Here is a 50000-nt window from a genome sequence, read left to right on the forward strand (position 1 = left end):
CTCTGGAAGCAAAGGTCGTTTTTCCTACTCCCATGGAGCCCGTAAGTAAAATGATAGGATGAAAGTTTTGCCCTAAAGAAGAAAGAATCAAAGATGCAAGAAATTCGGCAGGTTTGTCCAATTCTTCCAGTTTTAGATTCCGAAACTCGAGTTCCAATTCTTCCTCAAAATAATTCGCTCACCTTTTCTCTTTCAAAACGATAAACCGAAGTACAAAATTCGCAAGTAATTTCGATCATTCCAACTTCGTCCAAAATTTGCATCGCTTCCTCTTTTCCTAATGTTTGAATCAATTCCCTGATTTTGTTCTCAGAACAATCACAACGAAATTCCGGTTGACCTTCCTCCAAAATTTGAACGGCGGAACGAGTCACTTCTCCGATTTTATTCAAACAATTATAAACATTTTTTCCTAAAAATTCGCTTATGTTCGCGTTGATTTGTTGGGAAAGACTTGCTATTTTTTGAATGTGTTCTTCTTTTGCTTCCGGTAAGGACTGCAAAAGAATTCCACGTACATCCCAATGAAATCCGTTCTTTCGAATATAGAGAGTTACGAAACAGACGATTTGTTCGGAACTGTTTAGATAATTTTGAAAATTCTCCTCGAAACTTTTATTAAGATACGGAACTACGGACTGATAAATACAAACTCCATCTTTCCAGCGGAATACTTTCAGAATTCCGGAATAATCTTCCGTCATTTTCCCGAGTTCAAGATTTTCTTCGGGTCTTTCTCTAAGGACAGCCTTCATTTTCCCTTGTCGATCGCTGTAAGCGAGCACCGAATGTATGGGAGAATCTTCGTTAAACTGAATTTGCAAACTCACCTTCGTATCTTCTTTGATCTGATCTGCTAAAAAGAAAGCGCCGATCATTGTCCTTGCAAGAAGTTCCGTACTCGAATCATCCAAATTATGCAGGTTTGAAGCTGCGGTAAGGGAGTATGAAATTTCAGCAACGGAATATCGGAAGTGAATATCCGGTAAAACTCCGTATATCAATGAATCTTGGTTCTGCATGGAATCCTTTTGCGGCAAGAAATGAGAGTCTCGAATTGCGTAGATGTTGCAATTTGCGTCATTCGTATCCTTTCAAACTTCCCTGGAAAAGACAGTATTTTTTCGTTTAGACAACCCGGAATGGCGGTTTTCTTTCTTTTCAGATCCACCCTTTGATGAAATTTCTTTCGAAACGAAAGGAAGGATAAAATGATATTCGGAGCCGATTACTATCCCGAACAATGGATCCCAAAAGATTGGAAAGAAGATATTTCCATCATGAAAGAAATGGGTCTGAGTTCCGTTCGTCTCGCGGAGTTCGCTTGGGCAATTATGGAACCCAAGGAAGGGAAATACGATTTTTCTTTTTTCGATCACATTCTGAATTTAATCCAAAAGAACGAAATGACAGCAATCCTCGGAACTCCGACAGCGACCTTTCCTCCCTGGCTTGTTAAAAAATTTCCCGATATAATTCAAGAACGGGACGGAGTTCAAAGAACGATCGGCACGAGAAGACAAGCTTGTTTTTCTTCTCCTAATTATAAAAAGGCAGTGGTAAAGATTGTAACCGCCATGGCTAAACATTTTGGAAATCATCCAGCGGTCATAGGTTGGCAAATCGACAACGAGATAGGGCACGAAGGTTCCGACATAGACCATTCTCAAACGTCTCTAAAAGCGTTTCGTGTTTGGCTAAAGAACAAATACAAAACGATCCAAACCCTAAACGAATCTTGGGGAAATGTCTTTTGGGGAATACTTTACAATTCCTTCGATGAGATCCCGATTCCCGGTCGTCATGTGGCGAGTAATTTCCATCCTTCTATGATTCAAGATTTCTATCGATTCCATTCCGACACGATCATAGACTTCGTAAAACTTCAGGCCCAAATTCTCAGAAAATTTTCCGTCGGAAGACCACTCACTACAAATCTATATCCTTCCCCGTTTTTACCGATTATCGATATGGCGGAATTGTCCACTTACCTCGATTATATTTCTTGGGATAACTATCCAACTTGGGGAGAACAAGAAGCTCCTTTCCCTCATCCGTTCCTATCGGCAATGCAGCAATACAACCGCGGTTTGAAAAATCTTCCCTTTACCGTAATGGAACAAATTTCCGGTTTTCAAGGACATGATTTGCTCGGCTATCTTCCGGCACCCGGGCAAACCAAACTTTGGATGAAACATTCCATTATTCACGGTTCGAATGCGATTTATTTTTTCAGATATAGAACCGCACGTTTCGGGCAGGAACAACTTTGTTACGGAATCCTAGATCATGATAAAGAAAAAACAGAACGTTATTACGAACTACAAAAAGGAATTCAAGAAATTAAAGAACACACGGAAGATTTCGCGGAAGAATTATTTCCAGCCCAAGTTGCAATCGTACATGACATTGAAAACGCACGAAATTGGAAACATCAACCGATTTCAACAGGCTTAAAATTCTCTCCCGTACCATGGTCTCAGTTAGGGTACGACATCGAAATGGCAACTTGGTTTTCGGGAATGAACGTATTGAATGTCAACACACATTTCCGTCCCGCTTCTAAAATTGATTTTAAGGATTACAAAATTATAATACTTCCGATGTACACGATGGTCAACGACGTTATTTTTAAGCGTTTAGAACAATTTGTAAGAGAAGGCGGAATTTTAGTTTTGGGTTTTAGAACCGGTGCTAAGAATTTGGATGGTTGGATGTACGACTCTCCAATTCCGGGTCCGTTTATGGAAATGGCCGGGATCAAAGTTCGTAAATTTGAAGCGGTTGGAAACCAAAAGGTCAAGTTTCGGTTTCGTTATTTCCCGGGGATCTGTTCAAAGATCTGTGAAATTTTAGAACCGACCACAGCGGAAGTTTGGGCCCGTTACACCGATAGAAAAAAATTCTACAAAGGTTCTCCAGTAATCACAGCAAACTACTATCACAAAGGAAGAGTCATTTACGTGGGATCTTCCTTGGAACCTTTGAGTTTCGTGCTTCTCTATCGCCGTATTTTAAAGGAAGCCAAGATTCCGTTCATATTCTACGGACCAAACGTAGAAAAGATTTTTCGAATCGGTAGAAGACAAAATTATGAAATCTTTATTAACCATTCCGGAAGGAAAAGTCTTGCAGGCTTGAAAATTTTAGATCCTTATGAAGTCAGGATTCTTCCTAAAAAGAAATAAAGTAGTCGGTAATTTTTCAAAAAAGAATAGTTGAAAAATTTGTTCTTATTTTAGTCGAAAACCTTACTATGATTTGTTGAGTCGTTTAATAGAATGGAACAGGTAAGAATTTTTTGGAAGTGAATCAAATTGAAGAATTGAATCGAATTCTTATATCCGTTTCCGGACAAAACCGTCCTTACGAGATTTTCGTAGATAATTTGCATACTGCATTCTTCCAATTTGAAGATAGTTTTATCCTCCCGTCTACTTCGGTTTACGAAGTGGATTTTTCAGCCGCTAAGGAATTTCTTTTACAAGCACAACAATTGATCCCAGAGTTGATCGGAGGATGTCATGTACTTCCAATCGCAAAGCCGAAAAAAAAATCGAATCAACTCTTTTTGGTCAAAGAAGTTCCCTCTTCGGAAGAAAATGAAAATAAAAAGTTCGTTTTTGTAGTAAGTTTCATACTTACCTATTTAGGGGGTGCGCCGGCCCCAATGATCGTAAAACAACCTATACAAGGAAAAACGGCAACGGTTCGAACTCAGAGAATTTATTTCTCAGCCAGAATTCTTCCCTTAAAATCCTTCGAATTTAAAAACGGTGTTTTGGTCGATTTCGTAACGCGGAAATATAAAGAGACAGAATTTATGATTGATGTCGATACGGTTTCTTCGTTTAACAAAGCCCAACATACGTATTCAGAACTTTTCGACGATGTGGATTATTCCAAGCAGATTTCAATGATTCATTCGATTTTAAACATCAATAAAGAGATTTGGAAGCCCGGTAAGATTTTCGAACCAATCGACGTGGAACTTCATACGATCAGTTCTAGATTTTTAGATGGTTCCCAAGAGAGAATTTTTAACCAATTTGAAAGCTTTCGGCATTTGATTGATCTTTTATTGTCCCCGGAAAGCATGACTATAGATTCAGTGAAACAGGAACCTTTGCATGACTGGCTTCGTTCTTTCGAAACGGAAAGGGGTGTAACGCCCTCCGGTAATATGCTTTGGAAAATCTTAAAACGAAAGTAATCTTCTTAAAGAGAAACCCATGGACCATCCACTCGCCCCTCCTATTGATTTTCCCTTAGAGGAAGTCAAACGTAGGATCAAATCCGTTCAGTCCGTTTCCGGTATTTTTATCGAGTCAGCGCTGAAGCTTCAGAAAGATTTGAAAACTTTCTCCTTTTCTACGGAAGCCGAAGAGAAAGATCAAATCCATAAGGCAGACGAGATGATGGGAAAGTTCATTGTGGAATATCTCAGACAAAACTTTCCTTCTGATTCGATCCTTTCCGAAGACAATTATAAACATGAAGGAAATAATTCTTTTCGCTGGGTATTGGATCCGATTGACGGATCTATGAATTTCGTAAGAGGGATTCCTCTTTATTGTGTTGCGATCGGGCTTGAGCATAGAGAATCTCCGGTTGCAGGTGTTGTTTTTGTTCCGGGTCTCAATACAAAGTATTCGGCTATTCTTTCTCAAGGCGCCTTCAAAAACGGACTCAGAATCGATGTTTCCAATACGGAATCCCTCGCACGCGCAATGCTTGTTCCGAGTTTTCCAACGAACAGAAAAGAAATATTAAACGAAGTCATCTCTGATATCACCGCATTCATCAGTTGTGGCAGATCCATGAGAAGAACAGGCTCTTTTGTTTTGGATACTTGTTGGGTCGCGGAAGGCCTACTTGACGGCATCTGGGAAAAAGGGGTTAAACTCTGGGACACCACGGCAAGTTCGGTAATTCTCGCCGAGGCCGGAGGCAAATTAACGGACTTCAGTGGAAAACATTTTTTTTCCGGAAACTCAGAAGTAGTCGTATCGAACGGAAAAGTTCATTCCCAGATCATAGACATCATGAGAAACGTTCGGGATTCGATCGGAAAAAACTAAAGATTAAAATCAGTTCAGAGAAAAAGAATAATCGAATGATTCAAAAGTAAGAGTTTCTTATTTTAGAAATCCTTTTATCACTCAGGAAATGTGTTTTTTTGTTTAGAAAAGATTCTTTCAATTTTCTTAAATCGAATTTACTTTAAGAACAATTTTAAAAAAATTCACCGTGTTTCGAGACCGTTTTTCCGTGTTTGTTGGAAAACCTTTTCGAATTTCATTGCCGTTCCCTTAACGACTCTATGCCGAAACCTAGAGTCCGTTTCAAAATGTAAGAACTACTACAATTTCAAACGCACAAAAACAGTATAAACCGCCAATACGACGTAATCTGTGGGAACTCTACTGTTTTATTACGAGTTTACCGAATGATTATAACCGATTTACTGTAAGGTTCTGGGACAGACTTTAAATATTTATATAACAAATTCGATTCATTCAATAGAGCGGTTCCATTGCTGGAACCAACCATAGAAAAAAGAAGTTACTACTGATCTCTATATAAAGGATTACCGTCAATTTTAGCGCAATCCCCATTTAAAGACAGAATCTTGAGCACTCTATATTACGTAGAGATTAGTAATTGATGTTAGATCCAAATTTTAATAGCAGAAATAAGAAATCACTTTAAGACCAAGTTAGATTATTTTTATCAAGGAGTATTTAAAAATGCTTCTATGTTTCGAATCTGATCATCAGTTAAAGGAAGTCTTGTCATGATTCGGCTCGTACGTTTTGGAGTATAACCCGGAGGATAAGTTCCTTCCACAATTCTCGCTTTTAATAACTCGAAATTCGAACCTTGAATTGCAGGTCCGATAGTACCATCCATCGCAGGATTCTGATTGTGACAAGCGGAGCAATTCGTCAAATATAAACCTTTTCCTTGAGAAATCGATTTTTGTTCCGGAGAAAGATTCTCTTCTTCTTTGCAGGTTGCAAAAACAAGAATAAAGAAAATAAAAATGAATGAGAGGCGGGAAAACCCGCCTCGATTTTTACAGATCCTCATCGATTAAAGGAGAACCTCAAGAAGAATATAAATAACCAAAGAAAGAACAAAACCTGAGGTGATAACACCTTTTACGGTTTTAATCGGCTTGAAAGTGGCGCTTTCTGGTGTTGCGGTTAACGCGTTCGTTTCTACAATCGCGAGAATCACTAAAATCGCCCCTAAGAACGTATGTGCTTGTGCGCTTGTTATCTCGAAAGAAATCGGAAGATTTCTTGCAGCACCCATCAAAAACAACATAGGAATGGAAAGAAGAGTGTTAGTCCTAGAAGCCAAAAGACCTCTAGCCGCACGGGGAGCGGGGTTTTCCGTAGTTTCACCTTTTGCGGCCGCAATCACAACTTTCTGGGCAGGCCAAATCACAAACCAAACGTTAAACCACATTAAAGTTCCGAGTAATCCTCCTCCGAGAATTACCGCAAGCAATTGACCGGTAGAAAGAGTAGTGCCGTTAACGATCAAATAGATAATCATCGCCCAGCCGCTAAGAAAAGTAAACATCGCCCCCCAACGAAACCACCAGAGAACTCTTGGGGCTAATTGTTGAGTCGCTTTTTTCTTTGTATCCGCGTCTGTCTCGGCAAAGAAAGATCCTTGTACAAAATTAATGTACCAAAGTAGTCCGATCCAAGCGATACCTGCGAGGAAATGTATCCACTTAAAAATGAAATACAAACCTTGGCTTGTAAAAAGAGCAATTCCTTCCATAATACCTCCAATTCATCGATTGAATTATAATTTTGTGTACTCTAAAAAAATGGAGCACCAGAATTAAAAATAAATCTTGAAATTTAGGCTCTCAGTCAAGCACTTTAGAAAGATTCTAATTTTTGAGAAAAAATAAAATACAAATTTCGGAAAATGAACTTTAAGTACGATTCAAGATAGATCCTGGATTAAATTTTTCTGTAATATATCCCAGAAAGAAGGTTCGTCGTCCTTTTCATTCGAGGAATGGAATGGCGTAAAACGATCTTGAAAAATTTCAGCTTGAGATTTGAAAATCACTTTCATCTTGTCTCCGTTTTGAAAAAATTCCGATTCGAACTTATTTCCCTCATTACCCTTGCTTCCGTACACAAGAAGAAGAAAATATCCATCAAAGTATTCATCCATGTTTCCGGGAATGAACCAATTTACCATGCCGGGCGGAAAAATCTTAAGAAATCGGCCGTTGATTTTCTTTTCCGGAAGTTTCGAAAACTCTCCCGTAATCTTTCCATAATTTTTAGAAGAATAAAAACGAAGCTTATATCCCAAACTTTTAATATCGATTTCAAGTCCATAAACTCGGATGAATAATGAAACATGAATGTGAAGAACTTCCGGTTTATTCCAATAGCCTTTGGGAGTATCAGGAATTTTTAAAAAGGTTTTAGTTCCTTCGTTATATAGCTCGATCCCGTTTAGAAATTCTCCTGATTTAAAGATCGTAATTCGATACGACACTTGATTAAGAAGTTTATTGAATCGTTTATAAAATTGCGGATAGGCTATTTTTGTAGATTCGTTCAGTTCATAAAGAAGCCAAGATGTATTCCTCACTCTCCCCGAATCACAATGACAAACATAACAAAGATAACGATGTGTATCCGAAATCGAAGCGAGTTTGGAAGAGTGACTCGAATCGGAACGAAGGAAATTTTGCAGCCGGTCTACGTGATGAAAAAAATCAAGGTGACTGTATGTCGGAAGAATCGAAACCATCTCTCGTTTCATTCGAAACGTTTTTTGATCTTTGAAAAAAGTCGGAAAATATTCCACGTGGATTTGATAAGGAACGTTCTCGGGAATTTTTTCTGTTGTGATTACATTTCGAAACCCTTGATCCGTTTTTTGAAGATAGAAGTCGATCGAAAGCATGTCGTCTTTTTCTTGCAGGAGGTATACGTCCGCCGAGGTTAGATTTCCAAATAAGGCGTTTCTAATTCCTCCGGTCGGATATTCTCTGAAAATATTTTTTTGATAGGAAAGGTATTCTTTCCAAAAAGCGGCTTGTTGTGGGGTTTTTTGGACACAATCAAAAAGAAAAAAACAAATCAAAACGTAGATGAAAAATCGAATTTTATTTTCCTTGTTTCCGTACGATTTCATAAAGCGAATCCACAGTTTGATCATTTATTTCTTTGTAATACGATTCGAAAATCTGCCTCTTGCTTCGGGAAAAAATTCTTAACCATGAAAAATTAGGCCGGATCCCGGAAGACAAAATACCTTCCGGATCTAATAAAATCGATTCGTAATTTTTCGATTTGTTTTCGTTGATATAACTTTGAACCGGACTCGGTGCGTTCCTAAGATCGACAAACGCTACAAATTCGATGAAATCTTCTGATTCGTCGATCAAATTCTGCATTCTCCAATAAATCTTCCTACCGTGTTTTCTACAGAGAACGATATCGACATACGAACAACCTAAAAGAAATACGGTTTTACCTTTTAAAGTTCTAGAATTCAAAATCTTGCCTTTTTGATCTTTGAGCTGAAAATGGGGAAGATCGGAGGAAAAAACGGAAACCGTTAACAAAAAAAAAGTCGGGAAAAAAACCATCTTAAAAGAAAACACTCTAAGACGAATCAAAAAACCAATCCATAATTTTCCTTTCAGAATACTTAAAGCTCGTTTCAAAATCCTATCCTATTTTTTTTTCTTTATTCCCATTTAGTGATAACTTTCACTTTTCATGCACCCGAGTAGTAATGAGTTCGTAAAAAACCTTTTAAGATAAATTTCTAGATTAATTTTTATTTCGTTTGAAATCGAAAAATTCCATCCCAATTCTTTTCCAAAGGTTTGGAAGAATATAATTTACAACGTTTCAGATAAATTTTGGAAAGATTATCTCTGGGTTCTTCATGGTAAAGTTGTTTGAAAATTTTAGTCGCTTCCCCGAATTTTCCAGATCTATATTCAAAAATTCCCTGAGATAATAGATCCAATGTTCTCAGTTTAAATTCCTTCACCTCTTCCGGATCGGATTCAAACACCTCATAGATATCGACGGGTTGACTTCTTCCCTTTACAAACGCCGAATCGATCATTCGAATTCCAATCTCGCTCATTCTATGGAGCCGAAGATAAGTATGATGAGAAATTAATATTCTACCCTGATACAAATAGGTAAGAGATTGAAGTTTGGACGTAAGGCGGATCGCATCACCGACCACGTTGGTATCGATCCTTCTTTCGCTTCCCACCGTTCCTAAAATCAAAGAGCCCGTATTGATTCCGATTCCGATTTCCAAATTCCATTCCGAAGGAATCGAAAAACTTTTTTGTATTTTTTTCGATCGAACGACATTCATCATTTTGAGCGCAGCTTCGACGGCATTGTCGGCAGAATTGAAATTCTCCTTTTCTACTCTTTCGTTATAATCCGCAAAAAGTGCAAGTAGCGCATCCCCCGAATACTGATCCACAAAACCAGCGGCTTCATAAACGATCTTTTCCATTTCAGATAGATAAGAATTTAAGAATGTGATTGTCTGATTCGACGGAATTGTTTCCAAAATATTTGTAAAATTTCGAATATCGGAAGATAAAATAGTCATCGATTTTTCTTTGTTATTCCCGATCGAAATTGATACGGGAGATTCCTTATCTAGAATTCTGATAAAATCCACGGGAACAAATCGATAAAAAGCGTCCTTTTGATTGGAAAGTTCCTCGTTAATAATCTCCATATCCTTGTATAGCCGAACGTACTTCGAAATCAAAATATTTATGATCGTGACGACAAAGAATAAATAAACGATCGGAAAAAAAGAATAATGAAATTCTAAAATTTTAAAAATCGAATTCAATAAATCACATATTCCAAAAACGATACATACTAAAATTCCCGTTAATATCTTACCCGAGTCTTGTTTCTTTTTTCTTACCGCTTGAATTAAAAAGGACAGAATATAAATCAAAAAGAAAATCATTGAAATTTGAGATATTTTAAGGACAACTTGCACCCAGGAAAACGGAGAAATAAGAATCGCAAAAAACAATCCGATCAAAAGAACTATGAAAAAATTTGGAATTACGCCCGATCTTTCTTTCCGATAAAAATAGTCCTTCAAAAAATAATAAAAAAAAGGAAGAATCAAAGTCAAAGAAGAATATTCGGCTCTGAAAAACGGAGAGCTATCAATTTGAGAATTCAGATTAATAAACTTTTTAAAGATTAAATCCGACGATGAAAAAAAATAAACGGAAGAAATAAATAAAAATAATCCGAAATAGAGATAATACAAATCGCGCTTCCTTATCGCATAAAAAAATACGTAATAAACTCCGAATATAAAATAGATTGCATATAACAAAAAATAGAAATATTCGGAACTAGATTGATAAATCCTCTGAAATAGGGAAATTTTATACCCACTTGCGTGATAAAATCCGAAATGATCGTTTTGAATATAAGGAGTCTGATTCGATCCGCCAACAATGCATAAAAGAATCGTATTCTTGCCTTGTTTTAAAACGCCGAAAGGAATAGGCAAAGTTACGGATCTTAAGGACCTTCGAATCGAAGGAGTCACATCTCCCCCGTCAGTTTGTTTCAGAAATTTTTCTTTTCGAATTAAAAAACCATTGATATAAAGTTCCCAACTTTCTCCCACACTTGGAAAATAAATTGCAGTCGGTAATTTTAAGAACACAGAATCCGGATTTATTAAAAATTCCGCTTTTACAGTCACTTCATGGAACCCGGACCGTTCCGGTATTTCAAAAAGAGAATTAAAACTCACTGGAAAATCGGAAATCGATTTCCAATTTTCCGAACTCTTAGACTCTTTTTCCTTATTTTCTTTTTTATTTTGAGATAAAGAACTAGGAATATTCGTTTTTTCTAATCTAGTTTTGAGATGTTTTTCTAAACTCGCCTTCCATTCAGCGTGTGTGAGGTCCAAAACCTCCAAATCCGAATCATATTCGCACGAAAATAGAGCGGGTAAAATCGATAAAACTGCAAAAAATTTCAGGGTCCGGATCATTCAACCAGATTCCATTCAAGAAGAATTAGAAGCGAAGGAAATTTTTCCAAAAACGAAAGTTTAGATCACATAACGAGCTCGTCTTCACCAGCACGGGCGACGACAATTTCACCAGCGTCTTCAAGTTTACGTATGATGTTTACAATTTTTTGCTGTGCGTCTTCCACGTCTTTAATTCGAATCGGACCCATAAAATCCATATCTTCTCGGAGGAGGTTTGCGGCACGTTTGGACATATTCTTGAAGATTTTTTCTTGAACTTCTGTATCCACTGATTTTAAGGCTTTTGCAAGATCCGAATTGTCCACTTCTCTCATAACTTTTTGGATCGCGCGATCGTCCAAAAGAACGATGTCTTCGAAGACGAACATTCTCTTTTTGATCTCTTCCGCGAGTTCCGGGTCTTCCTCTTCCAAAGCCTCAATGATCGTCTTTCCCGTTCCCCGGTCCACTAAGTTCAAAATCTCAACCACGGAATCGATACCACCTGCGGACGTATAATCTTCGGAAGCCAAAGTGGAGAGTTTTCTTTCAAGGACTCGTTCTACTTCGCGAAGAACGTCCGGACTGACCCGGTCCATAGTTGCAATTCGTTTTGCGACTTCCGCCTGAATTGTATGAGGCAGATTGGAAAGAATATTCGAAGCTTTCTGAGGATCCAAATAAGAAAGAATCAATGCGATCGTCTGAGGGTGTTCGTTCTGGATAAAGTTTAATAAATGCTGAGGATCGGTTCTTCGAATGAAGTCGAACGGTCTGACTTGTAAGGAAGAAGTGAGTCGATTGATGATATCGATCGCTTTCTGATTTCCGAGCGCCTTTTCTAAAAGACCTCGGGCAAAATCGATTCCTCCATTGGAGATGAATTCTTGAGCCATCATTAGCTCGTTGAATTCTACTAAAACTTTTTCTTTGTCTTCGGGAGTAATCTTATCGAGTCGAGCAATTTCGAACGTGATTTGTTCGATTTCGTCCTCTCGAAGATGTTTGAAAATCTCGGAAGATACTTCGCTTCCAACTGCGATGAGAAAAACCGCAGCCTTTTGCCTTCCGGTTAGGTTTGTTTTTTTATTCAACACGCCTGGAACTTCCCGTAAGAATCCTATCGGTTAAAATAACGCATTTCAACGAAAAGATTTTTCGACCTATGGAAGAAAATTCTCTCCTTGAGTCCGGATATTTTTTGCACTTCTTTATAAATTGTTTCGTATAGAGCAAGTAACTCCACTACCGATCTCTACAAAGGAGTACAGTCAATTTTAGCACAAATCTCCGCTTAAAGGCAGAATTTTGGTAACTCTATTGTATAGAGATCAGTAATAACCTTGCCTATGAGTAATATGACAATCCGAGAGTATTTTTTTGAGAGTGTGAATACTAGTGTTTTAAAGCCAAGATGTCAGAATAAGGACGTAATCTGTGGGAACTACTGCGTTTTATTATTAAGACTTAACAATCATAATCGTGGTTTCTTTTGTTGGTTTTCTTGTTGTGATAAATTCTTGCAAACTCAGACCAGAAGGGACATATCAATAGAATTGTTGAAAATTAATTCCCTTCTGTTCCCGTTTCATTGAAACGGGCGATTAAAGTAGTTTTTAAACTTCGCTATGGAATTTTTCAATAATTCTAATTTTGTCTAAAACTCGGACGAGTGGGATCTCAAATCTCCGCAATTAGGTGAGTAAATTCTCGTAAAACTTACTACTCGGACACATGAATAAAATACTATGATAAACTATTTCGAAAATTAGAATGTTGGAATCTTCCCCTAAAAAGTCGAGATTTCCCGATTTGACTTAATTTTTGAGAACCGTTGTACTTTTGCAAAACCGACCGCTTATTTTCGAGTATCATTTTCATACGTCCGAGTAGTAACTCTTCTTTAAAATGTGGGAACTCCCACAAAAATTTAAAAAATACTATTCTTTTTTGGAAATCATAAGCTTGAGGAAAACTTGACCTAAAAAAAGAATCACAAATCATCAAAACAGGAGAATAATCTTGAAACTGAAAGTTTATGAATATAAAAACTGTTCCACTTGTAGGAATGCGCTCAAATTCCTTTCCAACAAAAAAGTGGAATTGGAAATATTACCAATTCGTGAAACTCCTCCCAAAAAAACGGAACTTAAAACAATGTTGAAGTATGTGGGCAACGAATCGAAAAAACTTTTCAATACTTCCGGCGGAGATTATAAAGAATTAGGCCTCAAGGACAAACTCAACTCTATGTCCCTTGAGGATCAATTGGATCTTCTTTCTAAAAACGGAAACTTGGTTAAACGTCCTTTCGTTCTCGGAGACAATTTCGGTTTCGTAGGATTTAAAGAAGAGGAATGGAAAAAACAAATTCGTTAGATTATAAATCTACGGAAGTTCCGAATGTTCCATTTATATCGGGTTCGGAAAATATTTGCGAAGACGATGCATATCCGCCAGCTCCATCGGATAAATAAAGATAAACGTTCCCTATATTGGTCCCACCGACCGAGCTTGGAGCTCCAACCAGAACATCGCTGAAGCCGTCCCCGTTGATATCCCCCGATGCGATCGAATTTCCCATATTCCCTACGTTAACCGCTACTGTTAAAAAATTCAGTGAGCTGGTTATTAAACCGAGTGTATTACCCGTAGTTAAGTACGTAACCGCGTGCCCCTGACTCGGATACGTAGAGGTATAAGAATAACCTCCTGTAAGAAGATCCAAAAATCCATCCCCATTGACATCTCCGGTTGTAACCGAAGTTCCCGTTTGAGATCCGGGTACTCCCGAAATAGGACCGTTGATTGTATTAGCAAGAACACCAGAAGTAGATAAGTATAAATGCACTCTACCAGCCCCAGCCGACTCTTGATAAGCACCAACAAATAAATCCGCAAAGCCGTCTCGGTTTACATCCGTTACAACGACTGAATTTGCATACCACTCGTTTACAGCCGAACCTGTAATTGTTTGAGAATAAGTGGTAAAAATTCCAGCTCCTTGAGCAAGATAAACAAAAGACGCACCGATCTGCGCAGAACCCACAGCTCCAACAATTGCATCCGATCTGCCGTCGCCATTCACATCACCTAATGTGATCGCATATCCATAAAACGATGCACTCCCTACATTTCCCGGATTGCTCAATTGTTGACTAAACGTAATTCCTTGCCCCACAACCGCATTTGACAAATAAGAATAAACTCGCCCAACGTTTCCTACATCGTACGGTGCGGCAACTAAAATATCCGAAAAACCGTTCCCATCAATGTCTCCTACATCCACGTTAAGTAAACCACCGGTGCCTATAGGAATGGAACTGACCGGTATAGTCGAGAGCCCACCTGTTGATCCCAGCGAAAGATAAACCTCGAACGTGTTTGATGCACTTCCAACAACGGCATCCGCATACCCGTCTCCATCGATATCTCCCAATTTAACGGAATAGCCGAAACCACCCGCACCATTTAACAAAGTTATCGGAGCAGAATTTAAACCTTTTGTTTTTCCAAGAGAAAGATAAGCCCTTACACGATTTGCAACTTGAGAACCGATCAAAGCATCCGGATAACCATCCCCGTTGATGTCCTTGTTCGACCCCTTTTGAACGTCAATCGTGATCGGAATAGAAGTCAATCCGTTAGAAGTGGATCGAACCGAAATCGTATGCAAACTCCAGTCCTTCCAGACACCTACCGAAGGAATTGTAGTCGGAATTCCCGCAGCAGGAAGTTGAAACCGCCATTGAGTTCCTGATATTTGTGCATCCACGAACGGACCCGAATCCAAAGCGACTTGAACTCCCAAGTCGGAGGAATCTATTTCCCCGATTAAAAAACCGGTATTTAAAAGACTTTTCGACTTTATATTAAGGATCGTCGGTTGAGATAATCTAACATTGATTCCGCAGACGGAAGTCTGAGCCGAAGTTACAAGAAAGTTAAGTAACAAAGATTTGTAAAAAAGAGAACCGCTCATGTCGCAGGCGTTTTCTACGGATTTAACAGCACAATTGTAAAAAAGAAAAAAGGCACAAAGAAAATATGGAAACCGTTTCATAATAAATGTACCCCGAGCTATCCTTTTACGAAAATATAAACGTCTTAGGTAAAAGAGACGGAACCTTACTTAGTTTTATACCTTTTTGAATTAGAGTTTCCAGGAATCTACTAAAGAAATTTTTAATTCGACATCAATCATAAAAATTCAAATCCCTTTCCTTCTCTTACAATCGCCATTTTGTCACCCGTCATATTTAAAATCGTCGAAAGTTCCACTTTCACGATTCCTCCATCGACAATTCCTTCAACACGGGCCCCATAGACGCGTTCCAATAAATCAACTTCGATAATGAACTCATCGTTTGCAAAGACGGAGGTGGAGGTTAATGGATTTGGATGAACCTGCAGTAACTTTTGCAAATAAATCGCATCCGGAATTCGAATACCGATCTGTTTCTCTTTTTGGTTGGAAAAAGAAACTCTAGGCAGGTGTTTGTTGGCACGGGTAATAAACGTAAACGGTCCCGGCGTAATCCTTTTCATCAAACGAAATGCTTCGTTTGAAAGATACTCGATATAATTGGAAGCAACTGAAATACTAGGACAGATCAAAGAAAGCGGTTGGTTTTTTGGAATATTTTTCAACTCATATAATTTTTCAACACCGAGTTTAGATTGAGAATCCGCAACCAAAGCATAAACCGTATCCGTCGGAAAAATATAAACGTTTCCTTCCAACAAATTGTTTGAAATCTGTTGGAGTTTTCTATTTTCAGGATTGATCGGATGAAGAGAAAGAATCATTAAAAATTAGACTCACTTTTAAAGCCCCGCCGTAATTCCTCCATCAACCACAATTGTTTGCCCAGTAACATAAGCGGATGCGTCGCTCGCAAAAAAAATCGCGGCTCCTACGAGATCATCCGGTTTTCCGAGTCTTCCCATTGGAATCGAATTTATCATTTGCTCCAAAACGTCCGGTTTTTCTTTGATCATTTCCGTCATATCTGTATCGATAAAACCGGGACAAATCGAGTTCACACGATAACCGGAGCCGATCCATTCGACAGCAAGAGCCCGGGTCATATTAATAATCGCCCCTTTAGTCCCGGAATAGACAGAGGCAAATTTCGTTCCCCTCATTCCAAGAATAGAAGCAACATTGATGATATTCCCACCTTTCTTTTTGTGAATCCTATAATAAGCCGCACAAGCTCTGAATACACCCGTAAAATTAGTTTGAATGATAGATTGGATTTCGTCCTCCTTTAAAAAAGCGGCGGGTTTATTCGAAGCAATTCCGGCGTTATTTACAAGTACATCGAGTTTTCCATGCTCTTTAACGATGGACTCGATGATCGGCGTCATTACATCCGGTTGACGAATGTCCGCAGCATAACCTTTGATGCCGGAACCGTCGAATTTTTTGACCGATTCTTCCGAAGAACCTGTTCCATAAACGACCGCTCCAGCGTTTTTAAAACCTTCTGCAAAGTGCCTTCCGATCCCACGAGTGGATCCGGTCACTAAAACCGTTTTGCCTTTTACGTTAAATAAATTGTTCAACAAATTACTCCTGATTGTACTGCGGTTTTACTGGATAACAAGGCCGAATCTCTTCGATGGATTCTCCACCGTTTGCCATTGACGGTGTTTTTCCGCGCTCCGTATCGAAAGTACGAATCAGCTTTCGAGAATCGATTCGAATGTTTTTCCCAAAATCAGAACTCGTGTCTTTTGCTTTTTCTTTTTTAGATTTTTTCTCAGAATACGGATCGAAAACCTCCGTTTCTTTTTCCTCTTTTTCCACAGTGAGGTCATCCACTAGAATTTCTCGATTAATATAATGAGTCCCGTCGCTTTTATACATATTGTGCAACGGATCACAATCAAACATATCGATTTTAGCGACGATGTGATCGCAAAAAAGAAGATAACTTTTGCAAAGATATTGAAGACTGGATTCTTTGACTCGATCAAAACTTCCTCTTCTGCAGGAAGGAAACACAAGAAAAATCAAAAAACAAATCCAAAGTTTTTTACAAAACGTTCTGAAATTTATCGAACGATTTAAAAAAAGCGAAAGTTCTACGCCTTCTTTGAGCTTACCGAAAATGTCAAGTTGTATGGTCTTCTCCCTATAGAACGACCGTAAAAATGAGATAACCACGCCAAGAAAACAATTCCTTGCGAAGCAAACACCGGACAAACATTTGTTATAAAAAAGAATCATATATTCATTATTTCAAATATTCTAGTTTTATTCGTATTAATAAGACTTTGAGGAAGGAGAATCCTGACTTTTAGTTTCATTCTTTTTCTGCGGTTTTTCGGAAAAAACCCCCATTTTTAATTCGTACCACCTTAAAGTTCTCGCTCTATCTTTTTTTCTTTCTTCCTCCGCCGCCGTATTCAAACGACCTTGCGCATCATCCCAATAAATCACTTCTTCCGGTTTTAGATAATCAGAATCGAGAATTTTATTTTTAGAAATTTTATCCAAAAAAGAAAGCTCAGAGTCCTCACTCCTTCCCAAAAGAATTTTAGCTTGGTAGAGCGAAAGAAGAGACTGTTTTTGATAATAAAGAGCGGAAGTCCTTTCTCCCCTTTCTAATTCTTTGGAAGAAGTCCTCGATGTTTCTCCGAAGCGAGTATAATACTTTTCTAATACTGGAAGAATGGATCGATTTTTGTTTTTTTCATCCAATCGAATCGACACAACCATAGGAACTAGTTCTTGTCCCAATTGAATTGTTCTACTTTCGTAGTCTTTACGAATTGCGTCTTCCAAAAGAATAATTGCTTTAAAAATATTCTCAAACATGGTCGTAGCATTTCCGTATTCGGCTTTCAGATAAAGAGTTTCAGCTTGCCCGTAATCAGCGGCGAGTTTGTCTAAATCTTGTTTTTTTCCAAAGTTCAAAAGAGAAACTCTAATTCCTTTCAATCCGATATAAACTTTTCTTCTAGTAGATTCCAATCTTCCCGTTTCGATTAACTCCCGATCGGATGGAAGTTTTTGTTTTGAGTCTTTAGATTCACCCGGGATCGTTTGCGAAAAGATAGAAACGTTATAAGTAAGAAAAAGTACACAAATTGCGGACCTGACTTTATTCGATAGAGTTCGTTGATTCTCTTTCATCCGTACCAATATCGGCCGGAAAACGAATGCAAGGCAAGGCTTTTCCCGAATTGTGGATTTATGATCGTTCTCAGATCCAGATCTCCTCGTAGAAAGCACGTCTTGGAATCCTTAGATCTTGATTTTAGAATCGAACCGGAAGACATAGATGAAAGTTCTTTAAAAAACGAACATCCTTTGGAATATTTGAAAAGGATATGTTTATCTAAGTTAGGCACAAGATCCAAAGACGAATTTTTGATCTCCTGCGATACAATTGTCGTTCAAGAGAATTCCATTCTTCAAAAACCCGAAAACTTTTTTGAGGCGACGGAAATGCTCGAAAGGTTGTCCGGAAAAACTCATAAGGTCGCTTCGGGACTAGGAATCTATTATAAAGGACTCGAACGGTTTGCGTTCGAGTTCTCTCAAGTTCATTTTCGCTCTTGGAATCACAAACAAATTCGAGAATACATTGAAAAATATTCTCCCTTTGATAAGGCTGGAAGTTATGGGGTTCAAGATAAGGAAGGCCCGGTTCAATCTTTCGACGGATCCTACACGAATATACTTGGATTTCCGATAAGAACGTTTTTTCAATATCACAAATTTTGGAAAAAATATTTAAAAGGAAATCAGGCGTAAAAATCGATCAGACTGCCGCGAGTTGTCGGTATAAATTCCTTGGAAATGGAGGATGGATTCATTCTACCTGAGTTATAATCGGCGTTAAAATCTTCACGGCGAATCGGTTCCACAGCTTGTATTTTTCCGCCCATGCGGGCCGGGCTTACGTAAGTCAAAGCCTCGTTTGGAAAAGAAATCCTCTGGACTCCGGAACTGATATTCATATTCTAATCTTCGGAGAATTGATCCTTTACTTTAAATAATTCTTCCGTTTTTTTTAAGGACCGGAACGATTTCCAATTCAAATAGAATGACGACAAAAACCAAAGAATATAAAAATTCGATAGAATTCCTGACCGATTGGAGCGAAAGACTACCGCAAATCGTTTTTGTTGCGGCCAAAGAATCCTACGAGTTTGAAATTATCGCGGAAAAATATAAAGAAGAAATTCGAAAAACGGGAGAACCATTCGAAATCGTAATATTCGTTTCCGAACCGGGGGACTTTGAAAGATTCCAATCCGACGCTTTCAACCTGGATATGTTTTCCAGTCGAAAATTATTTATCGTCAAATCCGGTTTTGAATTTTTTAAGCCGATCTCCAGTGGAAAAGGAAAAAATAATGAATTCTTACAAAAACAATTTTCGAACTTTCCGAACTCGATCCAACTTTTAGTTCATTACAATCATTGGGAAGTTTCAAACAAGGTTCTTCAAATCTTCGGGGGAAAAGCGAATCTCATTAAAACCAAAAATTTTTATCCCAACGAAACACGCGCCGGTCTTTTGCAGGCTTGTAAGGAAGTTGGAGTCCAATTGGACGAGGACGCCATGAATGAATTCCTACACAAAATTCCTCCCTCGATGGGAGCGTATCTACAATCACTTTCTAAACTAAAACTTTATCTCGTAAAAAAATCCTTCACGAAACAAGACGTTGAAGATGTCTTACTGTTCAGCGGAGAATTGAATTCTTCCGGCTTGGTCGATTTTTTTATGGAATCAGATCGGATCCGTTTTTTCAAAGAATTGAAAAAATTTCAGAGCGGAAAAGATTCTTTGCTTTTATTTCTTTCGATCCTGAAGGAAAGAATCGATCAACTTCGGAAATATAAAATCATTTCTAGAAAGTACGAGACATCCCTTTCAGACGAGGAAATCCACGAATTTTTGGATATTCAATCCTATAGCCCCGCAAGGAAAAATTTCGTTCGAAACCGTCTCAGAAAAGAGGCTACTTTTTTTTCCGATAAAATCATCGGAGAACTTTACGATTTTATGATAGATATGAATATTCGAATCAAAACCAGTTCGGAAAAAGAAGGATCGGAGTTTTACTTCAGTCGTCAAATGGAGGATTTTTTCCTTCAGCTTCGCCGGAAAGACCGAATTCTATAATCTTTCTATAAATTGTCCTTTCCGATATTCCGAGTATCTTGGCGGCTTTTTCCCTATTGCCGTTCACAAGAATCAAATTCCTTTTGATGATTTCCCTTTCGTAGTCTTTTAAAGGAATTCCGGTCTTCACTTCTATAAACTCCGAATAAACGTAAGAAGTTTCAAACATTTGAGGCGGAAGATGTTTTACATCAAGAATACGCACGGCAAATAGGGAAATCATACTTTCCAAAAGATTTTTGAGTTGTCTAACGTTGCCCGGAAAGTCGTAATTAAGTAAAAATTGAACTAGTTTTTCACTCAATCGGATTTCTTTTCGTTTATATTTTTCAGAAAGCGTTTCCAAAAAATGTCGAATTAACAGAGGAATATCCTCCTTTCTTTCCCTGAGATCCGGAAGATCCAATCGAAAATTCGAAATTTCAAAATAAAGAGATTCTAAAATTTGTCCGGTTTCCAATTTTTGTTTCCATTCTTTATCGGAAATAAAAATGAAACGAGAATCACTTTGGTTTTCACGAATTTTCTTCAGAAGATAAACCTGGATCTCTTTTGAAAAATTGGGGAAATTCTTAAAAACGAAATATGTGTTTTTTCCGTCGGAAAGTATCGATTCCAAGCCTTTTTCACTCTCGACGTTATCGGAATCTAAAATGAGAACGCGAGGGTTTAAACCAGATAAATCGGCAATTAGATTGGAAACAAAAGTCTTCCCACTACCAGGGCCTCCCGTAACAAATAAGGGTAATGTATTCTGAGACAAAGACTTGAGTCGATTTAATACTCTAATCGAATTCGAAGCGTTGCTGATAAAAATATGTTCTTCGGAATTCAAACGTGGATCCCTTTTCGAAAGATTATAACCCTTTGACCTGTAGAACTCTACCTCGGATTATACAATCAAAAGAACTTTTATTCGTATTCTGAAAATAATTTCTTACTTGAATCGGTGTACATTCCAAAATCCGAGAAGGAGAAAGTTTGTACTCTTCCGTAAGACTAGCTACATTTGCAACTCCGTCCACGGAATTGCCCGATGAAACATAAGTCGTTTGATATAGGATCTGTTCATCAACTTGAGGAATTTTAACCCCGAATGGAAGCGAAATCCAAAAGGCTTTTTCTCCGGATTTTACCAAAACTTCAGTTTCATTCTCTCCTTTAAATTCTTCCTTAAATAAACTTTGAGAAAGTAGAAATGAAAGATTATCCCGTAAAGAATCCGAAGCTAGAATTTTATCCCCGGTCAACTCGGCATATATCTCCGTAAAATTCAGAGGATTAATCGATTCCGATTCCATATATTTTCCCGAATAAGAAACCTTATTGAGGGAGGATTCCTGCGGAATCTGTTTTGGAGAAACTTCCGAATACGTAAAATAAATTTGTCTCCCTCTAAATATTAGAGTTTTTGAATCTTTTAGAGTGCTGACTTTTTTAAAATATGTTATTTCAAAGAAATCTTCTTTAGGAAAAATTCCTTTGAAAAACTGAGTTTGAGAAATGGAAAAATACGGCGCGGTGAATAATTGAACTCGATAACCAGAAGATTGTAAATTTTGAATGGCAGAAAACAAACTAGGGTTCGGAATTTTCCCTTTCGCATTCGTGAGAATGATTATGTCTTGAGCACTTTGAGATCGGATCAATGAACGTCTCGTACGCAATAACGCTTCCGATAAATCCTCCAAACTCGATTTGCCAAACGATTTCAAACTCCCAATCTGTCTTCTTAATTCCGCCAACGAACTTGCTTTGGGGAGAATGGAAACTTTTCCTTCTGAAAAAGTAACAATCCGGATCCCGGTCATAGAATCCCAAGACGTATTTTTAACGAATTGAGCCCATTCTTCTCTTTCTCTTTGGAAAGAAGGAGACAGATCGACGATAAAAATTAATTCTTTCGTATTCTTTTTCAATATTGAAGTAGTAGTTTGTTTTCTTTTAGAAGGCACCCAAGGAAATGAACGCTCCGTCATCGATCGCGTCAAAAAGAAAAGATCCGATTTTTCGGAAAGATGAAATTCATCCAATTGTTTCTGCGCGCAATTGTACACGATTCGATCAAGAGAAATATTGTTTTGAAAACCGACTTCGTCTCGAACTAAAAAATCAGCGGGAAATTCGGAACAAATTTTTGAAAAGTCTTCTTTTTTGAAATGAGAGCTTCGAAATTTGTTAAAAATTTCCTTATCCGTGATTTTCTCGATCGTATTTACTTTCGCTCTTAGCAATAAGTTTGCATAAAAAGCCCCAAATTTGGAAATTTCTTGCGATCTATCATCGATTCTTTCCAAAGTCGCCGGTAAATTTCCTTCTACTTTTCCAGGAAGAAAGATTATGCTTGTAGAGAATACTGGCTGAACTGTGAAACAGAGAAAAAAAAATAAATTTCTTAACATGAACAACTTTGTGCGACGCAAATAGGTTTTTAAGTTAATATGAGGAAATCCAGGATTCAAAGCAACCGATTAAAAAATGAGTTGCACAAACTTGGCAAAGTATTAGCTTTTTTCATTTAGTAGATCAAGGAGAAAATAATGATCAATAGACTTATCGCTCTATCTGTAGCAACAATGATTTTTGCAGCTTGCTCCAGCGCTGACACCGGACAAAAAGACGCAACAACCGTAGGTGACGGTGGATGGACTTTTGAAGGATGGGGTGGACCTCCGGAACAAAGAAACGACGGAAAAACACCAAGAGATACGAATCCAAAAGACTGGTACTATATTAAATTTTCTTCCAGAGCATCTGCTAAAGCAGTAGCTAAGAAAAGCCAAGCAATGATGCAATCCACTTGTCGTGAAGCTTCCAGACTTCAAGGTGCGTCTGACGTTGTGAAAAAGATGGTTGGAGAAACCGTAGAATCGGCTTCCGGAGTATCCGACGGTGAAGCAACCGCATCTGTAATTGTTTCCCAATCTCAAGGTGTTGTAAAAGGAGTCGGGGTTTACGAATGTAAAGCAATCGGTTCCGGTTCTGATCCAAAAGATGTTTCCAAAGACAACTGGGAAGAATGTCAGTGTGTAATTTACGCAAAATTTCCTGGTGGAAAAGATGCTCTCGTGGCGAAAGCACAGGAAGTTTCCAACAAACAATAAATATTCATTTATCGAAAACTTTATTGTTTACAAACCCCGTTTTATAACGGGGTTTTTTATTTTTCGGAACTTTATAAAAGGCTGCTTTAGAAAAGATTAAGTAATTTTGGAATCTACTCCGCTTTTCATGAGTAACCAAAGATTAACACTCAAAAAACAATTTCTTTAAATTAAAGCTAAACGTTTAGAAACTTGCGGTAAAAGTAAACATTCTTCAAAAAGATTAAATTCTCTAATTTCCAATAACTGAGTTTTCCAAAGAGGATCAAACTCTAAGCCGCTTAGATATTTCACGAGATGTTTTCTAAATAGAACCAGACCGAATTCCTCTCCGAAATCCTGAATCATCCAACGGGCGTGCTCTAAGATAACTTTTAAAATCTCCGACCAGTACAATTCTTCTTTTTTAATTTTTGAAAAGATCCAAGGATTTCCAATCGCCTTTCTGCCAATGAGAACTCCATCCAAACTATATTCTCTCATTTTGGAGTTCGCTTCTTCGTAACTTTTGATATCTCCGTTTCCAAAAACCGGAATCTTTCTCCGCGCTTTTACCTCGCCGATCGCGTCCCAATCCGCAAGTCCAGTATAAGCCATTTCTTTTGTACGGCCATGAACCGTTAACGCATTCACTCCCGATTCTTCTAAAATTTTTGAAACTTCAAGATAATTTTTACTTTCCGAATCCCATCCAATCCGAATTTTTGCGGTAATCGGAACGTTGACTCGTTTTTTCATGGCTTCAATGATTTTTCCGGCTAACGCAGGTTTACGCAAAAGCCCGGCACCTGCGCCTCGCAAAGAAACTTTACGAGTAGAACAACCCATGTTTAAATCGATGATATCCGGTTTTAGTTCTTGGATGATTTCAGCCGCTTCTGTAATGATCTCTAAACGATTCCCAAAAATTTGAAACGTGATGGGGCGTTCCTCAGGATGAAAGCGAAACATTTTAAACGCTTTCGGCGCTCTATGAACAAGTTCGTCTGTGTTTACAAACTCCGTATAAGAAAAGGCAGCTCCAAATTTTCTACAAATTCTTCGAGTGGGAGAATCCGAAATCCCCGCCATCGGAGAAAGTGAAATTCTCCCCGGAATCGTCACATCTCCGATCCGGATCATCGGATCAATTCTCTCCCAAAACCGTAAAATCCTGCACTTTATCGTTATCCTTTAAATCCACGATACGAACGCCAACTGCGGTTCTACCTAGTTTAGAAATATCGAATGCGTTAATTCGAATTGTCATTCCTTGTTGAGTGATGAGAATGACTTCATCTTCGCTCCCAACAGAACCCGTCCCTACGGAAAATCCATTCTTCTCGGTCACTTTCAAGTAGGCCATTCCCTTTCCACCCCTGCCTTTCGCGGCAAACTCCTCAAAACCGAGACGTTTTCCGTAACCTTCTTCCGAAACTACGAATATATCCTCTCCTTCTTTGTATTTGCTCAAACCTACAATTGTGTCATCTTCCGCAAGCCGCATTCCAGTAACACCGCTCGCCGTTCTTCCTTGAGCTCTGATGATATTTCCTTCGATCCGAAGAGCCAATCCCTTTCTAGAAAAGATTATAACTTCATCTTTATCCTCGATGGCTTCCACTTTAATCAGCTCATCCCCTTCTCTGAGTCCGATCGCGATGATTCCGGATCTTTTTACGTTTCCAAATTCTTTAAGCTGAATTCGTTTGATAAATCCACGTCTAGTAACTAAGAGGAGATCCTTATCCATATCTTGTTCTCTGAAAGTAAAGATAGAAGAAATATATTCATCTTCTCTCAGATTGATAATTGCCTTGAGTGATTTTCCACGGGCTTCTTTAGATGCGATTGGCAATTCATACGCCTTCATCACGTAAACTTTTCCTATATTAGAAAAAAACATGATACTATCGTGAGTCATTGCGGCTTTCATAATTTTAATCACATCGTCACGCTTCTGAGAAAGCCCTTGGATTCCTTTTCCGCCTCGTTTTTGTCTTTTGAAAGTATCGATCGGAAGGCGCTTGATAAATTGATCGTACGTGATTTGAATTACTATTTCTTCGTCCGCGATCAAATCTTCCGCGTTAAAAGAAGAACTTTCTATACTTTCTATGGAAATTTCGGTTTTTCTTTTTGTTCCGTACTTATCTCCCACTTCTTGAAGCTCTGTGCAAACGATGTCGTTTATGCGAGAAGGTTTTGCAAGAATATCCTTTAAATCCACGATGAGTTTTCTGACTTCCTCCAGCTCATCAATGATCTTTTGAACTTCGAGAGAAGTAAGTCTTTGCAATCTCATTTCTAAAATCGCATCCGATTGAACCTCGGAAAGACTGAAACGAACCATCAATTGTTGTTTTGCTTCCGCTGGATTTTTAGAAGCTCGAATGACTTTGATCACGTCCTCGATGTTTTCTAAAGCGATCTTTAATCCTTCCAAGATATGAGCGCGTTTTTCGGCTTTATCCAAGTCGAACTGAGTTCTTTTTATGATCACATCTCTTCTGTGTGCAGAATAGGCAGTTAATATTTCCTTAATATTAAAAATTTTTGGTTTATTATCCAGAATCGCGAGCATCGTGATTCCATAACTCACTTGAAGTTGAGTCATTTTATAAAGTTGGTTTAGAATAACCTGAGCATTAGCATCTTTTTTAATATGAATCTCTATTCGAATCCCTTTTCGATCAGAAAGATCGAGGATTTCGGAAATTCCTTCGATTTGTTTTTCGTTAACTATATCTCCGATTTTTTCCAGAAGAACTTTCTTGTTCACCTGATAGGGAATTTCGGTGACTACAATCACTTCTTTTCCGTTTTTCTTTTCTTCAATCTCCACTTTGGAGCGAATTCGTATCGACCCTTTTCCGGTCGTATATGCAGAGATAAGACCTTCTCCACCGATGATGATTCCGGAAGTTGGAAAATCGGGACCGGGAATAATTTTGAGAATTTCCGGAATTGTAATCTCCGGAGTTCGAATCACGGCGATCACTGCATCGATCGTTTCTTTCAAATTATGAGGAGGAATATTCGTCGCCATTCCCACCGCAATTCCGGAAGATCCGTTTACGAGTAAATTTGGAAAATTTGCAGGTAATACGTCAGGTTGTTGTTTTGTATCATCGTAGTTAGGCGAAAAACTAACAGTTTCTTTTTCAATGTCGCGTAACAATTCCTCGGCGACTTTTTCAAGTCTCGCTTCGGTGTATCGATAGGCCGCAGGGTTATCACCGTCTATAGAGCCGAAGTTTCCTTGTCCATCGATCAACGGAACTCGCAAAGAAAAATCCTGAACCATTCTTACAAGAGCTTCGTAAACCGACGCGTCTCCGTGCGGGTGATAATTACCGATCACTTCCCCCACAATCTTAGCGCATTTCACATAAGGACGATCGCTTCTCCACGCCCGTTCGTTCATCGCATGAAGGATTCTTCTATGAACCGGTTTTAATCCATCCCTCACGTCCGGAAGCGCACGACCGACGATAACGGACATCGCGTAGCCGAGATACGCTTCTTTCATTTGATCTTCAATTTCCACAGGGATCACTCTAATACCGTTCTTAAGAGCATCCGCAATATCGGGCTTTCCGGCGATATTATAGTTTAGTACTTTTGTTTCATTCTCTTGACTCATTTCAGAATTCCCTTAGGATCAAAGATCCAAGTTTGCAACCTTGGCTGCATTAATTTCGATGAATTGTTTTCTAGGTTGAACTTCGTCACCCATCAGAATGTTGAACGTTTCTTCCGCTTCCACGAAATCGTCTAATTTCACTTTCAAAACGACTCGATTCGAAGGATCCATCGTGGTCTCCCAAAGTTGTTCGGGATTCATCTCACCTAGACCCTTGTATCTTTGAATCACAACTTTTTCAGTTCCTACGTTCTTCAATAATTCTTCTTTTTCCTTATCCGAATAAGCATACGTTGAATTTTTACCGTGTTTAATAAGATACAAAGGTGGTTGTGCCACATAGAGATAACCTTTCTCGATTACAGGACGCATGTAACGAAAAAAGAACGTAAGAAGTAATGTGCGAATGTGTGAACCGTCGATATCCGCATCTGTCATTATCATAATTTTATGATATCGAATCTTATCGATATTAAACTCGTCTTCACCGATCCCGGTTCCAAGCGCGGAAACCAAAACTCGAATCTCTTCGCTGGAAAGAATCTTATCCAATCTTGCTTTTTCAACGTTTAAAATTTTTCCTTTCAGAGGAAGAATCGCCTGCGTGTTTCTATCTCTTCCTTGTTTCGCAGAACCGCCCGCGGAATCTCCCTCAACGAGATAAAGCTCGGAAAACGCAGGATCTTTTTCAGAACAATCAGCGAGCTTCCCCGGAAGCCCTCCTCCTTCAAGAACCGTTTTTCTTCGTGTTAAATCTCTCGCCTTACGGGCCGCCTCTCTTGCCTTTGCGGAAAGAATACATTTTTCTAATATCTTTTTAGTGATATTCGGATTTTCCTCAAAGAATAAAGTAAGACCTTCCGAACTTAAGGTCTGCATAATTCCTTTGATTTCTGCGTTTACTAATTTTTCTTTTGTTTGAGAATTAAACTGAGGTTGAGGAATTTTGATTGAGATGACCGCGGTTAATCCTTCTTTTACATCTTCTCCGGAAAGACCTGTCGGATGTTTTTTAGAAAGGGTCGTATCCTTTTTCAGAAAGTCGTTTAAGGTTCTCGTAAGAGCCGCACGAAATCCCTCCAAATGAGTTCCGCCTAAGTTGTTATTGATGTTATTCGTAAAACAAAAGATGTTCTCCGTATAAGTTTCCGAATATTGAATCGAAATTTCCGCCAAAACGTCGTCTTTATTCCGTTCAAAGTGAATCACCTTATGCATGGGATGTTTATTTTCGTTGATATGTTCGACGAAAGAAACAATTCCCCCGGAAAATTGAAATTCATTTCGAAGAAGACTTTCCCCTTCCGACCCTCGTCTGCGGTCTTCAACGATCAACACAAGACCTTTATTCAAAAAAGCTAATTCTCTAAATCGAGCAGAAAGAATGTCGAACTGAAAGTCTACTGTGGTAAAAATAGTAGCATCCGGTTTAAATCGAACGATGGTTCCTCTTTCCGAAGAATCTCCCTTAATTTCTACCGGAGAAACCGGAATACCTTTCTCGTATTTTTGAGTATAAATCTTTCCTTTCTGATGAACTTCGACTTCGAGATATTCAGAAAGTGCGTTTACTACGGAAACCCCTACACCATGGAGACCTCCTGAAACTTTATAAGCGTCGTTTTCGAATTTACCACCCGCATGAAGAATCGTCATTACGACTTCGATTGTAGAAATTTTTTTATCGGGATGAATATCGACCGGAATCCCTCGACCGTTGTCTTTAACTTCAATGATATTATTCGGCAAAATACTAATTTTAATTTCGGTACAATGGCCGGCCATTGCTTCGTCTACGGAGTTATCAACCACCTCATAGACCATTTTGTGAAGTCCAGTCTCATCCTGGGTTCCGATGTACATCCCAGGACGTTTTCTAACAGCTTCCAGACCCTCTAAAATTTTGATCTGACCAGCACTGTAGCTTGTTTCTTTTTGACTCATTTTTTTTCGGACCTCAGGAATAGTTTTCCTGAAAACCGTAGGGAGGCAAGGAAATTCATCAGCTTATCAAAGATATTGAAGAATCTCTAAATAACGTTTTTTAATCTCGATGTCCGTTTCCTTTTCAAGAATGGCAATTAAGTCTTCTTTCCCTTCTATGCCTCTTTTTTCCTTAGTCTCAGGTAATATAGGAGAATGAAATGTTGTTAGTTTACCGATTGAAATTTCAATTGAACGAACGACTCCTTTTCCTACAAATCGCATAGACTCACGAATGATTCGGTTTTGTAAAAAGAGTAATTCTTGTTTATAAGCGTTATGAGAAACGAGAATTCGAAGTTTATTGAATCGAATTGAGTCTACTTCCGAATGAGAAGCAAATACGGGACCTACGATTTCTTTCCAACGATTTCTAAGCGTGTGGACAAAAATCCTTTCTTGTAGATTCTCTTCCGTGATTCCCATTTGATTCAATACGACATTGAATTCAGAGGTTTCGATTTTTTTAGATGGAATCAAATCTTCTTTCATTTTACAAACTGGACATTTCCTTGTTGAATCAGAAAAATTTGCTTTTGATCCTCAAGTTTACCGACATAATCCTGAATTCCTTCCAAGTCCGTTGTCGTAAAAAAAGCCTGTCCCGCGTTTATGACTAAGTCCACAAAATATTCTCTTCGTTTAACATCTAATTCCCGAATCACATCATCAATCAATAAAACGGGCATAGTATCTAAAACATTTCTATAGTAATTAAAAGTCGCAGTTTTCAAAGCGATCACCGTACTTCTTTTCTGGCCTTGTGACCCAAATTCGGTAATGTCACGTTTATCAGTCCCGATAAAAAGATCATCCCTATGAATTCCCACAGAAGTGTAACCGAGTCTTAAATCTTTTCCTAAATTCCGACCGAGTTTTTCTACAAATTCATCTTCGTCTTTCACATTCGGTCTGTAAATCATTTCAAGTTCGTCCTTCCCGCCGCTCAATTTATTTAAATTCGGTTGATAGAAGGAATTTAATCCGAAAACAATTTCTCTTCTTTTATTAAGAATCAAAACTCCCTTTTCGATAAGCTTTCTATCCCAAATTGATAGATGAGAGGCGTCGGAAATACCGGTTTTTAAAAGGGCATTCCTATGCTTTAAGATTTTATTATATTCCAGCAAACATTCGAGATAAAACGGGTCGAAGGAAGAGATAAACGCATCGATAAATTTTCTCCTTTCCGCCGGACCATCCTCTATGATTTTTAAATCCATTGGAGTTAATAAAACGGTGATGAATTTGCCGATTAGATCTGTCCTTTTTTTTACTTCCTCTTGATTGAATTTTAATTTTCTTTTAACTGTGGGTTTTGCGGTAAATCCGATTTCCAATACAGATTCTTTTTGATTCTCTTTAATTTTCCCTCTTAAGAAATAATTTTCAGAACCCCATCGAATCAAATTCGAGTCCTCGGACTCTCGAAAACTTTTCAGCCAAGATAACATACAAATGGCTTCGAGAAGATTCGTTTTTCCTTCTCCGTTATCACCTACAAAAAAATAAGCCTGGAATCAAAATCCAGGCTCAATTCTTCGTGACTTCTAAAATTCTGAAGAGTAAGATGTTTTAAGAACATTACAGTTTCATAGGCATGATCACGGAGATAAATTCAGGATCGGACGGATCCTTGAAAATAACCGGAGAGCTTGCATCAGAAAACTCGATCTTAACTTCGTTATCGTCGATTGATCTAAAAATATCCATGAGGTATTCCCCTTTGAACGCGATTGCAATTTCGTCTCCGGAATATTCAATCGGCCTATTGATATTTGCTTCAGAAGCGCCAAGAGTTTGAGCAAATAAGTTCAAATTGTTTTTGCTGAATGTGAGTCTTACTTGTCTGGAAGGTTCTTCCGCCGCGGTTAAAACTTGTCTAAGAGATACTTGGAATTCTTCCTTCGAGATTGTTGTGGAAAATTTAGTGCTCTTTGGAATGACTTGTTCGTAGTTTGGGAAATTTCCTTCGATCAATTTACATAAAAGTTCTATGTTGTTTGCAGACGCATAAATCTGACTATCGATCAAACCGAGATTACCAGTTTCTGAAGTTGCGAGCATCTTGGAGATTTCTCGGATCGCCTTTGCAGGAACAATTATGGAATCCTTAAATTGCAAAGGAGAAGGAAGAATTCTTTCAATCTTGCAAAGTCTTCTTCCATCCGTTCCAACAAAAATCAATTTATTTCCGTCGGGAATCATGTAGAGACCGTTAAAAATAAATCTTTGGTCTTCATGCGCGATCGCGTAAGAAGTTTTACGAATCATGTCGTTTATCAAAGTACTTGGAAAAGAAGATATTTGAGAAGAATTCACTTTGGAAATCGTTTTAATTTCTTCGGCATCCATTCCGCTGATCTTGGATTTATAGTCATTTTTGCCGGAAGCATCGGTGATATAAACGATGGAAGAATCTCCGTCGGATTCTTCTAAAGACAAAATAGTTTCTTCGAAATGAATCGTTTTAAAAAAACTGGAAAGTTGTTTAGCGGGTAAAGAAATACTTCCGGCTTGGATTACTTCCGCAGGCAGTGATGTTTTAATGGAAATTTCAAGATCGGTAGCGGAAAGAAAGACTTCTTTTTCTTCAGCTTCTATTTTAAGATTTGATAATATAGATTTAATTTCTCTTGCGGAGATTACACCCTCCACTGCGTGAATTGCTTTTAAAAAATCCGATGTATTAACTTTAATTTTCAATTTGTTTCTCCTAATTTCTTTCTTAATTAAATAGGTTTTTTATTATTGTACAGTTGTAGGAGTAGTACCTGTAGATATGTACATAAAATTGTATTCCTAAAGAATACTGAAATATGTCTCATTTTTTTTGAAAAGAGAATTTTGTTTTCCGACATAATTCTTAGTCAATTTTCGAATTAAAAGCGACAGTAATCTTGTATTATGTCTTATTTACAAATTTATTTAACTTTTTAGATATTAAACTTATACTTTATTAACAAGTTATATACATATCAAATCTAGGCTAGAATTTTCTTTCTATTCCTAACAGGATGTTCTTTTGAATTGCCCAATGAATGTTTTGTTAAAAAACACTTAGCAAAAATTTTAATTCTTCACTCCAATGAAGAGCTCGTCTTAAAACCTCAAAATGTAGGAACTACTGTTATTTTAAACCACAAGAAAAGTCGTACAAAAGCGATATTAAACCATCAATGCAACGTAATCTGTGGGAACTCTCACATTTTTTTAGAAACTTGCTAGATCGTTTAAATAACGTGAGTTCGTGGAGAAAATGAGAAAGAATTCTCTAAAAGTAGGAGTTCCTACAATTTTAGAATTGTTCGTAAAATCGTGATTGTGGTAGTTCCCACATTTTAAGAATAGATTTACAAAGTTCAGATTCCAAAAAATTGTTTCAGAAAAATGAGTCATAGATTCTTACGCCGAACACACGTTAAATTAGAGATATTTTTTTGAGGTTTTGAGACGGACTACAAAGTTAAAAACATTTTGCTATAATCCGATTTTGAAAATGATTCATAATCTTACAAAAGTACATTTCAAAATAAAATGAAATTTTTGAAAACAAGCTCTAAAAAATGAAATGCCGCACCTTATCCGAAAGCACAAATTTACTGGAGCTTGTATTTCGAACTAATTCGTTCCACTAGAAAACGTATTTCCTTATTGTTAGAAAGAAGTTCTTCGGTTTTTCGAAGTCCATGAATTACTGTGGTATGTTGAGTTTGAAAAAGTCTTCCGACTTGGGATTTATTGACGTTAAAAACACTGTGTAACAAATAGAAACAAATATGGCGTGGAATAATTAATTCTTTCTTTCTGCTTTTTCCCATAATCTCAGCGGCATTCAGATTGAATTCTTTAGCGACGGATTCAATAATTCGATCATGTGAAAATTCCACATTCTTTTTGCGATAAAGACGGTTTTTTACAATTTCCTTTACCTTATCTAAATTCAAAAAAAGAAGCGAATAGGATTTTTTGTATAAGTAGATGTCGTTGAGTGCGCCAAGTAAAAGTCTCGTGTCTTCTTCGATTTGATCCGCTAAAAAATCTAATACATCTTCGCTTAAACCGAGATCCATGATTTTAGAATGAGACGTTACAATCCCTTTTCGAATCTCTTTGTTGGGATATTGGATATCGGCTTGAACACCTGTGACAAATCTGGATTTCAATCTTTCATGAATTGTAAGTTCAGAACTTGGGCGATCCGATGCGATTACAATCTGTCTTTTTCTTTCGAAAAGAAAGTTAAACAATGCAAAAAATTCATCCTGAGTTTTTTCAGCATTTGTGGAAAGAAGTTGAATATCATCCACAAGAAGACAATTGTAAGACTGATATTTTATCTTAAAACTTTCGATAAGTTCTCTGGATTGAAGAGCAAAACGAAACTCATTCATAAAAGAAGAAATATCAACATAACATACCGTTTTCCAAGGGTCTTTTTTAATAAGTTCCGATCCGATCGCATGAAGTAAGTGTGTTTTTCCCACTCCTACGCTACCAAACAAATAAAGAGGATTTATTTCCGCAGGTTTTCGAACACATTCTTTTGCGGCTGTGTATGCTAAACGGTTACAGTCGCCTACGATAAAAGTTTCGAACGTATAATCCGGATTGAATTGAAAATCTTTTTGATCGAAAGATTTTTCGAGAAACGACTGAAGAGGAGAAGCTGCCTTTGTTTCGATCAGAATTTCAACGGGAATTTTATCGCCGCAAGCTTCTAAGATCGCATTTTCGATTATACTCTGATATTTTCTTTCAACGTGGGTTTTGATCGTAGCAGAAGGAGCAATAATCGTGCATTTCTCGGAGTTAAGGGTCTCTAATTTCAAAGTATCAATGAACCGTTCATAGTATTGAGGAGATATTTTTTTAGATACCTCCTCCAAGATTTTATTCCAAACTAGGTTCAACACATCCTCCAAAAATAAAAAACATAAAATTCTCTCTCGAAGAAATTCGCACGGACTCAAATTGAAAATATTTTCCCAATTCGATCGAATAAAACAATCTTCCGACTTCGGATCTAAAATCCTAGAAACCTTATGAATGAGAATACAGTGTTTTTTGATAATGCCTTGTACTCAAATGAAAATTCCAAAATTGAAATTCTCTCTCAAAAAAAGAGGATGTTTATGTTTTGAATAATTAATTATGTCGCAAATATAAAAACCGACTTATTCCTATGTTTCTGTTAACGTTTATTGATATATTTTTATAAGAAAGTATATTCAATTTTTAGAATATACTTTAAAGAGAAAGTCGAAAAAATAGTCTTGAAAGTGCAACTGTGTCGATACCGATGATTCTTTTGTGGAGTTCTGCCTTAAATTGAAAGATTGCCTCGATCTTTGAGAGATTATTTTCATAATTGGTTCTTGTGTACTCATATACTAAAGTAAGACTTACCAATTCTAAAAATTCCTTGTAAGAGAAATTTTCTTTCCACTCTGGATGTTCGTTTTTGTAAGAAGAAATCCACGACTCTAGTTTTAAAAGATCGAGTTTAGTTTCTAATTTATCCTTAATTTTTTCCTGAACCAAATCAATCACTTCTTTCGGGCATTCGAAAGATGCAAGGCTTCCTCCTTGAAAGGGAAGCGTGGAAAGTTGTAAGTTCGTATTGATTTTTTTCAAATCATTTTGGCTTAGATATTGGAATGGAACACAAATTGCCCGACTTATGATTGTCTCTTTGAGTGTATCTATATTATTTACGATGAAAATGAATCTTGAAAACGGTGGGGCTTCTTCCAAGGATTTTAATAGAGCTGTTTCTGCTTCGTTTCCTATGAGAGATGCGTCCGGAAAAACGATGAAACGAAACTTCGAAAGATGAGGGCGATAATTCAATCGCGAACGAATCAACCAACGAATTGTAAATTCTTCGGGATTATCCTCGCTTCCAATCGCTATGATTTTTCCGCGATCTTCCGGAAAACGTATGTAATCCGGATGAGAATTTCGCATGAAAGCTTTGCAAGAAGCGCAAATCTCGCATGAAGTTCCTTCAAAACATAATACATTTTTAATAAACCGTTCTGAAGCAGATTCTTTTCCGGTTCCGTCCGGGCCGTGAAAAATAAGAAGAGGAGGAATTGTCTCCGGTTTTGACGTATATCTTTTTAAAAAAGTAAGAGCGACCTCTTGTCCCAAAATATCGTCGAGTTGAAACGCGGAGCGAGACATTCTTTCTTTAGTAAACCGGAGTCAACCAATGTCTGTATTTTTCTTCTTTGTTGATTACAAGATTGAAAAATAAACTTTGAATCTTTTTTGTAATCGGTCCCATCTCTGAATTACCGATCTTTCTATGATCGATCTCAGAAACCCATGCGATTTGTACTCCTGTTCCCGAAAAGAAAACCTCGTCCGCAATGTAAAGCTCACTTCTGGAGATATCTCTTTCGATCACTTCGATCCCATTATCTTTTGCAATTTCAAGAACACTTCTTCTTGTAATTCCTTCGAGCAAGGAAGAGTTGATTCCTGGTGTAATGATTTTACCGTCTCGAACTAAAAAGATATTCTCCGCGGAACCTTCGCTTACAAATCCTCTCGAATCCAAAAAGATCGCTTCATCAAATCCGTTTTGAACCGCTTCCGATTTTGCAAGTGCCGAGTTCACGTAACCGCCGGAAACTTTCGATAAAGTCGGAATTACGGCGTCATCGAATCTTCTCCAACTTGATACCATCGTTTTTAATCCGCGCTTTGTATCCAAGTAGTCGTTCAACTGAAGAATATAAATCGCAAGTTCGGTAGGAACGTCATGAAAGCGCGGTGAAAGTTGTAGCGCCGATGTATAAACAAAAGGACGAAGATAAATGTTCTCTTTATAACCGCATTGACGAATCAAATCGATTGTTATGTCTCTCAATTCTTCTTTTGTTTTGTCTAGTTTCAATTGCATGATTCGAGTCGAATTTATCAATCTTTGGTAATGGTCTAAAATACGAAAGAGATAGATGTTGTCTGTATCCTTGTCATAATAACCACGAAGCCCGCCGAAGACCGTGGTTCCGTACTGAAGCGCGTGAGTTTGAATGCTGATTTTTGCTTCTGATTCAGGAAGGATTTTTCCTTCGAAATAGGATAGTTTCTTGATGGATTCTGCCATAGAACAGGAACCTGATAAGTGATATAATTCCATGAATCAATATATCGGGTCTGCTGTCGATTCATCTTACAATCAAAGACCAATACTTGCGAAACATCTCATTCTTAAATCAGTAATTTATTTTCAGGAAGTTGAATCTCGATGATCGAATCCAAAAACCAATCTTTTTTTCCGAATCGTTTTGATTGTGTCGTAGTAGGCGCGGGTCATGCGGGTTCGGAAGCGGCTTACATCGCTTCGAAGGGCGGAGCCAAAACTCTTTTGATCACAATGAATTTGGATACGATCGGTCAGATGTCTTGCAACCCTGCGATCGGTGGTATCGCCAAGGGACATATGGTGAGAGAAGTGGATGCGCTCGGCGGCATCATGGGAAAGGTGATCGATAACACCGGTATTCAGTTTAAAATGCTCAACACTTCCAAAGGTCCGAGCGTTTGGGCGCCGCGTGCTCAAGCGGAAAAGAAAGAATATCAACTCAAAGTAAAACATACTCTTGAAGCTGAGAAGAATCTTTCAATGCGACAAGACACCGTTGAAGAACTTCTTATCGAAAATGATCAAGTGATCGGCGTAAAGACCGGACGCGGCTTTGAAATTTATACGAACCATGTAATCTTAACTACGGGAACGTTCTTATCTTCTCTCGTTCATATCGGAACGTATCAAAACGAAAACGGTAGAATGTGTGAGCCCACAGTGAAAGGTCTTTCTAAATCCTTGGCAAAATATAATTTAAAGTTGGGAAGATTGAAGACCGGAACTCCGCCGCGTATTCATAAGAATTCAGTCGACTTAAGTGTGCTTGCGATTCAAGAAGGCGATCCCAATCCATCTCCGTTTTCTTTTTCGACGGAGAAGATCACTCGAAGACAGATTCCTTGTTACATCACTTACACAAACGCCGAAACTCACAAACTCATTCATGAAAATCTAAATTTGTCTCCGATGTATTCGGGACAAATTCAAAGTACTGGACCGCGCTATTGTCCTTCGATCGAAGACAAAGTGGTTCGATTTGCGGATCGTGAAAGACATCAGGTTTTTTTGGAACCTGAGGGTTATGAAACTTCAGAAATCTATCTCAATGGAGTTTCCACAAGTCTTCCGGAAGAAGTTCAATGGAAGTTAGTGAGATCTCTTAAGGGTTTGGAAAATGCGGAGATTGTGAGACCCGGTTATGCGATTGAGTATGACTATGTGGATCCGACCGAGTTGAAACCGACTTTAGAAACGAAGAAGATTAGAGGTCTTTATCATGCGGGACAAATTAACGGAACTACAGGTTATGAAGAAGCGGCCGCGCAAGGTTTGGTCGCGGCTTATAGCGTTCTTCATTCTTTGAAAAATGAAACTCCCCTCTTGTTCAAAAGAAGCGAATCTTATATCGGAGTTTTGATCGACGATTTAGTTCATAAAGGTGTTGAAGATCCGTATAGAATGTTTACTTCGCGTGCTGAACATAGACTTCTGCTTAGACAAGATAACGCAGATCAAAGACTGATGAAGTACGGATATGACCTCGGCCTTATCGATCAACAAAGTTACGATCGAATGAGGGAAAGATACGAGCGCGTGAATGGCGTTCGAGAAAAAATTCATCAAATCCCGCTTAAACCTTCGGATGAGTTTCAAGATCTTTTGGATCAGAAAGGAATTACAAACTATAAGTTCGGTATGAAGTTGGCTTCTTTTTTGAAACGCCCCGAAATTAAGATCGAAGACATTGAGTTTATGATTCCCGAAGTGCGTTCTTGGTCTGAGCTAGAGAAAAATGTTCTCGAAATGGAAATCAAGTACGAAGGTTATATCAAGAGAGAACTCGAAACGATTCAATGGAAGAATAAATATTTGGATCTTGCGATTCCGGAAGATATCAACTACGAAGCGATTACAGGACTTAAGAAAGAAGCCATTCAAAAATTGAAAAGTCATAAGCCGATGACTTTGGAAAAGGCAGGTCAGATTTCCGGTGTGGATCCGAGCGACGTCGATTTGCTGTTGTATCACATCAAAGGAAAGAGAAAACAAGAGGTAGAAGCATCTTAGTCTTTGTCCGTCTCGCGATAAGAATTGTAAAAACAGCTATTATTGGAGTTTGAGATTTTTCCTACAAGTGCCGATGTTGCGGTCGGAGTTCCGACAAAAGATTCGATTTCCCGCTCGCGTTTCACATGAAACGTTTTTCAAAAGCCCGGAATTACACCGGGTTTTTCTTTTGTGCATGAGTAGATAGTCAGACCGAAAAGAAAGATTCGATTTTTTAAAAATCTTTTTTGTATCCTATGAATCAAACCTCAATTATTTACAGGATTTTTAATCCGAAGAATCGGTTGTAGTTTGTAAAATTGTGGAAACTCTTACAAGGTTTTATCGAGGTCCGTGCGATTGAACTCATACGGAAACTTTTTTGTAATATAAAGTTATGGGGATTCCGGCGCTTTTTAGGAACTTGTACATTGATTTGAGCTTAAGGTTTTAGATGTCTTTGTAGAAAATCTTTTCTAATCTTTCTTATCATAGTTCCTACCTAAGATTAAACCTTGATCTCATTTTTGATTTTAGAAAGCAGTTTTTAGAAGGACTTTGTTGTATGAGGCTTACTATCGCGATCAAAGATCTTTTCTTCTGTATCTACCTTATATGAATTCTGATTTAGCTTTAAGTTCTACTAAATGAATTGGCGCTGTCGCGCAAAAGAAGAACGAGAGGATTCGGAAACTGATGATTCATAAGGATTGTTTCAAAAACGAAATGGAATCATCTTGAGATCCTTCGAGAAAAAAAATCATGCCCAACTTTCTTAGGTTGTTTCGCCGATAGTCAAGAATTACAAGCGAAAGCGTTGGTTTATAACGCAGTCCTAAATGTGCAGGTTTCTTGCAGCTTATTCGTTTGATAAATTAAGTTTTGAGAATTGCTATAAAATCTGAAATCTTATAAAAGATTCTTCGTTCTCTATATGGAAATTACTTGTGGGTTTACCTTTGAATTCGAAATCACCAATTTCAAAAATAAAAAACAAATTATAATGGAAAAAAACCATATGAATCAATCGTTCAAAGAAGCTTTAAAAAAAGGAAATGTCAACGTAGTCAAAGACCTACTGAAAGAAGTAGGGGATATAAATCTCAAAGATCAAGATGAAAACTCCTCTGATTCTTGCCGTCAAATGGAACAATTTGAAAGTAGCAGAGTGTTGTAGCACAAGATGGAGTGGATCTGAAAGTAAAAGGAGAGTTAAAGAGAACCGCTTTGATGTGGGCAGCTTTACAAGGAGATTTGGAAATGACTTCTTTGCTCCTCGAAAAAAGCGCGAACCCAAATGCAAAAGGACTCATGGTATGTCCCTATTGATTTACGCGATCAATAGAGATAAACCGAATATGAAATCGTAAAATTACTGATCGATTCTGGAGTCAATGTGAATGCGGCGGATAATAACGGTGATACACTTCTTCGCTTTGTAATTGAAAATGGATTTTTTGAGATCGTTCAGTTGCTAGCAGAAAGTGGCGCGGTGATTGAACATCCGGATGCCCGTCCTCATCAACTTATGGGGCATCTTTTCTTAACATCGCTATGGTAGAGCAAGCATATTGGATTTTTTTCTAAAAAGAGAATTAGATCCTACTGCAAAGAATGCGGAAGTGTAACCCTTCTTGTGACAGCTATACAAGAAAATAGACGAGGGCATTTGGAATGTCTAAAGTTATTAGCAGAACTAGGAGTGGATCTCCAAGTACAAAACAAGGATGGAGAGAATGCAAAAATGATTTTAGGAAAACGATTAAAAAAACAAAAGAAGAATCGGGACAGACTGACGAAATCAATTATCAGATGTTACAGATGCTAACTTAATCTGCGGATTCAAAACTTTTTAATTAACTTAGAGTGAATTCGGTGTAACGAATGCAAAAGCGATTATTATGTTGCGCCCATAGGAAGCAACATTGAGTTTAAATTCCGAAGGAATTGGAACATTATGTTCAAGCGCACTCGCGAGCCAATCCGTTATGAAGTTTGCAAGTGATTCACCCAAATTTTCTTATATCGAAATTAAGAAGACTTTTGGGGTAATAAGGATCAAAAACTGATATTTTTCAAGGGTTCCGACGTGTTAGTGATTAGGGGTTAGATTTTAGTGGATAGGACTTTACATTACATACATTACATTATGTACAATAAAATGTAAGTGTTCCGACAAGAACCCTATTTTTTACTTGCAAGAAGTATGATTTTGTGATAGAGAAAAACCTCCCGAGTTTTCCCCGCCTCCCACCCCACCACCCAAACGCGGGGAAACTCAGGCACAACGCTTCCTAAGGGGCGCGTTGTGGGGCGTAAGTTACACAGAGGATTTGTCGTAATTCCGACAGATTTATCTTTGGATTCAAATACTTGTGGTGCCCTTAGAAAGTGCGACACTTTAGTTTCTTATTCGCCCAAACTTTCTTACGCCGAACTCACGTTAACTTAGAGTGAAAACCTTCTTTGAAGCGCGTTTTTAGTTTAGAGCTTTTCCTAAAACCTTAGTGATAGGAGAAAAATTCATGGTAATATTTCTATCGAGGTTTTGGATAAAGTTCTAAATTTTTTCTGTTACTGATCTCTACATAAAGGAGTACCGCCAATTTTAGCACAAATCCCCGTTTAGATGTAGAATTTTGGACACTCTATTATGTAGGAATGAGTAAAAACTAAAAAACAACCGGTTTTAAAACTTTCAATGTAGAAACTCATGTAAAAAGCCACGATCTGAAACGCGATTTTTACTCATTGATCGAAGGACTTTGAGGCAAACACAGAAATGAATTTTATCTTACTGCGAATGCTTTTGAAATTTTGTAAGTTGGAGGTAGATGTTTTGGAGGATTGAAAGCAAAGGCCGCGCTCGAAAGTCAAGGCGGCATCGAAAGCAAATTATTTGTAAATCAGCTCGTGAGTTTTCTGAAGTTCCCATTTGTTGTTTTGTTTCACATGAAACGTAAAACTCTGGAGTTGGCTATTTAAGCCATAGCTCAGTTGATTTTTTCTTTCTTGTTCACCTTGGACGTTGATTCGAGTAAGCAACTTTCCTTTTCCATCATACTCAAACTTAGTGGAAGCAATTTGTTTCTTTTCTTCGTTATAAATATTTTGAATCAATGTTTTTGGATTCTTTTCATCCTGAGTTAAAATAAACACTTCCATCTCTTTTGAATTTGACCAGTTGGTTTGTCCCGATTTCACGAAATCTTTGTCCCAAGAAGTGATATTTGATTTTAGAAGGAGTTTGTTTTCTTTATCAAAAACTTCTACGAGATTGATTTGCCCTTTGGGATTATATCGAAAGGTTTTTGTTTCAAGTAAGGTGTTATCTTTATCGAAGAGTTCTTCTCTAACTACTTTTCCATCTTTATATTGAAAAACGGTAGAACCGTCCGCTTTTCCTTCCGCATCCGAATAACTTTCTTTGATCAGCTTTCCGGAAGAATCATATTCATACGATGCTGAATAAATAATTTTACCGTTTGTGTCCTTAACAATTTCTTTAACAGGTCCATTTGAATTGTTTCCAAAAATATATTTATCGATATGAGACCATTTTCCCGGGGTAATCCCCGAGACAAAACTTGGAAAGATTAAGAAAATAAGAACCTGTCCTAAAATTAGAACAGAACCTTGCAGCTTAATCTTTCTGACAAAGTAAACTGGGGTTTTGGGACGCGCTGTAAGTAAAACACGAATCATAGTATAACCTCTACATTACAATCATCGGAAAACGATCCAAAAGGTTAACTCTGTAAATCAAAAGCGCAGCTAAAAAACAAACAAATTCCCTTGCCTAAATCCTTGAAAGGAAAATGGGGTTCAATACTTTCTTACGCACCGAGGAGAATTACAAATGAATTTGAAGAAGAGCATGTTCGTTTTTTTAATAGCTTTGGCTCTGTTTTTACTCTATACGATTTTCGTTACAGAAAAAGGAATCCAATCTTTAACACCCATCGCAAAGTTTGAAGAGCGCGATTATGGAAAACTTGCGGAAGACGCTTCGAAAGATTTACAAGCTTATCTAAGAATAAAAACGGTTCGAGGAAATGAAAAACAAGCGGTTTTATTTTTAAAAAGTCTCTTTGATAAACGTGGAATCAAAACAACAATTTTCAATATTCCCGGAAAGCCGGAAAGGGCGAGTATCATGGCCGAGATCAAAGGGAGCGATCCGGAAGGTGGACTAATTCTTACAAGTCATATCGATGTGGTGGAAGCCGATGCGAACGAATGGGATGAAGCTCCGTTCTCGGGAGTAAGAAAAGGAGATCGAATCTACGGAAGAGGCGCAGTGGACATAAAAGGCCTGGGCATCATGGAGCTTTATACGTTCTTTTTGATTCATGATTCCGGAATAAAACTTAAAAAAAACCTAATGTATCTCGCGGTGTCCGATGAAGAAAGTCGTTCCGAGTTCGGAATGAGATTTTTGATCGCAAAACACAAAGAGATCTTCAACGGATATGAGTTTGTGCACAACGAAGGCGGTGTTGGAACAAAAGACGTAATCGTAAAAGGAAGTAAGATCTTCAATATTCAACACGCGGAAAAAGGTATTATCTGGTTGGATTTGGAATCGGAAGACATTTCCGGTCATGGAAGCACTCCGCCGGTTCAATATGCGGCGCTCAATTTCATCGATTTTCTAATGGATTTAAAAAGGATGAACGAGGTCGTAATCATTAAAGACGAGACCGCTTCTTTCTTTTATCAAATGGGAGAAGTAAGTCCTTTTCCGAACTCGTTCGTCTTAAAGAGATCTCGTAATCCTTTATTGGGTTTGATTTTAAACGGAGTCATTCGCTCAAACAAACATTTACGGGCGATGACCAGTAACTCGGTGAGTATTACCGGAATCGATACGCATCAGGCGGGAATCAATGTGATAACGTCCAAAACAAATGGAACCGTTGATATCAGAATTCTACCGGGTTTCGATGAGAATGAGATCCTTGAAAAAGTAAAGACGCTCGCAAAAAAGTATAGTGTCAAAGTTACTGTGAGACATTTGGAACCGGGAACAATTTCGCCGGTTGATTCGAAGTATTTTAAAATTTTATCGGGAGTCGTTCAACAGGTCGTTCCCAATTCTGTCGTAACTCCTTTTTTGTCTCCGGGCACAACGGATTCTTCTTACTTAAGAATGGCCGGTTTTAAATGTTACGGTTTGATTCCTGCGTTGCTTACTTCGGAGGAAATCGACGGGATCCACGGTAAGAATGAAAGCATAACGTTAGAACATCTGAAAACCGGGATTGAAATTCTTCATAAGACGGTGATAGAATTTAATAATACGGATTTGTAGGAACTTTCACAAATTTGAATTTTTGAAAGCCTTGTAAACGTAGAATTCATCCGGAACGGAAAATTTGAGTCTGAAAATAAGGCTTTTTCTATTTAACGTGAGTTCTGTGTAATAAATTTTGTTTCCTACTGATCGCTATAAAATAGAGTACCATTAATTTGAGCATAAATCTCGCGTTTAGACGTAGAATTTTAGGCACTCTATTATGTAGAGATGAGTAAAAGTTATTTTTCCATAAAAAATGTGGGAATAATACATTAGAAAGTTTTAATGTTATTACACCAAACTCACGTTTTACTGATCTCTACATAAAGGAGTACCGCCAATTTTAGCACAAATCCCCGTTTAGACGTAGAATTTTGGACACTCTATTATGTAGGGATGAGTAATAGTATCGAGGAAAAGCCGCTCTTCAAATGTATAAAAGTATTTTATAACAGACAAATTTTCGCTCTTATCTATACTGTTTAAGTCCCGATGAATTTGAAAAAAATATCGCGTAAAAATGCGTTCACTCATACAGTGCTAGTTCACAAGCGAAGCGCTAATTTGCTGTTAGATGTAGCCCCGATTTATTAATCGGAAGCAGCTCCATATAAAAATAAACTATTCCCATTTTATTCAATATAATAAATCTATAATCCCAAAATACTGGGTAGCAAGGTATTCCTTTGTAACTTGGATAATAAAATAATAATGTAGTTTTGCTAATAAACGTTTTTATAAATTCTTTAAATTGATTTTGGAGATCGAGAACTTTTTCTAATTTTTTATTATCTAACTTAAGTCCAGCGCCTTTATCGCCTCGATAATTAAATCCATAATCTATTTCTTCCCAAAATTCATTAATAGTGACTTTAGCTATTTCGTATTGGTCGGGATTAGCATCTTCAATAGAGTTGCTGAAAATTAATCCTCTGTCCGTTTCTGCTTTATTGAAATGGGCATTTGAAGCGATTTTGTTAAACTGAATCATGGAATTTTTCAACAACTCTAATTATTTTATTTTTAGCTTCTTCAAGTGTTATACATGAATTTAAAAATTCATAACCGAAAGTCACCTAATAGTTATAACCATACATAAAATGTTCAAGTTGTTGTATTTTATCTTTCATGATGAATTACAAATCGGGGCTATTACATCTAACTCTAAATCTCCAAACCTCTTACGATCAACAAAAAAGTATGTGATAAACGAATCACATATAAACGGTGTAATTGCGGACAAAATTGATAGGTTCTCATCGAATGATTGCAAAACTCCGTCTTAATCTTATTTGCCGTTTTCATCGGAGAACCTCCTCCGCCAATTCATTGGAAACAATGAATAATTTTTCACCATTACGCTTGGGTTTCTTAGAAAAACGAGAAAAGACATCGTTTTGTTTTCCAGAGTTAATCCGATCTTTACGATCGTTTTCTAATTCGTTTTGTTTCTCCTTCCAAAAAGAAAACAAAAAGAATCTGTGAAGACAAAGCAGATCAAAATTCAATCCTTGTATCATGCAAGATCCCGAACAATTTACGACTGAATCTATTTTAGAAAGATTGAAAGAACGATTTCCAACCGAAGCCGATGAAATCAGCGATTCCTTTGATTGGGAATTGATCCTAAAGTTTATCTTATTCTTAAAAGCAAAAAACGAAGCTGGCGGATTCTTTTCCAAAAGGGATTCGGAAGAAATTTTAGACCGTCATGTTTTAGAATCCATTTATCATGTTTATCATATCGCGAAAAAAATCGGATTTCAAAAGGAAATACAATTGGGAGATGCGGGAACCGGACCGGGAATTCCTGGATTTTTCTTTCGTTGTCTTAAGGAACATCCGATTGTCGTTTTAATCGATTCGCAAAAAAGAAAACTTTCTCATACGGAGAGTTTTGTTCGTTCCAATCGAATTACTGATTTAAAGTTTCAATTTATTCGTGCAGAAGAATCTAAATTGTCTCTAAATTATGTCGTATCAAGAGGTTTTATTCCATATCCCTACAGTGTGGAAGCAGTTTCTAATCTTATAAAAATCGGAGGAACTTATGTCCCATTTTTAGGAAAACATGATATTGATACGAAATTAGAAGAGAAAGTTCTTTCTTATTCCGGTTTTCGTCTGGAATCTTCCGAAGATTTGTCTTCTCTTGAATTTTTAGGCATGCGACATATTAAATTCTTGAAAAAGATTTCTAGTCCAAGGCATGGTTATCCAAGAGCTTGGAAGGATATCAGCAAGGAGAGTAAGAGCGGTAATGGGAAAGATCGTATCGATTAGTAATCAAAAGGGTGGTGTCGGAAAAACGACAACTTCTATCAATCTTGCGGCCAATCTTGCTTCAATCGGAAAGAAAGTTTTGATCATTGATATGGATCCTCAGGGAAATTCCGGGTCTGGTCTTGGGATTGAAATCAATACTCTTGCAAAAACTTCTTATGAATTACTTTTAGGAGAATCTTCCGCGAACGAATGTATTCAAAGAACAAATGTTTCCAATCTTGATATTATTCCTTCTAATATCAATTTGAGCGGTGCAGAGGCGGATCTTCTTGCAGAAGATCAAAGAGAATACAGATTAAAAAACGCGATCTCTGAACTTCGTACTGAATACGATTATATTTTAATCGATTGCCCGCCTTCATTGGGAATTTTAACGATCAATGCACTTTGTGCTGCTGACAGTGTGATGATTACTCTTCAAACCGAATATTTCGCTTTGGAGGGTTTGACTCAGTTAATGAAAATTATTTCTCTCGTTCAAAATCAATTAAATCCTTCTTTAGAATTGGAAGGAGTTCTTTTGACTATGTTTGATAAGAGAACCAACCTTGCGAATCAAGTTGCAGAAGATGTTAAGTCTTATTTTAAAGATAAAGTTTATACTACGATCATTCCAAGAAATGTTAAGTTGAGCGAAGCCCCTTCTTTCGGGCAGACGATTATGAGTTACGATCCAGAAGGAGTGGGAGCTCAGAGTTATAGAAGTCTCGCTTTGGAAGTTGCGGGGAAGAATTAAAAATGGCAATCAAGCCCAAAGCCCTCGGACGAGGTCTTGGAAATTTAATTCCGGTTAACGAAAATAAAACCCCAATTAACTCTTCTGCAGAAGGGGCGCTTCGAGAAATACGGATCGGTGAAATTCGTCCAAATCCAAGCCAGCCTAGAAAAACTTTTTCGGAAGAATCCTTAAAGGAACTTTCGGAAACGATCAAAGCTCACGGTGTGATTCAACCGATCGTAGTAAAACAGTTAGATGTCGGCTACGAAATTATTTCGGGTGAACGTCGTTACAGAGCCTGTAAGCTTGCAGGTTTTGTGAAAATTCCGGCTATCGTTAAGAATGTTTCCGAAAATCAATCTATGGAAATGGCGATTATTGAGAACATTCAAAGAGAGGATCTGAATCCAATCGAAGAAGCGATTGCCTACAAAACTCTTTCTGAAAAACTAAACTTAAAGATTACCGATATCTCGACGCGGGTTGGGAAAAATCGATCTACAATTTCCAATTTAATTCGTCTTTTACAACTTCCGGATTCAGTTCAAGATTTAATCAAGAATGGAAGAATTTCCGAAGGTCATGCAAGACCTCTTTTATCTTTGGCTGATAAAAAGAAAATTGAACAACTTGCTTATCAAATCGCCGAAAAAGGACTGACAGCGAGACAAGTGGAAGATTTGGTTTCCAATCTTACCGAAGAAAAATCAGCTCCTGAAAAAAAGAAACACCGCAAAGACGTCAACATCGTCGAACTAGAAAATAAGTTTAGAAAAAAATATTCTATGAAAATCGAAATTGGTCATAACCAAAGTTCCGGCAAAGGTAAAATGACGATCACTTATCCGAATCTAGAAGCGATGGAAAAGGTTTTAAACGCGTTAGGATTGTAAAATTGTTCTCATCTTGTATTTAGATGAAACAATTGGATTTCCCCCGAAAAAACGGACATGGTTATGCAGAATTTTTAATTCGAAACTCAACCGGGCTAAGATAACCTAAAGCCGAGTGTCTTCTCCTTCTGTTATAATATCTTTCGATATAGTCAAACAGAAAATATTGTGCGTTCTGAATTGTGTCGAATTTTCTTTTGTAAACCTCTTCTACTTTTAAAGTTTTAAAGAACGATTCCAGGAAACTCAGGCGGAACGCTTTCTATGAATGCGTTCCGGGAGCATTATCATAGCAGTTACCTTTTCTACTCATACTCTGAATGAACTGATTCGTATTTAATGTGAGTTCGGTATAACAAAATGCGAAAGCGATTGTAGTGGAAATTCCGAAGGAATTGGAGCGAAAAGCGCGGTCGCGAGCCATTTTATCTATGAAATTCGCGAGCGATTCGCCCAAACTTTCTTACGCCGAACTCACGTTATTTAATACTTTTCTAAAGTTATCACTTGCATATTGAATTCCTCTATCGGAATGAAAGATCACTTCCTTAGGGTATCCTCTGCGAGAAAGAGCTCTCTCAAAAGCTTTCAAGAGATGCTCCGTCTCCAACGTCGAACCTAACTCCCAGCCGATGATCTCTTGATTGAAAAGATCTTTGATCGCAAATAGATAAACCCACTTTCCATCTACGGGGTATATACGTGATATCTGAAAGCCAGATCTTATTCAAATTCGATGATTGAAAGTTCTGACCTAAAAGATTAGGAGCCACAGGAAATTTGTGTTTCGGGTCAGTAGTCACAGGACGAAAAGAACGCTTCCGATCGGCTTTTAAGCCCATTATATGCATTCTTCTGTAAGCTCGATTCTTACTACTCGGACGTATGAAAATGATACTCGAAAATAAGCGGCCGGTTTTGCAAAAGTGCAACGGTTCTCAAAAATTAAGTCAAATCGGGAAAATCTCGACTTTTTAGAGAAATATTCCAACATTCTAATTTTCGAAATAATTTATCATAGTATTTTATTCATGCGTCCGAGTAGTAATTCTTAGGTTATATGAGCACTGAAGAATTTGAGAGGAATATCGCTTAAAAGAATGTCCACTTTTATGTGACTACTTCAATGAATAGATAGATTGCGTTTGCAAGAGATCTTAGAATCGTGCTCGCTTTTGAGTCCCGAGTAAAATCATGGCTTTCAAAAACTTTGGAGTTAGAAACGTTCCGTTCTATCTCTCTTTGAACGTTTGATTTTGTAGTGTATAATATCATGAGTTCCCGCCAAGATTGAGAGAAAGCTCTTCTCCGGTTTTTAATCGGAAATAAATGGAAAGCCCTTCTTTGAGTAGGGAAATCTTAATTGTGTCAGAATCGATTTGAGGAAATTGAGATAGAATTCTAAAAGCGTCATTCATTCTTGAGGCCGCTATCGTCGTCTTCATAAAGATGCTTTCTTTGATGGTTGTAGATTTCTGGAAAGTCAATGTCGTCCGCAGGAGTCATGTCGAACGCTTTGATTACCATCAAACGCACGACTTCTATTTCCGATTCTGTCTCTGCAAAATCAAAAGAATGTTTCGACACCATCTTGTTCTATTTGTTCAAACGTGATATTATCAACCCCTCCGCTACCACCATTTTATAGAATTAAAAACCGAATCATGAACATTAAAGGAGAACCGTGAATGGCGAACGAAACGAGGACCGTAAGTTACTTACAGTTTTGACTTTTTAATCTTGACGATCCTTACTTTTTTTGATAAAGTAAGGATATGAAACTTAGATCCAAAATTACATCGAAATATCAGATAACAATTCCTAAAGAAATCCGAGAATCTTTAAAACTTTCTATGGAAGATGTCATCGAATGGTCTATTGACGAACAGGGAATTCACATTGAATCGGCCAATAAACCTTTCCTAAAATATAAAGGTTTTCTCACGAAGGGATCCGTTGACGTTAAATCAGACGTCAAAAAAGCATGGAAAGAACGAGTAAAGAGATACTCAAAGTGAAATTAATCTTGGATACTAATTGTTATATCTCGTTTTTAAATCAAAGAAACCTTGAACAGCATACTAAAATGGTTTTACTTTGGGAAAAAGTATCGCGATTAGAATACGAAGTCATACTTACTTCGCACAATATAACAGAAATCGTATTTGTTTTTAAAAGTATTTATGCCGTTGAACAAAGTAAATTGAATCAAATTGTAAAAGATCTTTTAATCAATCCTGGTGTTACCTATGAATCCGCTTATTACCCTGAATTAATACTTCAATTATGGCCTAAAAGTATTAAAGATTATGGCGACGCAGTTTTGGCTGCTGCGAGCCAATTATTAGAGGCACAAATTGTAACTTTTAATCAAGATTTTTCAAAATCGTTAAAGAAACTGAGCTTAATACCTTTTCATCTTTAAAAATATAAAAGCGTTTCTATCAAAGTAAAACTTTTAGTTACTCATTTCTAATATTATAGAATCCGCACGAGGTAAAAGGGCGAATAAAATGAGTCATTTGTTGAGAGTATCAGACGAGTATGGTAGCGAAACGAAAGGTCTACTTATTTTTATTCGAAATTTCTAGCCAAAATGTACCATTGAAAGAATAGAGATCTTTTCAAACCTTCTAAAATGCCAGCTTCCCGATATAAGAGCACGTAATCCTCGTATAAACGTTCGAAGCGAAGACCTATTTCCGACTCTACAATGATCTGTACATGATGC

Annotated in this window: 45 protein-coding genes and 4 pseudogenes (1 of these 49 only partly in view); 17 read left to right on the plus strand and 32 right to left on the minus strand. The window is 37.6% G+C overall.

Annotated elements, in window-relative coordinates; all coding sequences use genetic code 11:
* Positions 1-157, minus strand: partial view of a tRNA (adenosine(37)-N6)-threonylcarbamoyltransferase complex ATPase subunit type 1 TsaE gene (gene tsaE, locus LEP1GSC062_RS00485; protein ID WP_010577404.1) — the beginning only. The gene continues 413 nt to the left of window position 1, outside the view; 157 of the gene's 570 nt are visible here — the first part of the coding sequence; its start codon is at positions 155-157; the stop codon falls past the left edge of the window.
* A 7-nt stretch (positions 158-164) separates the two neighbouring features.
* Positions 165-1022 carry an Hsp33 family molecular chaperone HslO gene (locus LEP1GSC062_RS00490; RefSeq protein WP_010577405.1) on the minus strand — a complete coding sequence of 286 codons (858 nt, stop codon included), beginning with the start codon at positions 1020-1022 and terminating at the stop codon, positions 165-167.
* A gap of 189 nt (positions 1023-1211) precedes the next feature.
* On the opposite strand from LEP1GSC062_RS00490, the gene LEP1GSC062_RS00500 reads away from it, so the two are divergent.
* The 3 genes from LEP1GSC062_RS00500 to LEP1GSC062_RS00510 all read left to right on the plus strand — a co-directional run bounded on the left by LEP1GSC062_RS00500 (position 1212) and on the right by LEP1GSC062_RS00510 (position 5081).
* Positions 1212-3188, plus strand: a complete 1977-nt coding sequence (locus tag LEP1GSC062_RS00500) for a beta-galactosidase (protein ID WP_010577406.1) — start codon at positions 1212-1214, stop codon at positions 3186-3188.
* Between the two features lie 113 nt (positions 3189-3301).
* A complete protein-coding gene (locus LEP1GSC062_RS00505) occupies positions 3302-4213 on the plus strand; it encodes an LIC_10030 family protein (protein WP_039940701.1) in 912 nt (303 codons plus the stop codon).
* A gap of 19 nt (positions 4214-4232) precedes the next feature.
* The gene (locus LEP1GSC062_RS00510; protein ID WP_004507911.1) at positions 4233-5081 is read left to right on the plus strand and encodes an inositol monophosphatase family protein; all 849 of its coding nucleotides are present in this window, start codon (positions 4233-4235) and stop codon (positions 5079-5081) included.
* 652 nt (positions 5082-5733) lie between these two features.
* On the opposite strand, the gene LEP1GSC062_RS00515 is transcribed toward LEP1GSC062_RS00510, so the two are convergent.
* The 6 genes from LEP1GSC062_RS00515 to fliG all read right to left on the minus strand — a co-directional run bounded on the left by LEP1GSC062_RS00515 (position 5734) and on the right by fliG (position 12158).
* Complete coding sequence (locus tag LEP1GSC062_RS00515) at positions 5734-6093, minus strand: c-type cytochrome (protein WP_010577408.1); 360 nt, start codon at positions 6091-6093, stop codon at positions 5734-5736.
* Positions 6094-6096: 3 nt separating this feature from the next.
* Positions 6097-6801, minus strand: coding sequence for a urate hydroxylase PuuD (locus LEP1GSC062_RS00520; RefSeq protein WP_010577409.1), 705 nt, complete (start codon positions 6799-6801; stop codon positions 6097-6099).
* Between the two features lie 171 nt (positions 6802-6972).
* Entirely contained in the window at positions 6973-8187 is a 1215-nt protein-coding gene (locus tag LEP1GSC062_RS00525) for an LIC10025 family lipoprotein (RefSeq protein WP_020983030.1), read from the minus strand.
* Positions 8159-8722 carry a hypothetical protein gene (locus LEP1GSC062_RS00530; protein ID WP_020983047.1) on the minus strand — a complete coding sequence of 188 codons (564 nt, stop codon included), beginning with the start codon at positions 8720-8722 and terminating at the stop codon, positions 8159-8161. Before LEP1GSC062_RS00530 ends, LEP1GSC062_RS00525 begins: the two co-directional genes overlap by 29 nt.
* A 116-nt stretch (positions 8723-8838) precedes the next feature.
* Positions 8839-10995 carry an adenylate/guanylate cyclase domain-containing protein gene (locus tag LEP1GSC062_RS00535; protein ID WP_020983089.1) on the minus strand — a complete coding sequence of 719 codons (2157 nt, stop codon included), beginning with the start codon at positions 10993-10995 and terminating at the stop codon, positions 8839-8841.
* A 149-nt stretch (positions 10996-11144) separates the two neighbouring features.
* Complete coding sequence (gene fliG / locus LEP1GSC062_RS00540) at positions 11145-12158, minus strand: flagellar motor switch protein FliG (protein WP_020983003.1); 1014 nt, start codon at positions 12156-12158, stop codon at positions 11145-11147.
* Between the two features lie 925 nt (positions 12159-13083).
* Here fliG and LEP1GSC062_RS00550 point away from each other — a divergent pair.
* A complete protein-coding gene (locus LEP1GSC062_RS00550; protein ID WP_010577413.1) occupies positions 13084-13440 on the plus strand; it encodes an arsenate reductase family protein in 357 nt (118 codons plus the stop codon).
* A gap of 1 nt (position 13441) precedes the next feature.
* On the opposite strand, the gene LEP1GSC062_RS00555 is transcribed toward LEP1GSC062_RS00550, so the two are convergent.
* The 5 genes from LEP1GSC062_RS00555 to LEP1GSC062_RS00575 form a co-directional block, all read right to left on the minus strand.
* A complete protein-coding gene (locus tag LEP1GSC062_RS00555; RefSeq protein WP_010577414.1) occupies positions 13442-15124 on the minus strand; it encodes an FG-GAP and VCBS repeat-containing protein in 1683 nt (560 codons plus the stop codon).
* A 137-nt stretch (positions 15125-15261) separates the two neighbouring features.
* Positions 15262-15870 carry an L-threonylcarbamoyladenylate synthase gene (locus tag LEP1GSC062_RS00560; protein WP_004495091.1) on the minus strand — a complete coding sequence of 203 codons (609 nt, stop codon included), beginning with the start codon at positions 15868-15870 and terminating at the stop codon, positions 15262-15264.
* An 18-nt stretch (positions 15871-15888) separates the two neighbouring features.
* On the minus strand, positions 15889-16632 hold the full coding sequence (locus LEP1GSC062_RS00565; protein WP_004495112.1) for an SDR family NAD(P)-dependent oxidoreductase: 744 nt from the start codon (positions 16630-16632) through the stop codon (positions 15889-15891).
* Positions 16633-16636: 4 nt separating this feature from the next.
* Positions 16637-17128 (minus strand): hypothetical protein, encoded by a 492-nt coding sequence (locus tag LEP1GSC062_RS00570; protein ID WP_425268419.1) that lies wholly within the window; start codon positions 17126-17128, stop codon positions 16637-16639.
* Between the two features lie 207 nt (positions 17129-17335).
* Positions 17336-18208, minus strand: a complete 873-nt coding sequence (locus LEP1GSC062_RS00575) for a hypothetical protein (RefSeq protein ID WP_010577417.1) — start codon at positions 18206-18208, stop codon at positions 17336-17338.
* Between the two features lie 60 nt (positions 18209-18268).
* On the opposite strand from LEP1GSC062_RS00575, the gene LEP1GSC062_RS00580 reads away from it, so the two are divergent.
* The gene (locus LEP1GSC062_RS00580) at positions 18269-18832 is read left to right on the plus strand and encodes a nucleoside triphosphate pyrophosphatase (RefSeq protein ID WP_039940727.1); all 564 of its coding nucleotides are present in this window, start codon (positions 18269-18271) and stop codon (positions 18830-18832) included.
* On the opposite strand, the gene LEP1GSC062_RS00585 is transcribed toward LEP1GSC062_RS00580, so the two are convergent.
* The gene (locus LEP1GSC062_RS00585) at positions 18823-19038 is read right to left on the minus strand and encodes a hypothetical protein (RefSeq protein WP_010577419.1); all 216 of its coding nucleotides are present in this window, start codon (positions 19036-19038) and stop codon (positions 18823-18825) included. The two genes, LEP1GSC062_RS00580 and LEP1GSC062_RS00585, sit on opposite strands and share 10 nt — an antisense overlap.
* A gap of 86 nt (positions 19039-19124) precedes the next feature.
* On the opposite strand from LEP1GSC062_RS00585, the gene holA reads away from it, so the two are divergent.
* Entirely contained in the window at positions 19125-20213 is a 1089-nt protein-coding gene (gene holA / locus LEP1GSC062_RS00590; RefSeq protein WP_020983092.1) for a DNA polymerase III subunit delta, read from the plus strand.
* Here holA and LEP1GSC062_RS00595 read toward each other — a convergent pair.
* Both LEP1GSC062_RS00595 and LEP1GSC062_RS00600 read right to left on the minus strand, forming a co-directional pair.
* Positions 20155-21048 carry an AAA-type ATPase lid domain-containing protein gene (locus LEP1GSC062_RS00595; protein WP_010577420.1) on the minus strand — a complete coding sequence of 298 codons (894 nt, stop codon included), beginning with the start codon at positions 21046-21048 and terminating at the stop codon, positions 20155-20157. The genes holA and LEP1GSC062_RS00595 overlap by 59 nt on opposite strands.
* A 22-nt stretch (positions 21049-21070) precedes the next feature.
* A complete protein-coding gene (locus LEP1GSC062_RS00600) occupies positions 21071-22615 on the minus strand; it encodes an LIC10012 family protein (RefSeq protein ID WP_020983024.1) in 1545 nt (514 codons plus the stop codon).
* Positions 22616-22753: 138 nt separating this feature from the next.
* Between LEP1GSC062_RS00600 and LEP1GSC062_RS00605 the strand changes: the two genes are divergently transcribed.
* Positions 22754-23317 (plus strand): lipoprotein LipL21, encoded by a 564-nt coding sequence (locus LEP1GSC062_RS00605; RefSeq protein WP_010577422.1) that lies wholly within the window; start codon positions 22754-22756, stop codon positions 23315-23317.
* Positions 23318-23482: 165 nt separating this feature from the next.
* Here the strand turns inward: LEP1GSC062_RS00605 and dusB are convergent, their stop codons facing one another.
* The 9 genes and pseudogenes from dusB to LEP1GSC062_RS00650 form a co-directional block, all read right to left on the minus strand.
* The gene (dusB, locus tag LEP1GSC062_RS00610) at positions 23483-24439 is read right to left on the minus strand and encodes a tRNA dihydrouridine synthase DusB (RefSeq protein ID WP_010577423.1); all 957 of its coding nucleotides are present in this window, start codon (positions 24437-24439) and stop codon (positions 23483-23485) included.
* Positions 24440-24443: 4 nt separating this feature from the next.
* On the minus strand, positions 24444-26942 hold the full coding sequence (gene gyrA / locus LEP1GSC062_RS00615) for a DNA gyrase subunit A (RefSeq protein ID WP_010577424.1): 2499 nt from the start codon (positions 26940-26942) through the stop codon (positions 24444-24446).
* An 18-nt stretch (positions 26943-26960) separates the two neighbouring features.
* Positions 26961-28886: a DNA topoisomerase (ATP-hydrolyzing) subunit B gene (gene gyrB / locus LEP1GSC062_RS00620; RefSeq protein WP_020983051.1), complete on the minus strand. Its 1926-nt coding sequence runs from the start codon at positions 28884-28886 to the stop codon at positions 26961-26963.
* 66 nt (positions 28887-28952) lie between these two features.
* Positions 28953-29417, minus strand: a complete 465-nt coding sequence (locus tag LEP1GSC062_RS00625; protein WP_010577425.1) for a DciA family protein — start codon at positions 29415-29417, stop codon at positions 28953-28955.
* Positions 29414-30510, minus strand: a pseudogene (recF, locus tag LEP1GSC062_RS00630) (DNA replication/repair protein RecF). The gene LEP1GSC062_RS00625 and the pseudogene recF overlap by 4 nt, the downstream one beginning before the upstream one ends.
* Positions 30510-31631 carry a DNA polymerase III subunit beta gene (dnaN, locus tag LEP1GSC062_RS00635; RefSeq protein WP_010577426.1) on the minus strand — a complete coding sequence of 374 codons (1122 nt, stop codon included), beginning with the start codon at positions 31629-31631 and terminating at the stop codon, positions 30510-30512. Before dnaN ends, recF begins: the two are co-directional and overlap by 1 nt.
* A gap of 893 nt (positions 31632-32524) precedes the next feature.
* Complete coding sequence (gene dnaA / locus LEP1GSC062_RS00640) at positions 32525-33868, minus strand: chromosomal replication initiator protein DnaA (protein WP_176082405.1); 1344 nt, start codon at positions 33866-33868, stop codon at positions 32525-32527.
* 307 nt (positions 33869-34175) lie between these two features.
* On the minus strand, positions 34176-35114 hold the full coding sequence (locus LEP1GSC062_RS00645) for a hypothetical protein (protein WP_010577428.1): 939 nt from the start codon (positions 35112-35114) through the stop codon (positions 34176-34178).
* A gap of 7 nt (positions 35115-35121) precedes the next feature.
* Positions 35122-36045 carry a branched-chain amino acid transaminase gene (locus LEP1GSC062_RS00650; protein ID WP_010577429.1) on the minus strand — a complete coding sequence of 308 codons (924 nt, stop codon included), beginning with the start codon at positions 36043-36045 and terminating at the stop codon, positions 35122-35124.
* A 141-nt stretch (positions 36046-36186) separates the two neighbouring features.
* Between LEP1GSC062_RS00650 and mnmG the strand changes: the two genes are divergently transcribed.
* From mnmG to LEP1GSC062_RS22745, 4 genes are all read left to right on the plus strand, one after another.
* Positions 36187-38094, plus strand: coding sequence for a tRNA uridine-5-carboxymethylaminomethyl(34) synthesis enzyme MnmG (mnmG, locus tag LEP1GSC062_RS00655; RefSeq protein WP_010577430.1), 1908 nt, complete (start codon positions 36187-36189; stop codon positions 38092-38094).
* Between the two features lie 913 nt (positions 38095-39007).
* The gene (locus LEP1GSC062_RS00660; protein ID WP_244265071.1) at positions 39008-39250 is read left to right on the plus strand and encodes a hypothetical protein; all 243 of its coding nucleotides are present in this window, start codon (positions 39008-39010) and stop codon (positions 39248-39250) included.
* Between the two features lie 11 nt (positions 39251-39261).
* On the plus strand, positions 39262-39402 hold the full coding sequence (locus tag LEP1GSC062_RS20695) for an ankyrin repeat domain-containing protein (RefSeq protein ID WP_020983016.1): 141 nt from the start codon (positions 39262-39264) through the stop codon (positions 39400-39402).
* A gap of 67 nt (positions 39403-39469) precedes the next feature.
* On the plus strand, positions 39470-39634 hold the full coding sequence (locus LEP1GSC062_RS22745; RefSeq protein WP_020983054.1) for a hypothetical protein: 165 nt from the start codon (positions 39470-39472) through the stop codon (positions 39632-39634).
* Positions 39635-40968: 1334 nt separating this feature from the next.
* Here the strand turns inward: LEP1GSC062_RS22745 and LEP1GSC062_RS00670 are convergent.
* Positions 40969-41778, minus strand: a complete 810-nt coding sequence (locus tag LEP1GSC062_RS00670) for a hypothetical protein (RefSeq protein ID WP_020983099.1) — start codon at positions 41776-41778, stop codon at positions 40969-40971.
* A 154-nt stretch (positions 41779-41932) separates the two neighbouring features.
* On the opposite strand from LEP1GSC062_RS00670, the gene LEP1GSC062_RS00675 reads away from it, so the two are divergent.
* Entirely contained in the window at positions 41933-43387 is a 1455-nt protein-coding gene (locus LEP1GSC062_RS00675) for a M20/M25/M40 family metallo-hydrolase (protein ID WP_020983058.1), read from the plus strand.
* 544 nt (positions 43388-43931) lie between these two features.
* Here LEP1GSC062_RS00675 and LEP1GSC062_RS00680 read toward each other — a convergent pair.
* Both LEP1GSC062_RS00680 and LEP1GSC062_RS23540 read right to left on the minus strand, forming a co-directional pair.
* A complete protein-coding gene (locus LEP1GSC062_RS00680; RefSeq protein ID WP_010577432.1) occupies positions 43932-44363 on the minus strand; it encodes a hypothetical protein in 432 nt (143 codons plus the stop codon).
* Positions 44364-44536: 173 nt separating this feature from the next.
* Positions 44537-44677, minus strand: a complete 141-nt coding sequence (locus tag LEP1GSC062_RS23540; RefSeq protein ID WP_162142155.1) for a hypothetical protein — start codon at positions 44675-44677, stop codon at positions 44537-44539.
* Between the two features lie 213 nt (positions 44678-44890).
* On the opposite strand from LEP1GSC062_RS23540, the gene LEP1GSC062_RS00690 reads away from it, so the two are divergent.
* From LEP1GSC062_RS00690 to LEP1GSC062_RS00700, 3 genes are read left to right on the plus strand one after another with little or no spacing between them, the layout of a single operon-like run.
* Positions 44891-45655, plus strand: a complete 765-nt coding sequence (locus LEP1GSC062_RS00690; protein WP_010577434.1) for an RsmG family class I SAM-dependent methyltransferase — start codon at positions 44891-44893, stop codon at positions 45653-45655.
* Positions 45633-46394 (plus strand): ParA family protein, encoded by a 762-nt coding sequence (locus tag LEP1GSC062_RS00695; RefSeq protein ID WP_020983045.1) that lies wholly within the window; start codon positions 45633-45635, stop codon positions 46392-46394. Before LEP1GSC062_RS00690 ends, LEP1GSC062_RS00695 begins: the two co-directional genes overlap by 23 nt.
* Positions 46395-46396: 2 nt before the next feature.
* Positions 46397-47269, plus strand: a complete 873-nt coding sequence (locus LEP1GSC062_RS00700) for a ParB/RepB/Spo0J family partition protein (RefSeq protein WP_010577435.1) — start codon at positions 46397-46399, stop codon at positions 47267-47269.
* A 61-nt stretch (positions 47270-47330) separates the two neighbouring features.
* Here the strand turns inward: LEP1GSC062_RS00700 and LEP1GSC062_RS24430 are convergent.
* From LEP1GSC062_RS24430 to LEP1GSC062_RS24440, 4 genes and pseudogenes are all read right to left on the minus strand, one after another.
* Positions 47331-47585, minus strand: a pseudogene (locus LEP1GSC062_RS24430) (IS3 family transposase); the annotation flags it as partial.
* Positions 47586-47732: 147 nt separating this feature from the next.
* Complete coding sequence (locus LEP1GSC062_RS25415) at positions 47733-47996, minus strand: DDE-type integrase/transposase/recombinase (RefSeq protein WP_176091468.1); 264 nt, start codon at positions 47994-47996, stop codon at positions 47733-47735.
* Positions 47997-48391: 395 nt separating this feature from the next.
* Positions 48392-48544: pseudogene (locus tag LEP1GSC062_RS22750) on the minus strand (baseplate J/gp47 family protein); the annotation flags it as partial.
* A pseudogene (locus LEP1GSC062_RS24440) lies at positions 48541-48859 on the minus strand (LIC10183 family protein). The pseudogenes LEP1GSC062_RS24440 and LEP1GSC062_RS22750, both read right to left, overlap by 4 nt.
* A 185-nt stretch (positions 48860-49044) precedes the next feature.
* Here LEP1GSC062_RS24440 and LEP1GSC062_RS00720 point away from each other — a divergent pair.
* Positions 49045-49287: an AbrB/MazE/SpoVT family DNA-binding domain-containing protein gene (locus tag LEP1GSC062_RS00720; protein ID WP_010577439.1), complete on the plus strand. Its 243-nt coding sequence runs from the start codon at positions 49045-49047 to the stop codon at positions 49285-49287.
* Positions 49284-49694, plus strand: a complete 411-nt coding sequence (locus LEP1GSC062_RS00725; protein ID WP_010577440.1) for a type II toxin-antitoxin system VapC family toxin — start codon at positions 49284-49286, stop codon at positions 49692-49694. Before LEP1GSC062_RS00720 ends, LEP1GSC062_RS00725 begins: the two co-directional genes overlap by 4 nt.
* Positions 49695-50000 lie beyond the last annotated feature (306 nt).

Source organism: Leptospira alexanderi serovar Manhao 3 str. L 60 (genome assembly GCF_000243815.2).
GTDB classification, from domain to species: Bacteria; Spirochaetota; Leptospiria; order Leptospirales; family Leptospiraceae; genus Leptospira; species Leptospira alexanderi.

Bases quoted from the DNA above. Each gene is read 5' to 3' on its own strand.
- LEP1GSC062_RS00490 (WP_010577405.1), bottom strand. From the start codon at position 1,022: ATGCAGAACCAAGATTCATTGATATACGGAGTTTTACCGGATATTCAC.
- LEP1GSC062_RS00500 (WP_010577406.1), top strand. From the start codon at position 1,212: ATGATATTCGGAGCCGATTACTATCCCGAACAATGGATCCCAAAAGAT.
- LEP1GSC062_RS00510 (WP_004507911.1), top strand. From the start codon at position 4,233: ATGGACCATCCACTCGCCCCTCCTATTGATTTTCCCTTAGAGGAAGTC.
- LEP1GSC062_RS00515 (WP_010577408.1), bottom strand. From the start codon at position 6,093: ATGAGGATCTGTAAAAATCGAGGCGGGTTTTCCCGCCTCTCATTCATT.
- LEP1GSC062_RS00520 (WP_010577409.1), bottom strand. From the start codon at position 6,801: ATGGAAGGAATTGCTCTTTTTACAAGCCAAGGTTTGTATTTCATTTTT.
- LEP1GSC062_RS00525 (WP_020983030.1), bottom strand. From the start codon at position 8,187: ATGAAATCGTACGGAAACAAGGAAAATAAAATTCGATTTTTCATCTAC.
- LEP1GSC062_RS00555 (WP_010577414.1), bottom strand. From the start codon at position 15,124: ATGAAACGGTTTCCATATTTTCTTTGTGCCTTTTTTCTTTTTTACAAT.
- LEP1GSC062_RS00560 (WP_004495091.1), bottom strand. From the start codon at position 15,870: ATGATTCTTTCTCTTCATCCGATCAATCCTGAAAATAGAAAACTCCAA.
- LEP1GSC062_RS00575 (WP_010577417.1), bottom strand. From the start codon at position 18,208: ATGAAAGAGAATCAACGAACTCTATCGAATAAAGTCAGGTCCGCAATT.
- LEP1GSC062_RS00580 (WP_039940727.1), top strand. From the start codon at position 18,269: ATGATCGTTCTCAGATCCAGATCTCCTCGTAGAAAGCACGTCTTGGAA.
- LEP1GSC062_RS00585 (WP_010577419.1), bottom strand. From the start codon at position 19,038: ATGAATATCAGTTCCGGAGTCCAGAGGATTTCTTTTCCAAACGAGGCT.
- holA (WP_020983092.1), top strand. From the start codon at position 19,125: ATGACGACAAAAACCAAAGAATATAAAAATTCGATAGAATTCCTGACC.
- LEP1GSC062_RS00600 (WP_020983024.1), bottom strand. From the start codon at position 22,615: ATGTTAAGAAATTTATTTTTTTTTCTCTGTTTCACAGTTCAGCCAGTA.
- LEP1GSC062_RS00605 (WP_010577422.1), top strand. From the start codon at position 22,754: ATGATCAATAGACTTATCGCTCTATCTGTAGCAACAATGATTTTTGCA.
- dusB (WP_010577423.1), bottom strand. From the start codon at position 24,439: ATGATCCGGATCGGAGATGTGACGATTCCGGGGAGAATTTCACTTTCT.
- gyrA (WP_010577424.1), bottom strand. From the start codon at position 26,942: ATGAGTCAAGAGAATGAAACAAAAGTACTAAACTATAATATCGCCGGA.
- gyrB (WP_020983051.1), bottom strand. From the start codon at position 28,886: ATGAGTCAAAAAGAAACAAGCTACAGTGCTGGTCAGATCAAAATTTTA.
- LEP1GSC062_RS00625 (WP_010577425.1), bottom strand. From the start codon at position 29,417: ATGAAAGAAGATTTGATTCCATCTAAAAAAATCGAAACCTCTGAATTC.
- LEP1GSC062_RS00645 (WP_010577428.1), bottom strand. From the start codon at position 35,114: ATGTCTCGCTCCGCGTTTCAACTCGACGATATTTTGGGACAAGAGGTC.
- LEP1GSC062_RS00650 (WP_010577429.1), bottom strand. From the start codon at position 36,045: ATGGCAGAATCCATCAAGAAACTATCCTATTTCGAAGGAAAAATCCTT.
- mnmG (WP_010577430.1), top strand. From the start codon at position 36,187: ATGATCGAATCCAAAAACCAATCTTTTTTTCCGAATCGTTTTGATTGT.
- LEP1GSC062_RS00660 (WP_244265071.1), top strand. From the start codon at position 39,008: ATGGAAATTACTTGTGGGTTTACCTTTGAATTCGAAATCACCAATTTC.
- LEP1GSC062_RS00670 (WP_020983099.1), bottom strand. From the start codon at position 41,778: ATGATTCGTGTTTTACTTACAGCGCGTCCCAAAACCCCAGTTTACTTT.
- LEP1GSC062_RS00675 (WP_020983058.1), top strand. From the start codon at position 41,933: ATGAATTTGAAGAAGAGCATGTTCGTTTTTTTAATAGCTTTGGCTCTG.
- LEP1GSC062_RS00680 (WP_010577432.1), bottom strand. From the start codon at position 44,363: ATGATTCAGTTTAACAAAATCGCTTCAAATGCCCATTTCAATAAAGCA.
- LEP1GSC062_RS23540 (WP_162142155.1), bottom strand. From the start codon at position 44,677: ATGAAAACGGCAAATAAGATTAAGACGGAGTTTTGCAATCATTCGATG.
- LEP1GSC062_RS00690 (WP_010577434.1), top strand. From the start codon at position 44,891: ATGCAAGATCCCGAACAATTTACGACTGAATCTATTTTAGAAAGATTG.
- LEP1GSC062_RS00695 (WP_020983045.1), top strand. From the start codon at position 45,633: ATGGGAAAGATCGTATCGATTAGTAATCAAAAGGGTGGTGTCGGAAAA.
- LEP1GSC062_RS00700 (WP_010577435.1), top strand. From the start codon at position 46,397: ATGGCAATCAAGCCCAAAGCCCTCGGACGAGGTCTTGGAAATTTAATT.
- LEP1GSC062_RS00720 (WP_010577439.1), top strand. From the start codon at position 49,045: ATGAAACTTAGATCCAAAATTACATCGAAATATCAGATAACAATTCCT.